Source organism: Corallococcus silvisoli, from assembly GCF_009909145.1.
In the GTDB taxonomy this organism is placed as follows: Bacteria; Myxococcota; Myxococcia; order Myxococcales; family Myxococcaceae; genus Corallococcus; species Corallococcus silvisoli.
Map to the genome: position 1 here is coordinate 229,711 of NZ_JAAAPJ010000010.1, position 57,671 is coordinate 287,381.

At 69.7% G+C, this 57,671-nt stretch carries 29 protein-coding genes and 4 pseudogenes (2 of these 33 only partly in view); 11 read left to right on the top strand and 22 right to left on the bottom strand.

Going from position 1 to position 57,671, the window contains the following annotated elements:
• The 5 genes and pseudogenes from GTY96_RS21310 to alaS form a co-directional block, all read right to left on the bottom strand.
• A protein-coding gene (locus GTY96_RS21310) for an outer membrane protein (RefSeq protein WP_143900177.1) crosses the window boundary here: on the bottom strand, positions 1-159 show its beginning. 468 nt of this gene lie to the left of the window's left edge; the window shows 159 of its 627 coding nt (coding positions 1-159); its start codon is at positions 157-159; its stop codon lies beyond the left edge, outside the window.
• 119 nt (positions 160-278) lie between these two features.
• Complete coding sequence (locus tag GTY96_RS38580) at positions 279-1,847, bottom strand: Hsp70 family protein (protein ID WP_255442046.1); 1,569 nt, start codon at positions 1,845-1,847, stop codon at positions 279-281.
• Positions 1,848-6,809: 4,962 nt separating this feature from the next.
• Positions 6,810-7,106, bottom strand: a pseudogene (locus GTY96_RS38585) (TIGR02266 family protein); the annotation flags it as partial.
• Complete coding sequence (locus tag GTY96_RS21325) at positions 7,103-7,687, bottom strand: hypothetical protein (RefSeq protein WP_235685758.1); 585 nt, start codon at positions 7,685-7,687, stop codon at positions 7,103-7,105. The pseudogene GTY96_RS38585 and the gene GTY96_RS21325, both read right to left, overlap by 4 nt.
• A gap of 77 nt (positions 7,688-7,764) precedes the next feature.
• The gene (gene alaS / locus GTY96_RS21330) at positions 7,765-10,512 is read right to left on the bottom strand and encodes an alanine--tRNA ligase (protein WP_407926980.1); all 2,748 of its coding nucleotides are present in this window, start codon (positions 10,510-10,512) and stop codon (positions 7,765-7,767) included.
• Between the two features lie 1,686 nt (positions 10,513-12,198).
• Here alaS and GTY96_RS21335 point away from each other — a divergent pair.
• Positions 12,199-17,364 (top strand): RHS repeat-associated core domain-containing protein, encoded by a 5,166-nt coding sequence (locus tag GTY96_RS21335; RefSeq protein ID WP_161665628.1) that lies wholly within the window; start codon positions 12,199-12,201, stop codon positions 17,362-17,364.
• Positions 17,365-17,975: 611 nt separating this feature from the next.
• On the opposite strand, the pseudogene GTY96_RS21340 reads toward GTY96_RS21335, so the two are convergent.
• A pseudogene (locus GTY96_RS21340) lies at positions 17,976-18,218 on the bottom strand (transposase domain-containing protein); the annotation flags it as partial.
• Here GTY96_RS21340 and GTY96_RS21345 point away from each other — a divergent pair.
• Together GTY96_RS21345 and GTY96_RS37240 are read left to right on the top strand one after the other, a co-directional pair.
• Positions 18,205-18,441, top strand: a pseudogene (locus tag GTY96_RS21345) (transposase domain-containing protein); the annotation flags it as partial. The pseudogenes GTY96_RS21340 and GTY96_RS21345 sit on opposite strands and share 14 nt — an antisense overlap.
• Before the next feature lie 98 nt (positions 18,442-18,539).
• Positions 18,540-18,728: pseudogene (locus GTY96_RS37240) on the top strand (IS30 family transposase); the annotation flags it as partial.
• A 408-nt stretch (positions 18,729-19,136) separates the two neighbouring features.
• Here GTY96_RS37240 and GTY96_RS21350 read toward each other — a convergent pair.
• From GTY96_RS21350 to GTY96_RS21390, 9 genes are all read right to left on the bottom strand, one after another.
• On the bottom strand, positions 19,137-19,580 hold the full coding sequence (locus tag GTY96_RS21350; protein ID WP_161665629.1) for a serine O-acetyltransferase: 444 nt from the start codon (positions 19,578-19,580) through the stop codon (positions 19,137-19,139).
• Positions 19,562-20,782 (bottom strand): GNAT family N-acetyltransferase, encoded by a 1,221-nt coding sequence (locus GTY96_RS21355; RefSeq protein ID WP_161665630.1) that lies wholly within the window; start codon positions 20,780-20,782, stop codon positions 19,562-19,564. The genes GTY96_RS21350 and GTY96_RS21355 overlap by 19 nt, the downstream gene beginning before the upstream one ends.
• Positions 20,783-20,815: 33 nt before the next feature.
• The gene (locus GTY96_RS21360) at positions 20,816-25,405 is read right to left on the bottom strand and encodes a hypothetical protein (RefSeq protein ID WP_161665631.1); all 4,590 of its coding nucleotides are present in this window, start codon (positions 25,403-25,405) and stop codon (positions 20,816-20,818) included.
• A 72-nt stretch (positions 25,406-25,477) separates the two neighbouring features.
• Complete coding sequence (locus GTY96_RS21365; RefSeq protein ID WP_161665632.1) at positions 25,478-30,595, bottom strand: hypothetical protein; 5,118 nt, start codon at positions 30,593-30,595, stop codon at positions 25,478-25,480.
• Between the two features lie 6 nt (positions 30,596-30,601).
• The gene (locus GTY96_RS21370; protein ID WP_161665633.1) at positions 30,602-31,687 is read right to left on the bottom strand and encodes a hypothetical protein; all 1,086 of its coding nucleotides are present in this window, start codon (positions 31,685-31,687) and stop codon (positions 30,602-30,604) included.
• Complete coding sequence (locus GTY96_RS21375) at positions 31,684-34,323, bottom strand: hypothetical protein (RefSeq protein WP_161665634.1); 2,640 nt, start codon at positions 34,321-34,323, stop codon at positions 31,684-31,686. The genes GTY96_RS21370 and GTY96_RS21375 overlap by 4 nt, the downstream gene beginning before the upstream one ends.
• Entirely contained in the window at positions 34,320-37,496 is a 3,177-nt protein-coding gene (locus GTY96_RS21380; RefSeq protein WP_161665635.1) for a poly-gamma-glutamate biosynthesis protein PgsC/CapC, read from the bottom strand. The genes GTY96_RS21375 and GTY96_RS21380 overlap by 4 nt, the downstream gene beginning before the upstream one ends.
• Before the next feature lie 231 nt (positions 37,497-37,727).
• A complete protein-coding gene (locus tag GTY96_RS21385) occupies positions 37,728-38,963 on the bottom strand; it encodes a hypothetical protein (RefSeq protein WP_161665636.1) in 1,236 nt (411 codons plus the stop codon).
• 107 nt (positions 38,964-39,070) lie between these two features.
• Positions 39,071-40,822, bottom strand: a complete 1,752-nt coding sequence (locus tag GTY96_RS21390; protein ID WP_161665637.1) for a S53 family serine peptidase — start codon at positions 40,820-40,822, stop codon at positions 39,071-39,073.
• A 167-nt stretch (positions 40,823-40,989) separates the two neighbouring features.
• Between GTY96_RS21390 and GTY96_RS21395 the strand changes: the two genes are divergently transcribed.
• Positions 40,990-41,739, top strand: coding sequence for a HEAT repeat domain-containing protein (locus GTY96_RS21395; protein WP_161665638.1), 750 nt, complete (start codon positions 40,990-40,992; stop codon positions 41,737-41,739).
• A complete protein-coding gene (locus GTY96_RS21400; RefSeq protein WP_143900148.1) occupies positions 41,736-42,470 on the top strand; it encodes a HAMP domain-containing protein in 735 nt (244 codons plus the stop codon). Before GTY96_RS21395 ends, GTY96_RS21400 begins: the two co-directional genes overlap by 4 nt.
• Before the next feature lie 28 nt (positions 42,471-42,498).
• Here the strand turns inward: GTY96_RS21400 and GTY96_RS21405 are convergent, their stop codons facing one another.
• The 7 genes from GTY96_RS21405 to trmB form a co-directional block, all read right to left on the bottom strand.
• Complete coding sequence (locus tag GTY96_RS21405; RefSeq protein WP_143900146.1) at positions 42,499-45,429, bottom strand: helicase C-terminal domain-containing protein; 2,931 nt, start codon at positions 45,427-45,429, stop codon at positions 42,499-42,501.
• Positions 45,430-45,486: 57 nt separating this feature from the next.
• Positions 45,487-45,906, bottom strand: coding sequence for a cupredoxin domain-containing protein (locus GTY96_RS21410; protein WP_235685759.1), 420 nt, complete (start codon positions 45,904-45,906; stop codon positions 45,487-45,489).
• A 60-nt stretch (positions 45,907-45,966) separates the two neighbouring features.
• Complete coding sequence (locus GTY96_RS21415) at positions 45,967-46,392, bottom strand: cupredoxin domain-containing protein (RefSeq protein WP_161665640.1); 426 nt, start codon at positions 46,390-46,392, stop codon at positions 45,967-45,969.
• Between the two features lie 81 nt (positions 46,393-46,473).
• Positions 46,474-47,733 (bottom strand): hypothetical protein, encoded by a 1,260-nt coding sequence (locus GTY96_RS37740; protein ID WP_235685760.1) that lies wholly within the window; start codon positions 47,731-47,733, stop codon positions 46,474-46,476.
• Between the two features lie 74 nt (positions 47,734-47,807).
• A complete protein-coding gene (locus GTY96_RS21425) occupies positions 47,808-48,215 on the bottom strand; it encodes a hypothetical protein (RefSeq protein ID WP_143900139.1) in 408 nt (135 codons plus the stop codon).
• A gap of 50 nt (positions 48,216-48,265) precedes the next feature.
• Entirely contained in the window at positions 48,266-49,309 is a 1,044-nt protein-coding gene (locus GTY96_RS38300) for a diguanylate cyclase (RefSeq protein WP_143900137.1), read from the bottom strand.
• 149 nt (positions 49,310-49,458) lie between these two features.
• A complete protein-coding gene (gene trmB / locus GTY96_RS21435) occupies positions 49,459-50,079 on the bottom strand; it encodes a tRNA (guanine(46)-N(7))-methyltransferase TrmB (RefSeq protein WP_143900135.1) in 621 nt (206 codons plus the stop codon).
• Positions 50,080-50,159: 80 nt separating this feature from the next.
• Between trmB and GTY96_RS21440 the strand changes: the two genes are divergently transcribed.
• From GTY96_RS21440 to GTY96_RS21465, 6 genes are all read left to right on the top strand, one after another.
• Positions 50,160-51,086, top strand: coding sequence for a bifunctional riboflavin kinase/FAD synthetase (locus GTY96_RS21440; RefSeq protein ID WP_161665642.1), 927 nt, complete (start codon positions 50,160-50,162; stop codon positions 51,084-51,086).
• A 206-nt stretch (positions 51,087-51,292) separates the two neighbouring features.
• A complete protein-coding gene (pilB, locus tag GTY96_RS21445) occupies positions 51,293-52,993 on the top strand; it encodes a type IV-A pilus assembly ATPase PilB (protein ID WP_161665643.1) in 1,701 nt (566 codons plus the stop codon).
• 43 nt (positions 52,994-53,036) lie between these two features.
• Complete coding sequence (locus GTY96_RS21450) at positions 53,037-54,149, top strand: type IV pilus twitching motility protein PilT (RefSeq protein ID WP_143900130.1); 1,113 nt, start codon at positions 53,037-53,039, stop codon at positions 54,147-54,149.
• Positions 54,150-54,204: 55 nt separating this feature from the next.
• Positions 54,205-55,461 (top strand): type II secretion system F family protein, encoded by a 1,257-nt coding sequence (locus GTY96_RS21455; protein ID WP_143900128.1) that lies wholly within the window; start codon positions 54,205-54,207, stop codon positions 55,459-55,461.
• 40 nt (positions 55,462-55,501) lie between these two features.
• Positions 55,502-57,058, top strand: coding sequence for a two-component system sensor histidine kinase NtrB (locus GTY96_RS21460; protein WP_456318758.1), 1,557 nt, complete (start codon positions 55,502-55,504; stop codon positions 57,056-57,058).
• Positions 57,055-57,671 carry the 5' portion of a sigma-54-dependent transcriptional regulator gene (locus tag GTY96_RS21465; protein WP_161665644.1) on the top strand. 826 nt of this gene lie beyond the right edge of the window, so 617 of the gene's 1,443 nt are visible here — the first part of the coding sequence; the start codon lies at positions 57,055-57,057; its stop codon lies beyond the right edge, outside the window. The genes GTY96_RS21460 and GTY96_RS21465 overlap by 4 nt, the downstream gene beginning before the upstream one ends.

Consider the following 57,671-nt stretch of genomic DNA (forward strand, 5'->3'; position numbering starts at 1 on the left):
GCCGCCCAGGCCCACGCGCACGTCCACGCCGGCCTCGACGTCCTCCGGGCTGTAGCTGAGCTTGCGCGACACTTCGGTTGCATCCACCGCCGCCAAGGCCGGGCTCGCCACGCATGTACCGGCCGCCACCAGACCTGCCACCATCGAAGTCCGTCTCATGTCCGGGTTCCTCCCGATGCCGTGAAGGGTGAGACCTGGAATGGAAGCTGGGACGCGGGGGCCAGACGCAGCACCTGCCCGTGGGACGGAGGCGGGAGGGGGGCCGAGCGCCCCGCCCGCTAACGGCGGCCGAAGAGCTTCTTCAGGCCGGACAGCAGGCCGCTCGGGCGCGCTTCGGGGGCGGTGTGGAAGGGCGAGCGAGCGATGAGGGCATCCCGGGTCGCGTCGTCCAGGTCCTCCGTCGCGAGCGCCACGGGCTGACGCTTCGCTCCGGGCAGGGTGGCGCTGAAGGCCAGGGTGCCGTCGGTGGACAGCTCCAGGTGCACCTCCACCTCACCGGGGCGCTCCACGGTGAGGGAGAGGGCGCCGAGCCATTCATTCTCCACGGCGGTGGGGGCGGTGCCCTGGAAGAAGGCGAGCGCCAGCGGGCCGGGGGCGGTGACGGGGATGACCAGGGTCTTGGCCGTGGGCAGGCGGGTGTTGCGCTCCAGCACGCGGCGGAAGACGCCGGCGTCCTCGGCGACGCCGATGGGGGCGGTGAGCACTTCGGAGACGCTGGCGGCGGGCCTGCCCACTTCGGCGAGCAGCAGGGCGTGGCCGAGCAGCGCGGCGCCGCGCACCACGGCGGTGCGGCCGTCGACGTCGTCCTCTCGCACGGGGACGCCCAGGCTCTCTTCCAGCCGGCGGCGCACGAGCGGCGCGCGGGACTGTCCGCCCACGAGGAGGACGGCATCCAGGCCCTGGGGGGACAGGGCATTGGATTCCAGCACCTCGCGGGTGACGGAGACGACGCGCTGGGCGAGGTCGGCGGTGAGGGCCTCCATGCGCTCGCGATCCAGCGTGGGGCCGCGGCCGGTGGGCAGGGCGACGTCCACGGAGTTCTGGGTGGAGAGGGTCTGCTTGGTGGCTTCCGCGAGGGTGCGCAGGGGGCCCCAGTCGAGCGGGTGTTCAGGGCGGGGGTGGCCCTGTTCGGCGAGGTCGCTGACGAGCGCCTCGGCGATGCGAGCGTCGAACTCCATGCCGCCCAGGGTGGGGTCGCCGCCGGTGGTGACGACCTCCAGGTCGTCGCCGGTGACTTGCACCACGCAGACCTCCAGGCCACCGCCGCCCAGGTCCACGACGAGGACGCGCTTGCGCGCCAGGCCTCGGCCGTGCGCGTACGCGAGCGCGGCGGCGGCGCTGTTGGTGAGCACGCGAGGTACGTCCAGGCCGGCCAGGGTGGCGGCTTCGCGCAGGGCGGCGCGCTGGCGTTCGGTGAAGTGAGAGGGCGCGCAGAGGACGGCGCGCGTCACCTTGCGGCCGAGGTACGTGGTGGCGGCCTGGCGCAGCTCGCGCAGGAGCATCGAGGTGAGGAGGGTGGGCGCCACGACGCGGCCGTCGAACTCCACGCCTGCGTCGCCGTGGAGGTCGGTGGCGACGGGGAAGGGCAGTTGTGGGGCGAGCCAGCGGAGGTGGGGGGAGCGGGCGCGTACGCCGAGCAGGCGCTTGAGGCCGGATGTTGCGCGGCGGGGATCGCGGGCGGCTTCGGCGAGGGCGGCGGTGCCGACCTGGAATGCTCCGGCGCTGTCCATCGCGATGACGGAGGGGAGGCCGGTGCTGTCGGTGCCGGGGAGGGGGATGGGGGTTGCGACACCGTTGATGAAGGCCGCGACGCGCGCGTGCGAGGTGCCCACGTCGATGCCGAGCACGACCTCCGCCGCGGCCGGCGTGGTGGAGGGGACGGCGGGGGCGAGGTCGAAGAACGTGCGACGGCGGCTGCGCGCGGTGGGGGCGTCCGAGGCGCGGCTCTGCGCGGGCTCCGTGGGAGGGGGCGCGGCTTCGCGCGCCGTGACGGAGGACTCCGAGCGGGACGGTGTGGACGCGGTGGCGCTGGCGGGAGGCGAGACACCTTCCGTGGATGGAGCGAGAGGCGGAAGAGAGGTCGTGCTCGCGCCGTTGTCCTGCTGCGGCGGTGTGGACGCGGAGGTCGTGCTTTCAGTGGGGGCCGATGTGGCCGTGTTGCGCGGTGGGGAGGCGTTCGGGAGAGGCAGTTCCGAAGCGGAGGCGGTGCTCGCCGGTGAGGCGGATGGGCGCGTGCTGGGAGTTGAACCCGGGTCCGGGGGCGGCGGTGCCGATGCGGAGGGCGAGGGCTCCGCCGGGATGGATGCGCTTGCTCCGAGGGGACCAGCGTTATCCGGATTCGGCAGCGCTGAAGCGGAGTCCGTGCTCTGCGTGGTGGTTGATGCGCTTGTGCTGAGGGGGGCGGAGTTCTCCGGATTCGGCAGCGCTGAAGCGGAGTCCGTGCGCTTCGTCGGGACAGCAGCGCTCGTGCTGCGGGGCGCGGAGGTGTCCGGATGCGGCAGCACTGAAGCGGAGTCCGTGCGCTCCGTTGGGACAGCAGCGCTCGCGCTGCGGGGCGCGGAGGTGTCCGGATGCGGCAGCACTGAATCGGAGTCCGTGCGCTCCGTTGGGACAGCAGCGCTCGCGCTGAGCGGTGCGGCTTCGTTCAGAGCCGAAGCAGCGGTCGTACGCTCCTCAGCAGAAGATGATGCGCTCGTTCTGAGAGGAGCTGAGGAGTCCGGATGCGACTGTGCTGAAGCGGAGTCCGTGCGCTCCGTTGGGACAGGGGCGCTCGTGCCGAACGGAGCATCTTCGCGCGGATGCGGCGGTTCCGAAGCGGCGGTCGTGCGCTCTTCGTCAGCGGATGCGCTCGGGTTGCGAGTGGCTGAGGAGTCTGTAAGCGACCGTGCTGAAGCGGAGTTCGTGCGCTCCGTTGGGACAGGGGCGCCCGTGCCGAGCGGAACGGCTTCGCGCGGATGCGGCTGTGCCGAGGCGGCGGTTGAGCGCTCTTTGTCAGCCGATGCGCCTGTGTTGAGCGCGACGGCTTTGTCCGGATGCGGCAGTGCTGAATCGGAGTCCGTGCGCTCCGCTGGGACAAGGGCACTCGTGCTGAGCGGAGCGGCTTCGTGCGGATGAGGCAGTGTCGAAGCGGAGCTCGTGCGCTCCTCGGCAGCTGATGCGCTCGTGCTGAGAGAGCCGGAGTTGTCCAGATGCGGCAGCGCTGATGTGACGTCCGTGCGCTCCGTCGCGACAGGGGCGCCTGTGCTGCGCGGAGCGGACTCGTGCGGATGCAGCTGTGCCGAGGCGTCGACCGTGTGCTCTTCATCAGCGGATGCGCTCGCGCTGAGAGGGGCGGATTTATCCGGACGTGACAGTGCTGCAACAGAGTCCGTGCGCTCCGCTGGGACAGCGGCGCTCGTGCTGGGCGGTGCGGCTGTGTTCAGATACGACTGCTCACGCGTGGAGCCCGTGGTCTCCGTTAAGCCAGATGCGTCCTCGCCGCGCAGTGCGGCTTTGTCGGGATGCGACAGCGCGAGCACTGAAGCCGTGTGCTCCGCCGTGCCAGAAGTGTTTTCGCTGAGCGGCGCGGATTCGTCCGGATGCGGCTGTGCCAGTGTCGAGGCCGAGCCTGCCTCTGGGAAGAAGGCGCTTGCGTCGCCCGGTGCGGACTTGTCTGGACGAGTCAGTGCCGCATCGGCTGCCAAGCTCGCTATCGAGGGAGCCGCAGTCGCGCTGAGCGGTGAGGATTCGCCCTCATGCAGTAGCGCCGAAGCAGTTGTGCTCTCCGCTGGAGCGGAGGCGCGCGGGCTGAGTCGTGAGGCGGCGTCCTGCTGCTGCGGTGCCGCAGCGAGGACTGTTGTGTTCTCGGTCGGAGTGGACGCGCGCTCGCTGAGTGATGAGGCGACATCCTGATGCGGCAGTGCCGCGCCGGAAGCTGTGCCTTCTGCTGGGGCAGATACGCCCTCGCTGAGTCGCGTGGTCTCGTTCGGAGGTGGCACCGCCGTCGCAGCGGCAGTGCGTTCCGTTAGAGCGGATGTGCTCTGGCTGAGATGCGTGGCCTCGCTCGGAGCTGCCAGTGCCGCAGCCACGGCCGAGCTTTCCCGTCCCGGAGACGTGGCTTCGTCTGAGGGCGCCGGTGCGATGGATGCAGCCGCGTGGCCATCCGCCGGATGGGTCGCGACCTGGGACACTGTGACCGCAGGTACGACCTCATCCCAATCGCGTGTCTCGGCAGGAGCTCCCTCGCCGACCGACTTCGTGTCGGAACCAACCCTGCCCAAGACCGAAGCGTCCAACGGCGATGCGTCTGAGGAAGATGCTGTCGCGCTTGCCGGTGCGGCAAGCCCACTCGTGGCGGGCGCAGGCTGCGTGACAGAGGATGGCGACTCCTCCTCCCGGTCCAAGTCGTCCGCGAGCGTTGTCGCGAAGACTGGCGGCATGGAGGACGCTGAAAGCGCCTCTTCGAGAGGCGAAACACCCTCCTGGACCGTGGGCCCCCAGGACTCGGCTTCAAACGGGGACGTGACGGTTGCCGACGCATCCTGGGGCGCATTCGCAGGCGCCATCTCAGCGTCATGTGTGGCTTCGGAATCGTCGGATGGAGGGATCGTCTCGTCAGACGCGAGGGATGGCGCGAAAGCGGGGGGGCCTTCTTCGTGTTCCGACGCGAGGACGGAATCGGCCTCGGATATGGGCCATGCTTCCTCCGCATCCCCCAAGAAGACCGGCGCCTGTTCTTGAGAGACCGATGGAGCCGGGAGGAATGCGTCCTCATCCAGCACCTCCGCGGCCTCGGAGGGGGGCGTGTCTTCAGCCGCGAGCGCTGCATCCGGAAGGACTTCCGGAGGTGCGGATGCTCCGACGAGAGCGGTCCATGCGTCCTCGGCTGGTGCCTCGGCCAGCGTGGACGTGAGCAACTGCGTTTCGGACACGACCTCCGTGTCCGACTCCAGCACCTCGGTCGTGGTGCCCGAACCTGGCTCATCGAATCGTGATGGCGGCCCCGGTTTTTCGACAGCCTGCTCAAGCGCGGCGGTGAACGGGTCCACCTCCTCGGCGGCGTCGCTCGCTCCGTGAGGAGTGGACTCTGGGTCGATGCCCCATGCGCGAAGTCGCTCGGCTTCCAGTTGACGTGGAGCCGCGACCGGCGCCGTCGCATGTACCACTTCGGGCCGTGCGGATCCCGGAATGCCGTCGAGGGCCGGCATGGCCGAGGAGCCGCCCTCTGGCGAAGAAGGCTCCTCGTCTGAATCCAGGCTGAGATCGACATCGAACTCGAGGGACTGCTCGACCTCGCTCGACGCCTCCTCGGGGGGCGTTGTCGCCGCGAGAGCGCTCGACGGTCCTGTCTCGCTGGGCGTACCCGTTACGCTGCCCGCGAACGCAGGCGCGGATGCTCCCGTTCCTTGTGGGAACGAGAGGAGGGCTGGCCCTGCTTCCGCGTCGCCGGCCTCGTCCGTGTTCGCAGGGGAGGCCCACTGTGACTGTTCAGGGACGTGCGCATCCCCGAGCACGGCATTCGGGTCGAACGAATCCACCGGCGCGGGGACGAAGCCGAAGGAGTCGGATGCGTCTTCTTCCGCGAACCCAGGCGTGAAGCTGTCAGCCGGCGGTGCCTCGTGGAGCCCGTCATCCGCGACAGGGGCAGCCCACGCGGACTGAGTCTCTGGGGATGCTGGCTCCCAGGACTGCGTCCGCCCACGGCCGTCGTCCGCCTCGACAAGCGGCGACGCTTGGTCCCAGGAAGCGCTCGCCTCTCCGCTGTTGTCAGGCCCCGGAGTGGGGACTCCATCCGCTTCGACATTCCCAGCGGCCTCGCCAGGCGACGTGTCCCACGATGCGGAGGTGGCGAATGGATCCGCTGCCACGTTCCCAAGGGTCTCGTCAGACGAAGCCGGAGCCCAGGAAGGAGCCGCGGTGAGACCTTCGGGCTCGGTGGCGGTGAACGGATCCGCCGCGATGCTCGCGGTGTCGCCAAAGGGCGCGGGCGAAGTCTGCTCCCAGTCCTGCGGCTCCGGACGGTCTGGCGCAGTGGGCGCGTCCGCGCCAATGCCGTCCGTGTTTCCGGAGGACTCGGCCGGAACCGGCTCCCATGAAGACGAGTCTGCACGGTCGTGGCCGGTTTCCGACGCGGCGAACGCATCCGTGCCGTGCGCATCAGCGGTGCCGGACGACTCCACGGATGCCGGAGCCGAGGAGGGGTTCACGTCCGGCTCGGACGAAGCCAGGGCCTCACCGTGCCCCGTCGAACCGGTGTCGGCCGGAGACGCCTGCACCGCGGAGAACGTGTCGGAAGCGGCTGGGAACCGCTCCGGTATCGTCCCCTCGGAGGACCCCGGAGGCGACGGGCGGACGGTGAACATCTCCTGCGTCGCCCGTTGCACCCCTGTCCCCGACGGATCCTTTCGCGCCTTCCGCGAAGGGCTCACATCCGGAAGCGGCGCGAGTTCCTCCTCTGCTTCCTCGTCCCCCTGTTCAGGAAACAGCGACACCGGCTCATCGGGATCCGCGAGGACCGGCGTCGCGACGGCGGCAGGAATCTGCACGGCCGGCAACGTCATGGACGCTTTCGCCGTCGCCGCGCGAGCCCACGGCTCGTTCCCGGAAGCCACCTCGACCTGTCGTGACGGAGGAGCCGGCGCAGGCGTGGGCACCTTGCTCGTCGCGGGTATTGTCTCCGGACTGGGGAACGCCACGGGGCGCGGCGGATTCACGGCCGGGGTTCTCCGGACGAGCCCCGGCGGGCGCGGCACCGTGTCTGTCTTTGGCGCGGCAGGTGAGGCCACCACCGCCTGGGCATCCTCGGCCCCATGGCGCCGAGAGACGATGCGGTCGATGAGCGCCTTGCTCGCGGCGTCCAGCCGGGTGAAGCGCACCGTCATCCCGGTCCGCGCGTTGCCCGCGTCCGGCTGCGCCTTGAGCACCACGCCTTCACCGCGCAACAGCCGGGTGCCGTCCGCGAGGACGAACTCGAACGCCAGCCCCGTGCCCTCCGGCTTGAGCGCCCGCGTGGCCACGAAGATCCCACCGCGCCCCACGTTCGAGCCATACCGCTCGATGAACTCCTCCTCCGCCGTGTACGGGAGTCGGATGCGCAGAGGGAGGAGCTTGGGGGCCGACCCGGTCATCGCAGGGGGATCCGCACGTCCCCGCCGGAGCCCTTCACCACGAGCTCCAACCCATCGTCTTGCACGGCCTCGGGAGGCACCTCGAACAGCAGCACCAGCTCCATGCGTTGCTCGGGCGCCCACGTGGTGGGCAGGGGCTTCGTGCCCGCCACCGCCTGCGCGTCACGCGCCAGCGGATACGCCTGCCCCTTCGCATCCGTCACTTTCACGCCGTCCAGCGACAGCGGCGCGGGGGCCGGGCCCACGTTCTGGGTGATGAGCTCCACGCGCAGGAACAGCTCCTCCGTCGTGAGCCCCAACCCCACCTTGCCGGAGCCGCCCTTCACCGAATGCGACGCCTCCAGCCCCGTGACCTTCATCGCCACCGTGTCCACGTGCACGGTGTCGTTGCGCTCGGGCAGCCGCAGCTTGCGCGTGCCCTCGGAGCCGATCCCCGCGGCCAGGCCCGCGAGCCGCGACTCCTCTGGCTCCCGCGCGGCCTCCCGGGGCGCCGAGGGTGCTCCGCCCTGCTTCACCCGGTCCGCCTCCGCGCGCAGCTTCTGGAGCGTGCGCGCGTCGGCCTCCTGGCCGGGCTCGGACATGGAGGACTCCTTCGTGCAGCCCCCCAGGAGGAGGGCCGCCGTCAGGAGCGCCTGAAACCGGGACGAAGCGCGAGGACTCACGCCGGGCTCGCGCCCTTCACCAGCTCGTAGAGCTTCTCGAGCGCCACGGGGAGCTTGTCCGCGTCAGGGCCGCCGGCCTGCGCCATGTCGGGCTTGCCGCCGCCCTTGCCGCCCACTTCCTTGGCCATCTCGCGCACCAGGTTGCCCGCGCTGATGCCCTTGGCCACCAGGTCCTTGGTGAGCGCGACCAGGATGACGGCGCGGCCGTCCTTCTCGCCGCCAATGGCAATCACGCCGGAGCCGATGCGGTCGCGCAGCTGATCCGCCATGCCGCGGAACACCTTGTCGTCCGCGGGGTCCACGCGCGTCGCCAGCACCTTCATGCCGTTGACGTCGCGCGCCTGGTCCATGAGGTCCTTCTGCGAAGCCGTCTGGGCCTTCACCGCGACCTCCTCCACCTTGCGCTCCAGCTCCTTCACGCGCTTCTGGGTGGCCTCCACGCGGAGGGCGACCTCCTTGGGCGACGTGCGCAAGAGCGCCGCGACCTTCTTGAGCTCGTGCTCCTGCTCGCGCACGAACTGGAGCGCGCCCACGCCGGTGACGGCGACGATGCGACGGACGCCGGACGCGATGCCGCTCTCGCTCGTCACCTTGAACAGGCCGATGTCGCCGCTGCGCTTCACGTGCGTGCCGCCGCACAGCTCCGTGGACTCCGGGTGCACGGTGACGACGCGCACCGTGTCGCCGTACTTCTCACCGAACATGGCCACGGCGCCGGACTTCTTCGCCTCGTCCAGCTTCATGACGCGCGTCTGCGCATCCGCGTTGTCGCGCACCCACGTGTTGACCAGGTCCTCCACCTGCTCCAACTGCTCCTGGGTGGCGGGGGAGAAGTGCGAGAAGTCGAAGCGCAGGAAGTCCGGCGCGACGACGGAGCCCGCCTGCTTCACGTGCTCACCCAGCACGCGCTTGAGCGCCTTGTGGAGCAGGTGCGTGGCGGAGTGGTTCGCGCGGATGGCCTTGCGGCGCTCCACGTCCACGGACGTCTGCACCATGTCGCCGACCTTCAGCGTGCCTTCCTTCACCTCCACGCTGTGGACGATGAGCCCCTGCACCGGGCGCTGCGCGTCCTTCACCTGCGCCACGGTCTTGCCGCCGTGCGCGACGATGCGGCCGGTGTCGCCCAGCTGGCCGCCGGACTCGCCGTAGAAGGGCGTCCGGTCCAGCACCACGTCCACCGTGGCGCCCGCGGACACCTGGGGCACCTCCACGCCGTCCTGCACGAGCGCGAGCACGTTGCCTTCGCCCTCGTGGCCCTCGCCGTCGTAGCCCAGGAACTGGGTGGGGGCGGTGCGCGCGAGGATGCCCTGGAAGATCTCTCCGGTGGGCTTCTTCTCCGCGTGGAAGTCCTGGCTCGCGGCCTCCTGCTCCTGGAGCTTCTTGAAGCCCTCCAGGTCCACGTCGTAGCCGCGTTCGCGGGCGATGATCTGCGTGAGGTCCCACGGGAAGCCGTAGGTGCCGTGGAGCAGGAAGACGACCTCGCCGGAGAGGAGCTTCTGGCCGGAGGCCTGGAGCTTGGACAGCTCCTCGTCCATCAGCTTCAGGCCACGGTCGAGCGTGCGGCGGAAGCCCTCCTCCTCGTGCTTGGCGACCTCCAGGATGAAGGTGCGGCCTTCGCGCAGCTCGGGGTAGGCGTCGCCCATCAGCTCGATGACGCGGTCCACGACCTTGAAGAAGAAGGGCTCCTTGATGCCCAGCTGCGTGTCGCCGTGGCGGATGGCCCGGCGCATGATGCGGCGCAGGACGTAGCCGCGCGCCACGTTGGAGGGCTGGACGCCGTCGGCCACGAGGAACGCGGTGGCGCGGGCGTGGTCGGCGACGACGCGCTGCGAGGCGCCGGTCTCCTGGGCGTAGGGCTTGCCGCACAGCGCGCTGACGGTGGCGAGGATGCCCTGGAAGAGGTCGGTGTCGTAGTTGGAGCGCTTGCCCTGGACGACGGAGGCGATGCGCTCCAGGCCGGCGCCGGTGTCGATGGACGGCTTGGGGAGGGGGATGAGGGGCGCGTCCTTCTCCTTGCGTTCGAACTGCATGAACACGAGGTTCCAGATCTCGAGCCACCGGTCGCAATCACACGCGACGCCCTGGCACTTCCTGCCGGCGGCCTCCTCGACACAGGGGATGTCGTCGCCCTGGTGGAAGTGGATTTCGGAGCAGGGGCCGCAGGGGCCGGTGTCGCCCATGGCCCAGAAGTTGTCCTTGTAGCCGAGCTTCAGGATGCGGTCGCGAGCCACGCCCTGCTTCGCCCAGAGCTCGAAGGCCTCTTCGTCCCAGGGGATGTTGTTCTCACCGTTGAACACGGTGACGGCGAGCCGGTGGATGTCCAGGCCGAGCGTCTTCGTCACGAACTCCCAGGCGTACGCGATGGCGTCGGCCTTGAAGTAGTCGCCGAAGGAGAAGTTGCCGAGCATCTCGAAGAACGTGTGGTGCCGGGCGGTGTAGCCCACGTTGTCGAGGTCGTTGTGCTTGCCACCGGCGCGTACGCACTTCTGGGACGACGTCGCGCGGCGGTAGTCGCGTTGCTCACGGCCCGTGAACACGTCCTTGAACTGGACCATGCCGGCGTTGGTGAACAGGAGGGTCTGGTCGCCGACGGGCACCAGCGAGGACGAGGCCACGCGGCGGTGGGCGCGCTCCTCGAAGAACTGGAGGAACGCCTCGCGGATCTGGGAGGCGGTGAGGGCGGAAGGCATGGTGTGGGTATATGCCACAAGAGGGCCGGGCGCAGCAGTTCCTGGACGGGTCATCCCTGAGGGGACGGCCCATGTAGGCACGGCTGACGGCAGGGGGGCAGGGGGGCGGGCGGGGCTGGAGCCCGCTTCCGCGCCGTGGGGGCAGGCGGATAGGTGTGGGTCCCGCCGCTGAATCCGTTCCCGGTCACAGGTCCGTCGCAGCGCGTGGACGCGTCGTGCATCAGCAGCGCGGACTGCTCCCCAAGAATGGCACCCTTGAAGGCAGTGCAAGCTTGAAAATCAATTGTCCATGAGGTACCCGCTAATGCTGAATTCCTCGCTCGCTGTCAGGAAGGCAGATGCGAGAGGTCCGTTGGGGCAATGAAAATGGTTGGTCGGGAATTCATGGGACGGCGGCAAGGGGTGCTCTTGGGCCTTGCGCTAGGGTTGCTTGCGGGGTGCGCTGAAAAAGAGACGAAGGCCCCCGCTCCGCCAGATTCCCCGGCGACGGTGACTGTCTTGTCGGAGCATCGGTTTCGGGCCACCACCAACCAGGGCGCTCCGCTGGGACACGACTGTTCGGCCGGAGGACCCAGCGAATGCGCGTCGGGGCTCTGCGTACACATCGGGGCTCAACGCAACGCGGGCTACATCTGTACCGCGCCTTGCAATTCCTCAGTCGCCTGCCCTGAGGGATGGCGATGTGGGCAGGTCCATCCCACGGATCCTTCGGCGCGCATCTGCCTCCCCCGGGTCGACGCCCAGTAGCGCACCCTTTTTTATCCATATTTTCGTCCGTCAGATCGGGAAATCATGTCTCGACATGCCACCGGTGTCTCCTGGCCAAGCAAGAGGAATGGGCGCTGCCATCACCTCGTTGCCGTTCTGTGGTTCTGCTTCCTGCTCATTCCTGAAGCCGTGCAGGCTTCGGGCTTGTTTACGTTTTGCGCTCCCCGCGCGAATGGAACTCCCGGATTGGTGCAGTGGTCCTGTACCTGCCCTGGCGCGGAGGGCGGGCCCGATCAGCTGTTTTGCAATGGCAACGATCCAAACAAGTCATGCCATCTTGGGAGCTGCCTGTTCCCTCCGAATGGGAGTGATACGGATATTGGCTTCTACACTTGTTGCCCGTCGAACATCGAGTGCAGCTCCACGGCCGGGCAGTTCGCTATCATCAGCGAGACTTGCTCCGGCGAGAAGTGGCCGTGTGACAAGGGACAGGAGTGCACGGCGCCAGATGACATCTGCCAGACCGGCACCTGCAATGCGAGCTTGGAGGGCGTCACGGAGGACGGTGAGCCCATCAACGAGAAGTCGGAGTGCGTAGTCGGTCCCTATTCCGCCTGCGACGACGAGGATGACAATGGCTGCGGCGTGGGAGGGCCCGGACTTGTCGGCGACCCAGTGGTGGTCGCGGCCCGAAGCACGCGCCATCCCGTCACGGATGTGGAGATCCAGAGTTCCGTGGGAGGGCTCGCTCTGGAGCGCGTCTACGTTTCCTCTGCGCGCACCTGGGCTGCCCAGCAAAGTCTGGGGACAGTGGGAGGCCCGTACCTGCCGCGCCCCTTTGGGGCTGCGGCGGAGAGCCGCGAATCGCTGCACTGGTGGCACAATTTCTACAGCTTCATCCAGCCCGTTGCGAATGGTTTGGGGGAAGTCTGGCGAGTTCGGGAGGGTAGTGGAAAGCGCCTGGAGTTCACGGGGTGCGCCCGCTCCGCCACGTCATGTCTCGCACAGCCGGATGGGCGCTCCGCGGAGACCTTGGCGCGCTTGGTGTGGGAGAGCACCGGCCCGACCACTGGCTACTTCGTCCTTCACAAGCCCGGCGAGGGACGCTTCTTCTTTGAAGCCATCTGGAGTCCGACGGGTAGCGCCGCTTCGCCCGAAACGCGCTACTTCTTGACGCGAATCGAGGACACCCAGCATGCCGCTCCGGGCGGTCTGGCTCGTACCCGCGCGACCTTGAGCTACGCCAATCCGTCCGGCCTGACATGTCCGGGGTTGGGGGCCGGCCCGACGGCAGGTGTTCCCTTTCTCTATGAGGTCAGCTCCGCTGAGGGCACCCGCTTGCGCTTCACCTACAAGAAACTGCCAAGCGCGCGGCCGGAGGTCGGTGAAGAGTGCGTACTCTCCAAGGTCTCACTGGTGGGGGTGACCGGTGCGACGACTTCGCTCGTTGAATACACCTATTCCCCTACGGGAACGGTCACCGAGGTGGGCGGCCGGCTGGCACAGGCCTACTGGCCCGAGCGTCAGGGATTGACCGAAAAGTACGAGTATCGGGAGACGGATGGCAGCCCCGCCTGGAAGGTCAGTCGTGGAGGCTCGCCCCAGACCCGGCATCTCTACCAGAGCGGATACGTCACCTACGACTCCGAGTCCCTGACGGGCTGGTTCGAAGCAAATGTGAGGATGAACGATCGTTCCACCATGCCATGTGACTCCAGCTCATCGCCGGAGTGCCTTGAGAGCATCATGAGCACGGTGGAGAAATACAGCTTTCGGGGGGATGCCAGTCCGTACGGGAGCTACGAATCGCTGCGCTATGTCCAGGAGCGAACGACCTTCTCGAAAGCACCGCGCGTCAAGAGCATCGGGGTTGGATGCACGGGTTCGACCTGCACCCGGATGCAAGAGTATGTCTGGAGCACTCTTTCCAACGGTGCGACCGTCAATCGGGCAAAGAAGGATTGGAACGGCGCCTGGACGGCTCGCGACTGGGTGGTTCCTGCGGGAGGCACCGCGACCACGCTGCCGGAGCTCCGCTCTGTTTCGGTGGGGGCAACTGCTGCTGACGGTACCGGGGCCCTGGAGACCACGCGCTACAGCTATGCGGAGAGCACTGCCGGCGCCGGAGTCGTCCTGGGAGAGCGCCTTCGCGTCGAGGAGAAGCGGGTATCCCTCCTCCAAGGCGGCGCTGACACCGTCCAGCGCAATGTGTATGACCCATTGACCAACCGGCTCCAGGCGGTGATCCGCAGTGGCTACACAGAGGGGCTCGGCTCGGGGGGCTCGACCCCGGTTCCGGTGCTGAAGCACAAGGCGACATTCTACCTGACACGGCAGGTGTGCTCGGGTGGCACCACGGATGATGCATTGGGGCGGGTGCTGGAGATTCATGGCCCATGCTGGGCGGATGGGCCGTCAGCGACGGATTGCTCGGCAACCCTCAACTCGACGATTCCCATCACACAGTATGAGTACTGGTCCGCGGGGACGGGCACGCCCGATGCCAACCGGCTGAAGAAGGTCATCCGCTATCCACAAGTGACATCCGTGACTGGATGCACAGGACAGCCATCACTGCAGACCCAGTACGCGGAATACGACGTGCGGGGAAACCCGAAGAGGGTCACGGATCCCAATGGAGTCGAAACGGTCTATGCCTATGAGGAAGATCGCGTCACTTCCATCACGACCCAGGGATTGACCTGGGAGTATGCGTATGACAACGGGATGATGACGGCCATTCACTTCCCCAGAGGAGACTACGAGCGGTTCTGTTATCGCGGCTCGAGCTTCGGATACTGCACGGGCGCCTGGATGGGGAAACTCTCCATGCGGGTCAAACAGGCGGTCCTGAACAGCTCTCGCTGGAGTGAAATGGTCAACTACGAGTATCGCGCGGACCGGAAACTCTCCAAGGAGCTGTTCCAGTCGAATGAAGTCGGTGACGTAGCCCGCCGGATGCGGACCTTCGAAGCGGATACGAACGGAAACCCAGCGCGCGAGCAGGTGGGGGGCAGGAATGATGGGAACTCTGCCTGGTATATCCGTCCCAAGCTATTTGACGGAGCGAGCCGACTGGTGGGCGTTGGACTTGCCTACAATTCGCCGCCGGCGCTGTGTGGCGGCGTGGCGACGGATGGACGGCCGGTCTCTCCGCTCTGTAATGCGATGAGCTACGACCGGGCGGACCGGTTGACTGGCGTTGATGAGTACCCGGAGATCGGGACGCGCAGCAATGCATCGCGAACGTGCATGACCTATGACGCGCACGGAAACATGACGAACGTGCGGACGGGCTGTCCGGCGACGGGCTCGGGGGGCGATTGTTCTACTTGTACTCAGCCTGAGTCCATCTACCGCTATGATGACTTCGGGCAGCTTGTCGCGGTCAAGCTGCCCTGGCAGGGAGGTGATGGCTGGACGCGATACACCTATGATGCCGGTGGCAATCTCCTTGCGAAGCAGACACCGCAGATGGTCGCGGACGGGGAGCATCTTGCATATGCCTATGATTCGATGGGCCGGCGTCTGTCCGCCACCCGGCTCGTTGGTGGCGCTTCTCCGCTCACGGAAACGCTCTACACGCTCGGGTATGATACCTCTGCGGCTCCTGATGCAACCTGTCCGCAGCCCGTCAATACGAAGGGACGGATGCTCTTCCGTAACGACTCCTTCGGGCAGACATGGCTGTCGTACGATGCGTGGGGACGGGTGACAAAGGAGATCCGGGTGCGGCGCTCCACGGGGGGGACCTTCACCTGCCCGAGCGACACTCCGGCCAGCACCCTTCACACAACCTACGCCTATTCGACGTCCGGGGACCTGTTGTCGGTGACATACCCCTACGGGCACCGCGTGACGTATGGGTATCGAATCTATCCTTACACCACCGTGCCTTCGGATCGTGTTGAGACCGTAAAAGTTGAGCGATGGAATGGGACGGGATGGACATCGCTTGCCAATGTCTCAGAGATTCTCTGGGAGCCCTATGGGGATCTCCGGTCCTACCGGATTACTTCACCTGGGGCCCCGAACTCCCTGTATGTGGAATACTCGCTAGGCAACAATGCGGTTGTTCCGCCCACGGCCCCGTGCACGGAGAGTGCGCCTCCCTACTCGGAGTACACGGGACGGCATCGCAGTGTCTGGGTTTCGTCGACGGGGTTTTCCTGGGCAGGTGGTACGGGCAACGTGTATCGCCGCACCTACACCTGGAAGGGTGACGAGATCATCCAGGAAGATACGTGTCTGCTGGGCGGTCCGACTCCGACGACCGTGAAGTATGAGTATGACGGGCTCGGGCGGCTCAAGAGCGCAAGTCGCCCCGCTGGCAATGTCGCTGCCGTGGGTGGCACCATCAGTTCCCGGAGCTATGGGTTTGATGGGCGTGGGAATCGGGTCAGTCAGGTCGAGGATGGAGTTTCGCTGAGCTTGACTCATGGCACGGGCGCTCTGGTGGATCGACTTGAGCGCAGGAAGGGGAGTGCCGTTGGGGCGATGCTGGACTTCCAGTACCTGTATGACCTGGACGGTCGCACGACGGAGAAGCGTTGGGTGGAGGTGGCGGGAACGCCTGTGTACCGGCTGGCGTTCAACCATGGTCCTTCCGTGGGAGGAGCTTCTGAGACGGTGTTCCGCTCAGTCGATGTCAACGGGAGCACCTATGAGTACTTCTACGATGCGATGAACAGGCGGAGACTCAAGCGCTATCCGAGCACTGCGGAAGACGAGTTCTTCTACGACCTGGATCACGCGCTGTTGGTGGACCGGGGCAATCCGTCGGTATTGCCGCCAGTGGGTGGATTTACCCAGTACGTGGATGACAGCTATGTGTGGCTGGGTAAGCACCCCATCATGATTGTGCGAGGACAACTGACGTCAGGGATGGCACGGGTCGCGAGCCCGGTGGGGGGATGTGACCGAAATGGCGAGATTGCGGCATGTGGTGTGTATTTCCCTGTGACGGATGCGCTGGGTAAGGTGATTGTGATGTTCGATGCTGCCGCCAAAGTGGCCGGCGCTGCGGACTACGAGCCGTCCGGTCATGTCAACCGGGTATCGCTGTATCAAGAATCACTCCACCCGCTCCCTGGGTCGGATGGAGGGGCCGCCCAGGAGAGCCTTCTGGCGGAGATGATTCAGCCAGTGGTCGAGGATGGCGGTGTGGTGATTCGTGAGCGTGCGCTGTTTCACTTGCTAGATACCGGTAGTATTGCCCATGTGGAGGTGCGTAATCAATCGGATGGCGGGGTCTTGGCTGGAATGCTGACTGCCATGGCAGAGGGGCGAGTATGGTCGCCCTGGGTAGAGCCTGCGCAGGGGAAATCTTCGGCGGTCCTGGTGACAACGGGTCCTACGCAGACTCAGCCTTCGACAGGTGTTGTCGCGGAAGGATACGAGTACCAGCGGTATCAGCAAGGTGGCCAGCCCTACTGGGGGCCAGTGCGGTTTCCGGGGCAATATCATGATGTGGAGACGGATTTGTTTGAGAACTGGAATCGGTATTATGATCCAGGCATTGGGCGGTACTTGCAGTCAGAGCCGGTAGCCTCGATTGGCGCGAGAGCTGCGTCTTGGCCTGCGTATGGCTACGCGAAGAGCAATCCGATCCGGAAATCTGACCCCACGGGGCTCTACTCGCTCGCTGGCGCCCCTGAAGATGTGTGCCCCAACTGGCCTCAAGCGGTCCGACGTGCAAGGCAGGCAGCTGGTTGCGAAGTTGGAGCACAAAAGTGTGGATGCCCTGGAAAAGTGCCCCAGAAGATTTGTGAAATACTGGCGGATGGATTTCCAATCTCGGCGTTTATTGTTGATGTTCCCGGGACGTCAATGACTCGCCACGGTGGAATTCCTTTTCCTTTGGGGGACCCGCCCAGGCATGGCGGCAACAATCTAGGCTTTACGTCTACTGTGGGCCCCAGGGGGTCGGAGACGGAATATGGTATTGGTCCTGTTCTTGTCTGGAGCGAGTTCCGTCACTCATTGTGCTTCTCAGGTCATTATGAGGATAAATTACGGCTGGCGCAGGCGCTGCTTCACGAATCGTTTCATGCTTATGTGCATTTTTATGTGCCATCCCCAGGGATGCCTTCCCCTGATCCCCGGACGCATCCCGAATATCCTAGTTGGATGAGGGATAATGCGGTAATTGATTGGGGCTATGCGGCAGGCTTGGCGAGTGAGTGTTTTGATGGGTAATGCTTTTAGGGTGTTGAAGTGGGTTCTGTTTTGCCTTGTTTTTTTGGCTGCCTTGGCTTTGTCTTTTTCGTGGATGTATGGTGTTTCGTATCGCGTTGGGTGCGTTTCTGATTTCATGTGCGAGAGTGGCAGGAGTTGTCTTGTGTGGGGCGGAGGGCGGAACTCAGCTGGGCGTCTTGTTGTGATAGCTGCTTGTGCGAAGCTTTGTGGGCCGAGCACGGGAGGATGCCCAGATGGTTTTGTGTGCGCGATGCATAGTCCGGGGCCGGACGCTATGTACTGTGCGGAGCTGCCGCTGAGTCCTGTGTCGCTGGATCCGGATCAGAAGTAGTCCTTTAGCTATAGCCCGGAAGGCTTCGCTACTCCTCTGTTGAAGAAACAGAAGGAGAAGCGCGAGCTTTCCATGCAGTAGCCATCGGCCACGGAAGCGCAGGTATCGGAAGCTTGGCTGGTTGGTCATCTCGTGTCGGAGTTGGGGGAAGGCGGCTGGCTACAGCCGCACTTCCGTACCCGTCCGGCCAATGACGGTACCCGTCCGGCCAATGACGTGATGCGCGCGGTTGCAGGCGGACGTGGACCGTGTTCGGCGAGCGCCGCGAGGAGCGAAGAGTTCAGGGACTGGGCTGCAGGGCTGAGTCAGGCGGCTCGGCGAGGCGTCGACGTTTCCACTCGTGTGGAAGCAGCTCACCGATGCGTGAGTTGGGATGCGTCTGCACACGCAGCAGCACGTCGGCCAGGTACTCCTCGGGGTTGACGCCGTTCGCCTTGCAGGTGGCGACCAGCGCGTAGAGGCCCGCGAGGTTTTCGCCCGCCGCCTCGTGGCCGACGAAGAGGGAGTTTTTGCGGCCCAAGGCCCTGGGCAGGAAGAACTCTCTCTTCGTCGGCAATGACGAGGCAGGTCGCAATCTGGCGGGGCTGATCTCCCTGGTCGCCACCTGCGAGGCGAACGGCGTCAATCCCGAGGCGTATCTCGCAGACGTGCTGATGCACCTTGGCAGCCACCCCGCGTCACGCCTGGACGAGTTGCTGCCGCACCGCTGGCAACCGTCCTCCGCCTCCGCGCCGGACTCCTCTTGAAGCCCCGCAAGCCTTGGCGACCGGAACTTCCGTGCGCGACTACCACGCGGCGCGAGCGAATGGGTGCATCCGTTGGACGCCCCCCGTCGGTCGGTTACAATGGCCTGCTTCGCCAGTACTTTCCAAAAGGGACGGACCTCTCCCGGTACTCCCGTGAAGAGTTCGCCACCGTCGCCGCCGCCCTCAACAACCGGCCCCGCAGGACTCTTGGATGGAAGACACCTTCCGAGGCGCTGAACACTCATCTACGTTCACTTCAACCAAGAGGCGTTGCGACGACCGCTTGAATCCGCCATGGCTTTCTTTAGGCGGGCCCCTCGAATGGAGGACCTCGTTTTCTTGGATGAGGTGGCTGGGTGAAATTTCCTGAGCTCGAGAACATCAATGCCCCGATTGCCGAGGACTGGTGGTCTTACGTGACGGCGATGGGTGAGGCGCGGCGACGCGAGTGGTTATTGGTCGTCCGTGTCCACTGATAGCGGGAGAGTCTGGGGGGCTGGTGTTGTCCTTTTGAGATTGATGATTTTACTTTGAAGGTGCTGTGTCTCGGGGGCGTTGGTCCTGTGGACGCGCTGGCCAATTCCATGGGGATTGTCAGGAAGCTGTCGGCGGCGTCAGTCCGGGGGCGAAGCGGCTGGGTTGGGGCGTGTATTCGCGCGCCTGTCCGGTGTGCCTGAGAGGGCCGGTGAGGGAACTCACGTCCCCGTGGGCGGCGCTCGCTTCTTCAGCTCCCGGGCTGGAATCCCGGCCACGGTGGTTCCCGGAGCCACGTCATCCAGCACGAGGGCGTTGGCTCCGACCGTCGCTCCGTCTCCAATCGTCACCGGGCCCAGCACCTGCGCTCCGACTCCGATGTAGACGTTGCTGCCCACGCGGGGCACTCCATCGACTCCGGGCAGCGGCTCCAGGCTCACGTTCTGGGAGATGAAGCTGTTCTCTCCAATCTCCACCCCCGACGCGATGATGACGCCGATGCCTCCGTAGCCCAGCACCACGCTGGGGTGCAGCGCGGCCTGTGTGTCCACGTGGCTGTGATGGAAACGGTCTCCCACCGCCGCCACCACGTTCGCGAGCCTTGGCGCCTGGAGCGCCTGGAGCCGCTTCGCGGCCCGGTAGAAGGTCAGCGCCGTCGGACCCATCTGCCCACCATCCTTTTCGCTGCTGGTGCCCAGTGGAACTTCGACCGCTGAAGCGTCTGTCCTACCCACGTGTCCCGGTAGATGAACAACCAGTGGTGCTGCCGTACCTCGTGTGCCCACTCGCGTTTGTAGGGGGCGTCATCCCCCAATAAATCCAGCTCGCTCAGTCCTCTCGCGATGCAATCGCGGACCAGGCTCTCGGTCAAAAGATGCCCCGGACTGACCTCACCCAACGTTTCGTCGTATCCAGGTTTCATCGCCAGATATCGACTTCCGTACGCCAGCCCGTACTGGAAGGCGATGGGTCTCGCGCCCAAACGCAGGAAATACAACCCCAGCCAGCCTCGTTCGGCCGCCGTCCGCGCCAGCGCCGTGTAGAAGCCTCGCCGGGCTTCCGCCTGCCCAATCGCTGTTCCCACCTGGGCCTTCCAACCGCTCTGCTCCAGCGCGAAGGCCTCTTCCAGCTTCGCCTCCAAACCCTCTCGCCCGGACACGCGCTCCACCTCCACGCGGCCCCTCTCCTCCAGGCGCTTCCTCCTCCGGCGCAGCGGCTTCGCGTTGCTCCGGCCCTTCGTCCAGACCTCCGCCGTCGGCGGTAGCGCCAGGTACGGTGAACGCGCGCTCGGCCACGCGCCCCAAGGCATTCCGGCGCCTCTCGCCGCGTTCACCAGCGCCCACGCCGCGCCCCCCTCCGGCACGTCCGACAGCCGAAGCACCTCCCAGCTGGGGTCGCTCATCAAGTGCGAGAGGAATGCCACCGCGGCTCGCTTCGGCTCCTCCGCCACCAGGTCGAAGCGGCAGGAGTGCTTGTTCGTCAGTGACGTCAGCTGCCTCACGGGGACCCCGTACTGGTGGCCCTGTTCCTCCTGGAGTCCCAGCACCGCCACCAGTCTTCCCTCGCCGCTCCTCGCCGTGAGGATCCGCAGCGAGGCTTCAGGGGCGAAGCTCTGGAGCCAGCAGCGCACGAATTCGTGTCGGTAGAAGACTTGATCATCCGCGCGCATCACCAGCGCGTTCCACTCCGCCGCCAGCGCGTCGAAGCCCTCCAGGTCCCGCACCTCCGCTACCCGCAGGGGCTCCGTTCGCCCTCTGGCTCCGCGCGGCACCGGCTTCCACGCGGGCTCCTCCTCCGCGACATGTTCGCGGGAGAGCGAGGGGACGCGCTCCCCGAGCACCGCGTCCGGGATGGGACTCTCCTCCATGAATGTGTCTCCTCGGGTCTCGTGCTCGGAGACTCAGGACAGCGGTTCGCCTGCGTCGTCTGCAGCCGCATCGGGCCCCACGACGCCCGGTCCCTTCCTCGGGAGTGATTCGTCGCGCCTTTGAGCCGCTGCCTCACCCTTCGTCAGCGCGTTGGTGTCCGAGGAGGCAGGGCGCACCGGGACCTTCAGGCCGGACAGCTCCACCGTCTCCGTGAACACCCCCTGCGCGGCCGACGTGGGGATCGGCGTCTCCTCCACGACTGGCGCGGGCACCCGCACCGTTGGCATCGCCGCCAGCCGCTTCGGCTGCTTCTGGAGACCCCGGAAGAGCCAGCCGCCCTTCTGGCGCTCGTACAGCTTGCGCGTCTCCACCGCTGCCCGTGCGTGCGACACACGGCCCTGCTCCAGGTCGTCCAGCAACATCTCGCTCAGCCGCCGCCGCGTCACGCTGTCCAGGTAGTCGAACACCTTCTCCAGCCTGCGCACCACCACCTGGGTCGCACCGCCCGCCGACGTGTGCGTCAGCGCCGCCACCTTCGCTTCGTGCTTTGCCCGCGCACGCTCCGCCAGCTTGCGCAGCCGGTCCGCTTCATCCGGCGACGCGGCCCTGTCCACCAATCCCGGCAACACCGTGCGCGCCAGACCCGCGTCCACGAAGCCCGAGTCGTCGAACGTCTCCAGCGACTCCAGCGCCCGCCGCCGTGCCTCCACCGACGTGCCTTCCAGCGCCTTCAGCGCCGCCGTCACCCGGTCCAGCGCCATCCAGCGGTACACCCAGTCCAGGCCCGTGCCCTTGATGTTCTGCGCGCCCATGATGCTCACGTGCATCCCGGGCGCCACCGCGCGGGCACACGCATCCACCACCTGATCGCCCGTCGCCTGTGAGTCGGCCACCGGCACCAACTGCTCCAGCATCAGAGCCCGGTAGGCCTCACGGAACTTCGCGTGGAACGCCTTCACGCGTCCCTCCGCGTCGCCGTCCCCTCGTGGCAGCGCCTGCATCAATCGTGCGTGCACCACCATGCGCGCCAGCAGGTACAGCGCGTGCTCGCGCACCTCGTCCTTCGTCGCGGGCGTCAGCACCTCCGGCAGGATTTTCGTCTGTGCGCGCGACACCGGCTCCAGCGCTGCATCGAGGAGTGGCCCCACCTCGCGCTCCAGCGCGCGGCGCACCTTCTCCACGCCCACTTCATCGTCGGCGCCCTCCAGTGCCTTCTCGACCGCCGCCGTCAACGCCACCGTGGGGATCGCCCGCAGGTCCGCGCCGGCTGCGTACCGCATGAACCGATCCATGAACGTGGCCGTCGTGGGACGCGGCACCTTCAGCCTCGCCAGCTCCTTCGCGAGCCGCGCTTCCGCCCGCGCCTCGCCTTCCTGGCTGGACAGCTCCTCGGCCGCCACGATCTCCGTGCCCAGCAGGTGCCGGTCCAGCGCGTCGCGCACGTATTTTCGCAAGCCCTCCAGGTTCGTGCCGATGAGCACGTGCCTGTCCGCGGGCGCGTCCTCCACCAGGATGCGCGCGAATACCTCCGAGCGTGACACCCGGTCCCAGCGGTTGTTGATGACCGTGATGACCGCTCGGTCCGGGTTCGCTTCTGGATCCACGTCGCCCAGGCCCGTGCGCGTCCAGTTGTTCATGAAGCCCGTGCGCTCGTTCGCCGAGTGCCCGTTGATGAAGGTCAGCTGCCGCCCGCGCACCTTCGCCGGTGGGAAGACCTTCAGCACTCCAATCTCCGGCTGCACGTGCTCCGCCATCAGCGCCAGCGCGTACGGCCGGGACACGCCCAGTTGCTCGGCCAGGGTCGCCACCAGGGCCATGTTGCGCGGGTGCTCGCGGTAGGGGAACAGCGCGAGAAGCTCCTCCGGGATGAGCTCCGCCTCCCACCACGCGCTGTGCAGGAGCGTCGTGTCCTTCTCCTTCGCCACCTGCTTGAACAGCGGCAGGAAGTGGTCCTCCGTCGTCACCACCCGGCCGCCCTTGGGCATGAAGTGGGTGATGACCGACGCCACGTCCATGCCCGCGGGCCCCTGGATGTCTTCATGGTCCGGATAGGCGTTGGTGAGCGTGGCGAAGTCGTCCTGCATCCAGTCGTTCTGGAGCAGTTCGACGAAGTTGGGCTGCAACGCCATGCACTCCCAGAGGAACACCTCCGTGCCCAGGCGCGCGCCCAGCTCCACCATGTCCTTCTGCTCCCAGATGGTGGCCTTGTCGTAGGGGCGGAAGATGAAGAACTCAGAGGGCCCGGCGCCCGGAGCGCTGTGCACGAACATCGCCTCCGAACCCGTTGTCTTCGCGAACACCTCGAAGCCCAGACCGGAGAAGAGCGCCGCCTTCAGGCGCTCCGTGCCCGACTTGCCGCGGGTGCCCCAGCCTCCAATGCACAGCGGAATCCTCGCGCGCGCTTCGCGCACATTCTGGCGCTTCACGTACGTGTCGCCCAGGAAGACGGAGAAGAGCGCCGCGGTGAAGAGGCCCAACGCCGCGATGCCGTTGCCGCCCATCCCCAGGAAGTAGCCCTCGTTCTCCATGATGCGCTCGGTGAGGAGCGCCAGGAAGCCGCTCTGCAAACCCAGCAGCGCGGGCGTGTGCAGCCGGGCCGAGGACTCCGGCGGCTCGCGGAAGAGCGTCGCCAGTGGCGCGGGGACCTGTCTGCCCTGTCCATACGGCGTGAAGCGCACCTGGACGCCCAGCTCCCGCTCCACCTGCTCCACGAAGCGACGACGCTCGCGCGGCTCCTCTCCGCCCAGCGAGTCGAGCCGCGTTGTCGCGAGCCGGTGGTAGTCCTTCGTCACCCGGAAGCGGTTCACCATCCGGCGCAGTCGCGACGCGGGCGGCACCAGCACCGTCTCGCCGTGACTGCTGAACAGGTGCACCTTGCCGTCCTTCGACAGCGGCATGTCCAACAGGTCGTCCACCGTGGGCAGGTGCCGGCCCCAGCTGCCCTGGCTCGCCACGTGGACGCGCTCGCCGGGGACTCGCGTCTCCGTGATTTCGTCCAGGTGGCCCGGGTGCGCGCGCAGCGTGCCCGGCATCCTTCGGCCGGAGGTGTGCAGGAACGCCTGTCGCTTGTTCGGCGCGGGCCGGCCGAGCTCGTGCCACATGCGCCACAGCCGCCGCTGCTGCCGGTCGCCGTGCCACAGCGTCAGCGTCCGCTCCGTCCGCTCCGCGTACAGCCCGTGCCCGTCCTGCGACAGGTCCGCGAGGATGGCGCCCAGCCACGCATGCCCCTCCGGCATGGGCGGCAGGTTCTCTGGCGGCGGCTGGAGCGGGATGCGCGTGCGGCTTCCGGGCCGGAGTCCGGACACGCGGCCCGCGAGGAAGGCTGTCCAGGCCTGACGCACCGGATCCTTCACCCGGCGCAGCACCTGCGCAGCCGCCGACGCGGCCTCCACCACCGGACCGGTGGCGTCCTGCTGCGTCGCCAACGACTCCACCGCGTCCAGCAGCGCCGCGTGCGCGGGACCCAGGCCCGCGGCTCCCAGCGCTTCCGCCAATGCGGCGGCGCGCTCGCATGACACCCGCAGCACGAGCGGCGCGGTGTCCCGGCCCAGCACCTCCACCAACACCTGGAGCGCCGCGCTCTTCACCTTCGGGACCGCGAGCGCCGCTTCCACGGCGGCCAGCACGGCGGCGGTGCGCACGCGCGGGCTGGGCTCCGACGACGCATGCGCCGTGGCCACCGTCTCCAGACCCGCCAATCGTCGCAGGAGGAGCTGTCCGTCGGGGCGCAGCGCGAGGAGGGCGCACAAGCCCATGCGGACGTATTCGCTCGGGTCGTGGTGCGCGACCTCGGTGAGCAGTGGCAGGCGGTGTTCCTCTGGAATCAGCGGCGCGCACTGCTCCAGCACCTGCCGGCGGAAGAGGAAGTCCTTCTCCGAGGGCGCCTTCGCGCGCAGCCGCTGGCGCAAGAGCGGCATGCCCGTCAGCACGTCCACGGTGAGCAGCGCGCGCAGGGCTTCGGCCTGGAAGAAGGGGCTCGCATCCTCCTGGCCCGCGAGGCTCGTCAGCGTGAGGCCGACCTCGGGCAGCGACGCCGCGACGCCCGGCACCGTCTGGGTGAGTTGCCGGAAGGCTTCCAGCGCGGCGAAGCGGTTCTGCTCGCGGGGCGCGTCCACGGCGCGGTCCAGCAGCTGCCTCGCCAGTGGCACGGCGGCTGATTGGAGCTCCCGCGCGGTGGCACGGGTGAGCACTCCCGTCAGCGCCCGCAGCGCCGTCTCCTCTTCAATCAACAGCTTGTGGCGGCGCTTCTCCTGTCGCTCACGCAGCGCATCGAAGCCCATCCAGCGGTCCAGGGCGCGCAGGTCCTCCCTGCGGTCCTTGCGGTCCTTCACCGTGGCCTTGAGGTGATCCACCAACACCTGGCGGCGCGCGGCGTCATCCACTGCTTCGTTGTACTGGCGGGTGAAATGGACGAGTTCCGTGTGGACCGAGGCCAGCTCTGTCTCCAGTGCCTCCAGCGCCACGCCCAGCCACGGGGCCAGGCCCTCCAGGCCCGCGGGGCGTGGGCACGTCTCCACCAGCCGCCGGGCCAGGCCTTCCGCGGAGGCCCGCCGCACCCGACGGTGCAGTGGGGGCAGGGCTTCCAGGAGCAGGGCTTCGAGTGCGTCAGTCGCCAGATGCATGCGCGACCAGACCTATTCACTGCTTGAGAAACCTGCCCGATCCGCCAGGGTCCCCGTTCGGATCAGGACAGCTCAGGGCTGGAAACGTCGCTCATCCAGCAGCTCTTCGAACTCCTCCTCGGTGGGGGTGACGTCCTGCAACCCACGTCCACCGGTCCAATCCCACCGCGCTCCGAGTGAGAAGACGTTCTGCGTGCCGTACGGGCCGGCGAGGAACGCCCGGTCCTCCGCGAAGAGCATCAGCCGGTTGCCGGCCTTGCCCATCCACACGTTCCAGTCCATCCGCCCCGACACGCGGTGGCGCAGATAGGCCGTGGCGCGGTGGTCGTCCGCGAAGCGCTGTGACGCGCCGTAGCCCAGCTCCACGCGGGTGCCCCGGAGCCTGCCGCCCAGCAACGCCGCCCAGCTCGCGTAACCGCCCGCGTTGTCCACCGTGTAGAGGTTGCCGTTGCTCACGGCCAACACGCCCACCGTGGCCACGTGGTCCTGGAACGGCTGCCAGCGCAGGGACAGCCGTGGCGACAGCCGCTGCGGGTGGTCCTTGCCATAGCGCCAGTAGACGCTCTGGTCATAGCGCGACGCCTCCACCGCGCTGCCGCCCTGGAAGGACTCCACCGTCAGGCCGAGCCCGGGGATGACGCCCGCGTCCGGTGACAGGCGCAGGTAGCGGTCCGCCGACACGCGGCCTTTCGCGCTCCAGCGCATCGCGCCGCCGACGGTCTGCGAGAACACGGCGCCCTGCAGGGACAGGCGCAGGTCGCCTGGGAGCTGGTTCACGTACGCCGCCACGGTGCCGCCCAGCACGGCGCTCCGCCCCAGCGGATAGCGCGCCTCGGGCGTGAAGCGCAGCCACGCACGGTCCGGCGACAGCTCTCGGCGCAGCGACATGCGGACCTCCAGTCCCGTCTGGAGCGGGCGGTCGAGGAGTTCGCCTTCCTCCACGTCCTCGCTGCGGTAGCCCACCTCCGCGGACAGCATGCCCAGTCCGTCCGTGCGCGCTTCGGGGGGCATGCCCTCCGGCAGCAGCGACAGGCTGGGCGGCAGCGCGGGCCAGGGCAGGGGCTCCAGGCCGGTGGTGCCCTGGGCCCACGACGAGGGCGCGAGCGCGCTCGGATCCGTGGCGACACCCAATTGCACCTGCACCAGCGTCTCCCCCATGGGCGACTCCAGGGTCACGCGGTGCGGCCCGCGCGAGGGCAGGAGCAGCCACGTCTCCCCCATGCGGCCCAGCGGCTGGGACGCGCCCTGGAGGCCTGGGTCCGTGTCCTCGGGAAGGCCCAGGCGCATGAGCGGGCCCTCCTCCGCGCTGGAGCCGCCCGCGCCATCGCCAGCGGGCAGGGGCATGCTGCGCAGAAGCAGCTCGCGGCCCGCCGTGGGCGCCAGGGCGGAGGCGCGCACGCGCAGCGCGGTGGGGCCCAGCACCGTCATCACCACCGGTGCTCCTGGACGACTGCGCAGCAGCGACAGGGGCTGCGGGGCCGCCATGACGCGGGCATGGGCCGCGCCCTCCTCGGACGCAACGAAGCGCACGAGACCGGTCTGCTGCGTGTCGGCCCGCGCCAGCACCACCTCCACCTGATGGCGGCCGGGAATGTCCAGGCGGGTCCCCAGCACGGCCGTCTCGCCCTCCGCGACCTTCAGCTCGCGCACGACGCGGCCGTCCACGCGGAGCGCGAACGAGCAGGTGCCGGCGGAGTCCACGCCCGGGCGTGGGGTGGTGCCACAGAGGACTTCCGCGCCCAGGGGCCGGGGCCGCTTCACCATCAGGCTCATCACGCGCGAGGCGCCCGCGGGCAGCAGCTTCGCCTCGGACAGCTTCCACGGGGGCGCGAGCAGCGCCTTGCGCACCGACATGGCGGCGTCCTCGTCGTCCATCCCGGCCTCCGACGTGGCCAGCAGCGAGCCCGCGGCTTCTTCCGCGTCGCGCAGCCCTTCCCAACGCGTCCAGCGGCCCGCGATGAAGCGCATGCGGCGCACGTCCGGGTGGTCCGCCCAGCTCTGGAGCTGGCCCGCCAGCGCCGCGCCCAGCGGAGCACCGCCGTCCTTCCACGCCTGGGGCGAGTCCTGAAGCCGCTCCAGCATCCCGAGCGCCTCCAGGCCCACCTGAGGCAAGCCCGTCTCCCGGTACAGCGCCGCCATCGTCAACGCGCCCGCCGCATCCTCTCCCGAGGCGGACAACAGCCGTGCCCGGAGGTAGCGGCCCGCGACGCTCTTGTCGACCGACACCGCGGCGAGCGCCGCGTCCACCTGTCCCTCGCGCACCCGGGCCCCGAGGTCCGCGAGCATCGCGCTGCCCGACATCACCGCCCTCGTGCTCCGCCGCCCTTTCGCGCCAGGCTCCCCGTGCTCCCCGCCGTCAGGGAGCTCCACCGGGGCTCGCGCCTCCTCGGCAGGCTTGTCCTCGGACCTCGTGCCGCCCAGGTCCTGGAGCGCGGGGAAGGCTGGCGACACCAGCGTGGGCCGCGTGATGGGCTGCGTGAAGCGCACCGCGCGCGGAGAGGCCTGTGACAACTGGTCCATCAGCGCGAGCAGCCGCCGCTGCTGTTCCGGGGTGAGCTTCGCCTGCGCATCCAACAGCCGCCCCACGTCCGCGCGGGCGAACCCCTCCTCCTGCAACGACGCGAGGAGTTCCGCGCGAGCGAGGCGCGGCTCCGCGTCGCCGGGCTCGGTGCGCAGCGCGCGGGAGAGGGCCTGGAGCGTTTCATAGGCCGTGCCGGCCTGCGGCTGCCGCGGGGCAGGGGACTCCGTGGGCGTGGCCACCTCCGCGCGACGCACCGCCAGCGAGACGGCGAGCGTCACCTTGGCGTCCTCGGGCTCGAACCAGACCTCACGCGCCTGCGGCGGCAGCGTCACCACCGCGGACACGGGCGCGGAGGACGTCCCCTTCGCACCTTCCAGCGCGACGTGGCGCCCGCTCGCCACCGAGGGCAGCAGCACCAGCCGGCGCGGATGCCCCACGTCGGTGTTCATGCGCACCACGAGCGGCTTGCCCGTGGGCGCATTCATGGGACGCAGTTGCACGCGCACGGGCGAGGGCAGCTGTGAGTCCGGCACCCGGAAGCGCACCGCCTGCTTGCCGACCTTCGCCGGCCACTGCGTGCGCACGTAGCCCACTTCCCCCGGCGTGCCCTGCATTTGTACGGGCGCGAGCGACAGGAACGCGCGCGTTCCTCCACTGCCCTCCAGCTTCAGCGCGTGCTCTCCCGGAGGCAGCGCGATCTCCACCGGCTCCACCGCTGACAGTGGCAGCAGCGGGAAGGCGTGGCTCCCCACGCGCAGGAGCGGGTTGGTCTTCGCACCCGGCGGCGTCAGCACGTAGGCGCGCAGCAGCGTGGGGACCTCGGCGAGGCCCGTGGCCTTCACCTGCGTGGTGCCTCCCACGGCCAGCGGCCACAGCGCGCCGCCCGCCACCGATGCGTCGGCGTCCATGCCCTGGAGATCCAACCACTGCGACGGCTTCACCTCGGTTCCGTCGTCCCGGGGCGCGGGCGTCACCTGCGACCATCGGCTCGCGCGCCACCACGCGGTGCGGTAGCTCCGGCGGATGTCCTCCGACAGCGGCTCCGCGCGCCACGCCAGCTCCAGCGCGGCCAGCTCGCGGCTGCGCAGCGGATCCCCCAGCGGCAGCCGGGCCACGAGCGCTGACGCCTCGGCGGTCAGGAAGCCCGCATCCGGCATCGCGGGCGCGGTGCCCAGGAGCGCGTGCGCGGCGTCCGCCTTGCCCGAGTCCAGGAGCTGCGTCGCGGTGAGGATCCGCAGGTGCCACGCGAGCGGCGAGGAATCCGCGCCCTTCAGGGCCTCCACCGCCGCGTCCGTGTCGCGCTCCCCCACGGCGGCCAGCGCGCGCAACAGCGGCGACAGGGTCTCGGTCTTGAGCTTCCCGTACGTACCGCGCGCGAGGTCCGGCATCAGCGCCACCAACTGCTGGCGCAACAGCGACGGGCGGGGCGCGGTGTCCTTCTTCACCACCTCCCATGCGCCCTCCGCCAGCTCGGTCCAGTGCGTCTGGTGCCTCAGCGCCTCGGAGAGCGTGGGCCTGCGCGTGGCGACGCGTGCACGCAGGAGCGGCGGCGGACCCTTCCAGCTCACGCGGTAGTTGTGCTTGCCCAGCGGCAGCGAGACGCGCATCTCCTCCGCGACGCCCACGTGCTCGCCCGACGCGAGCACGCGCGCCGTTCGAGCATCTGGCAGCGCCGCGCCCTCGGGGGCTTCCGACCACGCGGGCTGCTGCGTGAGCCGCGCCTGCGCGAGCACTCCGCCCACGCCGTAGACCTCCACCGTCGGCGCCTCGGAGGGAGCACCGTCCCCCAACACCGAGCGCGCCTCCAGCGACAGCACGCCCGGCCCCTCCAGCTCCAGCGCCCAGACCGAGCCCTTCTCCTGGGGGCGGTACCAAGGGGCCTCCATGCCCTCCAGCAGCTCCTCCTTGCCGGCGGGGCGCGGGCGCTCCACGCGCACCGCCTGGCCCCACAGGGGCGACACCAGCGACCACTCCCTCAGCGCCGCGGCCTTGCGCCACGCATGCACCGCGTCGCGGAAGGGGGACGTGTCCGGCTCATCCCGCACGAGCTCCGCTTCCAGCTCGGCATCGACGTCCAGCCTCGCGCGCGTGGCCGCGTCGAACGCCAGCGCCGGGCGGGGTCCCTGTCCGTCCACCCACTTGAGGAGCGCGTCGCGCATCCGCTCCTCGGTCCTCGTCGAGGAGATGTGCGTGGGCCGCTCCACCACGACGCGCGCCTTCTTCGTCGCCGTGACCCACCAGATGCTGCCGGCGCCCATGGGCTCCGCCAGGTACCAGCGGCCAGGGCGCTCCGGCACGCCTGCTTCCTCCACGCGCAGCTCGGGAGCCTCTTCTCCTTCCGCCAGCGGCACGCGGGTGAAGCGCAGCGCGCCCGCGGGACCGGAGACGCGCACCACGTCCAGCGGCCCCAGCCACACGGCCGCGCCCTTCCGCGGCGTCACCTCCAGGGTGCCCGTGACCTGGGGCACGCCGCCGGGGACGTAGGGCGCGCGGCCCCGGAGGTCTTCAAGGGCCACCGGGCCCCGGACGGCGCGCGGCTGCCAGGTCATCCCCTCTTCGCTGCGGGCGGTGACGGACGGCGAGGGCGTCGCCGGCTGCGCGATGACGGGCAGCGCCGCGAGCGCTCCCACGAGCAGGGTGAAACGGGCGCGGCGTCGAACAGGAGACATCGGCGCTCAGTCCTCCAAGGGTGCGAACAGAATCTGGGCCAGCCGGTCCAGACGCGCCGGGTTCATCAGCGCTTTGCGCGTACGGGATGACAGTTCCAGGTGGAGGAAGCGGGCTTGTGGATAGGCCTGGAGCAGCCGGGCCTGCGCGTTCTGCGTCCCGCCCAGCACCTGAACCCCCTCCGGGTACAGCTTCACGCCGCCTCCCAGTGCGTCCTCCAGCGGCGCGGCCACCCGCCTTGCCCATGCGCCGGGCTTGCGCGTCCCGTCGCTCACCACCGCCGTCAGCGTCTCCGTCCGGCCCTTCTGGACCTTGGACTCGCCGAAGCCGTGCAGCTGCACCGCGCGCGGCGCGGGAAGGTGGCGCGCGGCCAGGTCCGTCACGGTCTGGAACAGGTGGTCCGGGTTGTGCGCGACGTCCGCCGGGTGCTCTGGATCCTCGGGCGTCTCCCCGGGTGTGGCTTTGTAGCGGTGCGCGGTGGCGGTCATGAACAGGCGCGGCGCCCGACCCTGGGGCGGACACGCGAACAGGCCCGCGCCGATGTCCTCCGTGCCGATGTCGAAGTAGGGGTGAGGCACCTGCACCACGTCGCTGGTGGCCTCACCCGTGCGAATCACGTACGCGCCCGCTCCGTGGTAGCCGTCCGGCCGCTCACGCAGCACCCAGAAGGTGTCGCGCGGCGTCGTCCACGTCTCCAGGAAGAAGCCCACGGACGCGGCCACGTTCGTCAGCTCTGGAGGCACGTCCTTCTGCTTCGGCGCCGCCGCCAGCAGCGCGGGGACGAGCTTCGCGAACGTCGCCTTCTCCTCCAGCGTCGTGGGGTGGAACGTCACGGCGTCCGCGCGGGGCCACAGCCCGGAGAAGCGCGCGTCCACGTGGCACCCTGTCTGCCCGGGCACGTTCACGGATGGATCCTCCTGAGGGATGCGCTCCGGCGGCGCGGCCTTCGCGCGAGCACCGGAGCGGGCTGCCTCCACCTTCGAGCCCTTCAACGGCACCGTCTGCGCCCGGGCGCTCATCGCGACGCCCAGCAGCGACACCCCCGCCACGGCCACCAGCGGGCGCCACGACCCGGTCCACCGGCGAGGCGTCACAACAGGTCCTCGCCGGGCTGCCAGCCGCCCCGGTTCCACGTGCGCGGCGCGGTGTCCTCCACCGCCTGTCCGAAGACGAAGAAGCGCGCCCACAGCGCCTGGGGGCCCAGGGCTTGGATGCGCACGGTGTGCAGTCCCGGCGCGATGTCCTCGCCCAGCGTCACCGGCACGGTGCGCGCGTACCACTTCACGCCTGGACGGCCCACGGGCATGGCCGGGTCGCGCTCGGAGGCGGGCAGCACCACGGTGCGCTCGGCGCGGGTGACGTGCGGCACCAGCACGCTGGCGCGGCGCGCGGGATTGCCGCCATCCACGGAGACGGACAGCTGGGGTTGCGTGGCGCCCTCCGCCACGGGTGTGTAGACGACGACGTTGAGGGTGACGGAGCCCAGGCCCTTCTTGCGCACCGGCACGCGCAGGCCGCTCTTGCCCACCGGATACACCGTGCGCGAGCGCAGGCCGCTGCCCGCCGAGGGAGGCCGGTTGAGCATCGCCGTCAGCCCCGCCGCGGACGAGCGCAGCAACACCTCATGTTCTCCGGGTGGAAGCGGAGGCAGCAGCTCCCGTGAGCGCGTGGCGCGCACGGTGAAGCGGTGCAGCGGCTCTCCGTCGAGCAACACCTCTACCTCGTTGCCCAGCGCCGCCGAGTCCTTCAACGACAGGCGCAGCTCCGGACGGGTGGGCGTGCGCGCATCGAAGCGCGCGCGCACCGGGCGGCCCGGCTCCAGGACGGTGGACAGCGCCTTCACTCCGTCCCCGCGGTCGTGCTCCTGGGTCGGCTCCAGGACCTCCACCACCATGGGCGTCCCGTAGGGGCGCACCACCACCGGGTCCCCCGACGGCTGCGGCGTCTCCTCCCCCGGGCCCACGGGCTCCAGTCGCACCTGGCTGAGCAGCTCCAGTCGCGCGCCGCCCTGCATCAGCTCGGTCAGGTTCGCGGGACGCATCGGGTGCCACGCGCGTTGATCCACGGGCGCGTTGCGCCAGCGCACGCCGATGAGCGCGTCGTTCGCGTAGGGCGCCATCGCCGTGAGGGCCTGCGTGCCAGCCAGGAAGCTGTAGAGCTGCACGATGGTGGAGCGCGGCGCCTCCACGCGCAGCTTGCGCGCGCCCATCGGCAGGAACACCCGCGCGCTCGCCACGCCGGACACCCAGGCAGGCAGCTTCGTCACTTCCCCCGTGCCCCCGGAGTCCGTCTCGTGCTCCGCCTTCGCCTGGGGCATGCACGGCAGCGCGCCACCGGGCAGCGGCACCAGGTCCGCGCCCTCGAAAGGCGCGGGCTCTGGCGTGGCGTCCAGCGAGGCCTGCCCCAGTGACTGTCCCTGGCCATCCAGCACGGTGAGCTTCAGGTGCAGGGGCTCATGCGAGGGCGCGCGGTCCAGCGAACGCGCGTCGATGCGCACCAGCCGCCCCACCGCGTCCATGCGCGGGTCGATGTCCAGCTCCAGCACCGGGCACGCCGGACCCGTGGCGAATGCCTCCGTACGGCGCGTGTCCGGCAGGAAGGCCACCCGACCTTCCGCGGCGGCGCCGGGCTTGGGATTCGACTCGGTGGGCAGCAGCCACGACTCAAACGCCCCCTCCACCGTGTAGCGGAGGTCCTGCTGGCCGTCGTTGCTCACCGTCACGGTGTGCACCCCCGCGGGCAACTCCAGCGGATGCGACATGGGCGAGCCCGCGACAGGCCCCGGCAGCTCCAGCGTGCGCGCAGTGCCGTCCGACGACAGCGTGCGTACCGTCACGGGCCCGTGTGGCCGCGCCTTCGCGTCCGCCACGTCGCTCCACAGCCACAGCACCGGCGTCGCGGGCCCGGTGACGTTGAGGGCCACGGCGCGGCCAGCACCCAGCCGCTCCTGCACGGACTCGGTGGCCTCCACCAGGGGCAGCCGGAAGGCGGTGCGGTAGACGGGCTCAATCTGGTAGTCGGTGCCCGCCTCGCCCTCGGCGTTGAGGCGCTCCCAGTGCTCCTCGGCGAGCCAGCGGCGCGTCCCGGCGGACAGCTTCTCGAAAGGCTCGAAGGTGGCGCGGCCGGCACGCAGCTCGGCGCGGGCCTGCGCCAGCTTTTGAGACGCGAGGAGCGGCAGGGTGCGGTGCGCCCGGACGTACACGCGCGCCAGCAGCGTGCCGTGCGTGTCCGCGGGCCGCAGGTACAGCACGGAGTAGTCCGGCCGCTCCGCCGGCAGACGCAGCACGAACTCGCGCTCGTCCGTCACCTGCTGGTCAGCGCGGGGCGTGAACGCGCTCTCCTCCAGGAAGGTGCCGTCCTCCTGCGGCTGGCCCTTGCTCTGGCGCGTGCGCGTGAAGATGGCGCGCTCCAGGAGGATTCCGGACGGCGTGCGCAGGATGGCCTGGAGGCCGTATTGGTATTGCTTCTCCGGCGCGTAGGGCGTTCCGTCGGGGAGCAGCGCATGCGTGACGATGAGCAGTTCTTCGGCGTCCACGGGGACGCGGACTCGCATCTCCCGGCCCGGCTCCAGGCGGTAGAAGAGCAGGCGCTCGGCGTTGACGAACTTCGCGTCGCGCCTCGCGGTGGGCGTGTCGGTGTTGTCCAGCACGGCGAGGCTCGCGCCCCAGACGAGCGCCAGCCCCACCATCAGGCCCAGGAGCGCCAGGAGGGCGCGGCCGCGGGTCTTCATCGACGGGCCTCTTCACGGGGGGCTTCCCCGGTCAACACCACCGGCTGGCGGTGCCGCAGCGCCAGGTCCACCGCGCTCGCGAGCCGCGCGTCCCCCGCGGTCAGCTCCACGCGCTTCAGGGGTGATGGGTGCTGCTGAAGGAAATAGACGGCGCGCAGCACCTGCGGGCCCTGTCGCGCCTCCACAAGGAGGAAGAGCAGGCCGTGCTCGGCGCTGAACCCGCACTTCACCTGCGGCGTCACGGTGCCCACGCGCTTCGCCTGCGACAGCGCGCGCAGGTCGTGCACGTTCTGCTGTGCCAGGTAGCGCTCCGCGCGGGCGGTCAGCTCCGCGAACTGCTCCTTCAGCGCGGGGGACACCGGGTGCGAGGGCGCCACCAGCCGGTCCGCCAGGAGCGCGCGCTCGGGCGCCTCGCGAGACTCCTCGGGTAGCAGGCCCGTGAGCTCCAGCTCCTCCGCCACGAGCCGGGGGCCCACGAAGGCGCCGCGCAGCGGCTCGGACAGCCACAGCGTGGCCAGCCGCGCTCCGCCGAAGGTGCGCGAGAAGACCTGCTGCGGGCTCGCGTCATCGAGCCCCGTCAACTCCGGAGCGCCGTCGTGGTAGCGCACGCGCGGTCCCAGCCAGCCCAGCGGTCCCTCCCGCGACAACAGCCGCTCCAGGTCCGCGGGCCGCTGCGCCGGAGTGAGGACCGGACTGCCCACGTCCACCAGCACGTCCGCGTCCACCGACGGGCGGCCGGAGAAGCCACGCAGGTGCAGCACCCAACCTTGCTCCTTCGGCAGCGCGCGGTGCACCGCCTGATGGAACGCCTGGAACGCGGTGCGCAGCTCACCGAACGTGGCCGGGTGGGGCATGTCGGCGGAGCCGGAGGCGAACACCAGCGCGGTGGCCTCCGCTTCGTGCCACAGCTCCGCGGCCACCGGCAGCGTGCCCGCCTCGCGAGCCGGTGACGGCACCTCCAGCGCGAGCGGCGAGCCGCCCGGACGCAACAGCAGCCCCGCGCCCAACCGGCCCGGCGTGGCCTCCGCGTCCGTCACCCACCAGCACACCTTCGCCCGAGCGCAGTCCGTCACCGGGTGCACCCGCAGGCCCAGGAGCGACGCCATGGCCCCGGCCCAGCGCGCGCGCAGCTCCGGGGGCACGTCCGCCATTCCACCACCCAGCAGCGGCGCGGCCACCTGCTGCTCCAGCACCAGCAGCTCCGCGTCCGACGGCCGCACCGCCGGCACGCGCGGCGCTTCTGGCGCCACCATCAGCGTGCCCAGCGCATCGCGCTCCGTCATCGGCGTCGCCAGCGCCTGGGCCTGCTCGAGCACCAGCGCCGCGAGGTCCGACGGGCCGGCGCGCAGCACGCTCAGCCGCGCCTCGCCCCAGTTCTCACCGGGCTCTGGCGGTGCTTCGGCCGTCACCTTCGCGTCGGGCCACAGCGCGTCCAGCCCCCGCGCATCCTGCGTGTGCAGCACCACCTGCCCGGGCTTCAGGGACACGTCCACCCGCACCTGAACCCGCTCGCGCGAGGACAGCGCGTCGTTCGCCTGACGCAGCGGCGTCTCCGACTGCGCCAGCGCGTCGCCCAGCACCATCCCCGAGCGGCGCGAGTCCACGCCGCTCACGATGATGGCGCGGCAGTGCACGCGTTCGCAGAGGACCGCGGCGGCCTCGGCGCTGGGAGCCTCCGTCAGCGGACGCGGCACCTCCAGCACGGGCCCCCGCGCGCCGGGCACGAGCAGCGAGGTGTCCCAGCCTGCCTTGCCATCGCCCTCCACACGCTCCACCAGCGCGAAGCGCGCGGGTGAGCCATCCCGTGTCGGCAGCTCCCTCAGCTCCAGTCCCAGCGCCACCGCCTGTGTGCGCAGCGCGGGCAGGCGCTCCGCGCGCCCAGACTCCAGCCACGCGTCCAAGCCGTTCCACAGCCCGGTGTACGCGCGCAGGTCGCCGTGCTTCAGCCGCAGCGACACTCCGCCCGCGTCACTCTCGCGCGCGGTGGCGCGGCCCAGCACCATCAGGCCCAGCGGCGTCTGGTCCAGGCCCAGCCCGGGCACGTGGTCGCGCGGTGCCTCCGTGGTGAGCGCGATGGCCGGCCGCGGCTCGACGAGCGACAGCCCGAAGCCCGCGAGGCTGCCGATGAGGAAGCCCGCGAGCGACGTGTGCAGCGTGGGCAGCAGCACGCGCGCCACCACCTGCTTCTGGAGCATCTTCACCGCCAGCAGCGTGGGCACCAGGTATCCGAAGCCGAACAGGTCCGTGACCTTCAGGCCCGGAATGCGGCCGCCCATCGCCCAGCCGACGCACCACTTCACGAGGAAGCCCAGGCAGAAGACGAGCACCGTCTTGCGAGGCCCCTCCAGGTTGAGCGTGCGCAGCCCCGGCAGCGACAGCACCGCCTTCGCGGCCACCACCAGCAGCAGCACCTCCGCCAGCGTGGCCACGAGCTTCAGCGGCTCCAGCCACGTGAGCGCCAGCAGCGCGGGCACGAGGATGCCGTTGAAGTCCCAGCCGTACTTGAGGTTGAAGCGTGCGGCGAGGAACGCCGTCGTCAGCAGGATGATGTAGGCCTTGGGGCTGGACAGGAAGTCCTGCGCCACGTCCTCGTACATCAGCTCCAGGCTGGAGAAGGACAGGTTGGTGGCGGGCAGCAGCACGAAGCGCAGCAGCACGTACGTGAGCGCCACGGGCACGCCCACCTGCCAGAGCCCCCGGCGCAACTTCAGCTTCCAGAGGGCGTTCGCGGTGAGCGGTACCAGCACCAGGCCGATGCTGTGCAGGCCGCGATCCACGATGAAGGACGTGCCCCACCGGTCGTCCATCCACCGCCCGAACACAGGCAGCAGCCACGTTTCGCTCACCGCGCGAACGAGCACGCTCGCGAGCACGACGGCGAAGAACCGGTCGCGTCCGAAGAACTCGCTCCATGCCCCCGTGCGGGAGAGGCCACTGGAGAACGCCAGCGCGACCCCGTACGTGAGCAGGGATTCGGCCACCACCGTGCACCCAGCCTCCGGGTGGATGACGAACACCGACGCCAGATAGCCGGGGACGACCAGGCCCACGAAGACCCATCCCAGGGTCTCCGTCAGGAACGCCAGGATGAGCACCCCCACGAGCACCGCCACCAGGATGGAGGTGTCCAGGGAGTAGGCCGGGAAGAGTGTCAGGGTCGAAAGGAGCGCCATGGTGGCAGCGCTCGAATCTAGGGAGGCTCATCCCTCCGACCAGGGTTGCCCCTCCCAGCGGAGGGGAAGCGTCCGCTGTCCAACCGATGATCCGCGCCTCCAGTGCCGAGGAATGCCCACGCCCTGACACTGGGGTGGGACCGGGTGACAGTTCCACGGGGGCCTGTCCGCGCGCTTCACACTCGGGGAGCGGGTTTCTCCCGCGAGGTGCGAGGTGGAGTGGGCGACTGGCTACGGGCAGTCCTGCGCGGCCACGGCCTGGCACCCCAGGCCGGAGCCGGTGAGCGAGCACGGCACGGTGTCCGCGAGCGCCTGGAGCACTGCCTTCGATGACGCGCCAGTGCCACGCAGCGTGGAGGACTGCTCCAGATGGAGGAAGCGGTCCGTGGCGGCGGTGGCCTCGGTGAAGCATGCATCGGCGGCGCCGTTGTCGATACGGCCCTGCACGTTGCCGGTGCCACACAGGGGCCGGTGCTTGCCCGCGTCCTCCGCCGCGTTGCAGGAGAAGGCCTTCTTCGTCCCCGTCAGGTGGGTGTTGAGCGCGTCGCGCAGGCGGTTGGAGAGGGCGCCCGCGCGCTCCATGCCGGTGCCGTCGCTCACCACGGCCGCCTCGGCACCATCCCCGGAGTCCATGCCATGGAGGCTGACCGCGACCGCGTCCGGGTAGGTGTCACGCAGCGCGCGGTGGGCGGCGGTGAAGAAGGTGTTGCCGTAGTGCGCGGCATCGGAGAGCCGCAGGCCCTTCGTGCCGCACACGCGGGTGGTGCCGCTGCATGGGCTGGGGGTGGTGACGGCGCACCGGTTGCTGCCGGTGATCAGCAACGCGCGCGCGCCCAACGTCACCAGCTGCGTGGCCGTCTGGCGCAGCGTGCCCTCGTCGGAGTCCGCGTGCGGCGCCTCCAGCCAGAGGTCGCGAGCGGGGAACAGGTTGACGATGAAGGTGCCACCGCCTCGAGACGACAGCCCCTGCTCCCGCACCACCAGCCACGCGCCTCCGTTGTCGCCGTGGAACGTGGACACGCCATAGCCCAGCCCCTCCAGGTCCCGCACCACCTGCGGCGTGGGGCCTTCGGTGAGCAGCGCGCGGAAGGTGCCCTCGAACGCGGTCAGCTCCGTGCCGCCCGGCTCCTTGAATCCGCCGCTCAGCGCCGTCGCGATGGGCGTCGTCAAAAGCCACGTGGCCAGGTTGCCCCGCAGGCTGGCCAGCGTGCCGAGCGGCGTGCACACGCTCGTGGAGGGGGCGGGCGAGGTGACGACTGGTGTCTCGGTGGCTGGCGCCTCCACCGGGTCACCGGGCGACGGGCTCACCTCTTGGGAGGGGGCTGTCGGCGAATCGGCGGCGCTCCCGGGGGAAGCGGAGGTGGGAGACTCCGCCAGGGCGCCGTTGGGGGCGCCGACGACATTGCCGCAAGCGACTGCGAGGAGCAGGAGGCAGGGAAGGGCTGCGCGCAGAGGGGGCAGGGACATGACCCACTCCCGAACAGCACGCCCTGTGCACGCATTCGCCCTTCGTCAATCCGGGATGTCAGCCCATCAGGCGCCCGCATGTCCGCACGCCCTCGGCACAACCGCTCTCAGGGCAGCGTCTGGAGCAGCCCCTGTGCGTTGGGTGCACCCCAGCCGGTGGGGATGTCCCAGCCCGGTCCCGCTTCGTGCTGACGGTCGGTGATGCCCACGGTGATGTCGCGGAAGGAGCCCTGCACGTGAGGCAGCGTGTACAGCTGCGAGTTGAGCCAGCCCACCGGCGGCTTCGCCCCTTCCGAACGCGCCCCGTTCACCACGGCGATGAGGCCCGCGAAGACGGGCGACGCGAACGAGGTGCCGGTGTTGGGCGAGGTGACGCCCAGCCACGTGTACCAGTAGCCGGTGTCCGCGTTGAGCGCGACGTCCACCACCGCGCGCTTCGCGGGCAGCGGGACGATGCCCTTCTGCCACTCTGGCGTGGTGAAGGAGCGGCTGATGCCGGAGCCGGAGTAGTACCAGGCGGTCTCGCCCGTCACCGCCAGGCCGTTCATCTTCAGCCGCGTGCCGCCCACGGCCGTGACGTAGGGACTGGAGCCCGGCGTGTCCACGCCCGCGGAGTCGCCGCTCGCCGCGGTGACGGTGATGCCCAGCGCGGCGGCCATCATCCCGGAGGCGCTGTACTGCTCATGCACCGCGCGCGGCTCGGAGTCCTCGCGGTGGGCGAAGGACGTGGTGATGACGGACACCTCGCCCCGGCCAATGGCCTCGTTGAAGGTGTAGAGCATGGACGTGTTGCGCGCGTCCGGGCCCATGTAGACGACCACCTCCGCCTTCGGCGCCATCGCCGCGGCCCACTCCACGTCGAGCGTGCCCTCGCGGTAGCGCGTGACGGGCGGCTCCATCGTCTGGATGACCCGGGGGTCCTCGCGCTCGATGTCGAACATCTTCCAGAACGCGCGCACGTCCTTCCACCGGAAGCTGGCGCCAATCACCACGCCCAGCTTCGTGCCCTGGCCCAGGTGTCCCTGGGCGTAGAGCGAGTCCACGCCATACGCGCTGGCGATCTGCCGTGGCGTGAGGCCCCGGTCGATGGGGTGGGGCTTCTCCGTGGAGGGCTGGCCGAACTCGCCGGGCAGCCTCCCTGTCTCCGCCGGCAGGTCCAGCGCGACGATGGCGTGCACCCGCTGCTGCACGAACGTGGGCGCCTTGAGGCTCTCGGTGAGGCCATAGACGTCGTGCGGCTCATTGCCACCCTGCGGCGACTTGCGCTCCAGGACGCGCAGCTTCACGCCGAACGCGTGATTGAACTGCCCCACCGTCCCCACGAACTGCACCAGCAGCCGGTTGGTGGCGACGAAGGGCACCTGGAGGCCTTCGGACTTCAGCCAGTCGGTGACGACGGCGACGTCCTTCTCGAGCGGTGCGTGCCTCGCCATCCACTCCTGGGCCGTCATGTACTGGCGGAAGTGGGATCCGCCCGGCTTGTAGATGTCCGCGATGCGCTGCTCGAGCGCGGCCTCGTCGCGGATGGGGAAGGACACCAGTCCTCGGAGGAGGTCCGTCTCCGGGGCCTCGCCCTTGTCGGTGTAGACGCCCGGCAGGGGCCCGGGGACGCCGTCCGTGGTCGGGATGGGCGTGGGGTCCAGCACCTCCTCCTCCGGGTCCGGCGGCGGGTCCACTCCCTCGGGCAGCGGCGGCGGTGGCCGCGAGTTCTCGGCGTCGGGAAGGGTGGGGGAGGTGGCCACGGGAGTGGGGCCCGGAGGCCGGGCCTCGCCGACCGACGTCAGGCGGTCCGTGTCCCGGCAACCGCCCATCCCGCCGGTCAGCAGAAGCATCCCCGTCAGGATGTATCCGCGCTTCATGGCTCCCCCAGCCCGCGCTGACCCGCCTCGGGTCCGCGGCACCCCAGCGGTTCTCCGCTGGGGCGTCGCCCCTTGTGTGCTGCCAAGGTGGGTGCGATTGCCCTGCGAGGCAACTGTCGTGGACAGGTAAAACGCGGCTACAGTGGTGGCACTTCTTTGCCCATCCCATGCGGCTGCTGACAGCACTCCTGCTCCCCCTCCTCCTGCTGCCGTGCGCTGCGCTGGCGCAGGGGGACACGCGCATCACCTTCCTGGGCCGTCAGTTGGAGAAGGGAAGGGATCCGCGTGCGCGCTCACAAGCCGCGCTCGTGTTGGGTGCCACCGAGGATCCAGAAGCGGTGACGCCGTTGTGCGGCGGCCTCAAGGACCCCAGCGAGCTGGTGCGCGCCGCGGTGGCCAAGGGCCTGGGCGCGCTCCTGGAGCCGAGCGGACTGGACTGCCTCCAGGCGTTCCAGGGGGAGACGGACGCCACGGTGCAGGCGGCGGTGGCGGAGTCCATCAAGGCCATCAAGGCGTACCAGTCCCGCCGGCCGCGCTTCTACCTGGCGCTGGACGCGTTGAAGGACAAGACGGGCAATGTGCCGCCGGAGCTGGTGAAGGTGACAGAGGCGCGGCTGCGCTCGAAGCTGGTGCGCCGGGGCGCGTTGATGGCCCCGGAGAAGGAGTCGAAGGCGGCGGCCAAGGGCGCGCTGAAGAAGCTGGGCCTGCACGGCTACCGCATCACCGCGGAGATCCAGGCCACGGACAGCGGAGGACTTCGTCTGGCCATCCTGTGCATGACGTACCCGGAGCAGTCCCTGATGGGGCAGGTGGAAGTGAACGCCGCGGGGGCTCCGCCCGCGGACCTGTTGAAGGCCCTGATTCCCCGAGCCATTGAAGAAGCCGCCGCGACCTTCGACTGGAAGAGCGAGACATGACGACGACCACGGCCCCGGCCCCGACGAAGCGCCGCTGGCGCAACTTCCTCCTCGACGCGCCCTTCCAGCTCAAGCTCACCTCGTACATCGTCGGCGTGTCCCTGGTGCTGGCGGCGCTGCTGGGCATCTTCCTGGTGCGCGCGGCGAACTCGCTGATGCACGAGACGGCGACGGCGGTGGATGCCCGCTCGCGCGCGGCGGAGGTGAGCCGCGAGCTGTCTGGAGCCACGCTCTCCAACGAGCTGATGGCCCACATGAACGACCCGGCGTTCGAGAAGCAGTTCCGCGAGCAGGCGCAGGCGATTGACGCCAGCTACGAGGAAGAGCGCATGGCCATCGTCGCGCAGCGCGCGGAGCTGGAGCGCCATCAGCAGCTGACGTGGTGGGTGCTCGGCGGGTGCATGCTGACGTTCATCGTGGTGGTGGCGCTGTCGACCATCGTGGTGACGCACCGGATGGCGGGGCCGCTGTTCCGCATCAAGCGCATGGTGCGGGAGGTGGCGGAGGGCCGCCTGCGACCGCCGCAGCACGGCCTGCGCGAAGGCGACGAGCTCCAGGACGTCTTCGAGGCCGCGCGCGACATGACCCAGCGGCTGCGCAACCAGCAGGAAGAGGACGCGCGCGTGCTGGCGGAGGCGCTGGCGGAGGCGCGGCGGAGCGGCGCCAGCGGTGCGTGGGTGGATGAGCTGAGCGCCCTGGAAGCGCGCTACCGCGAGCGGCTGGCGCGGTAGGGCAGGGCCGGGCGCCTCGCGAGGCGCGTCACACCCGCGCGGTGTCCGCGGCCAGCCCCATCTGCATCAGCTCCGCGTGCAGCATCAGCCGCGCCTGGGCCCAGGGCAGCGCGACGACGCGGTAGCCCGCGAGCGCCTGGAGCAGCAGGGGCCGGTAGCTGGCGTGTCCGGGGTCCGCGACCACGACGATGCCCCGGTCCGTGGTGGAGCGGATCAACCGACCGACGCCCTGACGCAAGAGCAGCAGCGCGCGCGGCAGCCGGTAGTGCAGGAAGCCCAGGTATTCGTTGCCGCCCTTCGCCAGGGGCTCCTCGCGCGCGGCCACCAGCGGCCGGGATGCCGGCTCCAGCGGTAGCTTGTCGATGAAGACACACCCCACGCCGCGGCCGGGGATGTCCACGCCCTGCCAGAAGCTCTTGGTGCCCAGCAGCACCGTCCCCGTGTCGCGCTCCTGCCGCGCCGCCAGGGAGCGGCCGTGCCCGCGCGACTGGCGCAGCACTTCAATCCCGTGCGGCTCCAGCCGCGCCTGGACCTCGCGCGCCACGCGCTCCAGCCTGCGCGTGGAGGCGAAGAGGCCCAGCACCCGCCCGCCCATCACCTGCGCCAGCCCGGAGATGCGCCCGGAGGCCCAGTCGATGAAGGGCTCCTCGTGCGCGCGAGGCGCGTCCGTCACGAGCACCACCAGCGCCTGCTGTCCCAGGTGGAACGGCGAGGGCGCGCGCAAGAGCGGCGGCTTCAACCCCAGCCGCTTCAGGACGAAGGGAACGCTGTCGCCCGTGCCCAGCGTGGCGGACGCCATCACCAGCGCGCGCTTGTTCGCGGCGAAGTCGCGCGACACGGACTCGGACACGTCCACCGGCTGCGCGCCCACGCTCCAGCGCCCCTTGCGAGGCTCCGCGCGCGCCGCGTAACAGCGCTTCACGTCCGGGTCTCCGGCCAGCTCGCCCGCGAGCACCGACAGCTCCCCCAGCTCCGTCGTCGCCCCGGCCAGCTCCCGCTCGAGCGAAGGCTGCTTCACGGCCAGCTCCGGCAGCGCCGCCAGCACGCGTACCGCCAAAAGCGTGTGCACCCGCTGCAGCGCCGTCCGCACCTCCACCAGCCCCTCGCGCACCGGCGCCCAGGCGGGCAGGGCGCGCACCGCGTCCGTCACCCGCAGCTCTGGCGCGTAGGCGGCCTCGTCCGCGTCCTCGCCGGGCATCGCCGCCGCGGGCTCGCAGAGCGCCGTCACCTGTTCGCCCAGCGCCCGCGCCTCCTGGAGCAGCGTGCGCAGGGCCTCGTCCACCTCCCCCATCAGCGAGCGGGACTCGTCCCGGCGCGTGGCCGCCAGCGCGCGGCGCAGCTCCGCGAAGAGGCCCCGGCGTCCGTCGCGCCCATGCAGCCGCTCCGTGAGGCGCAGGAAGGCCAGGTCCGACAGCTCCACCGTGAGCGCGGTGGTGGCCACGTCCTCCAGCTCGTGGGCCTCGTCCAGCACCAGGTGGTCCAGGCGCGGGTAGCGCGCGGGCCACGCGAACGCGAGCGACTGGTTGATGACCAGCACGTCCGCGTCGCGCGCGTGCGCCACCGCCGAGTGGTAGAAGCACTTGTGGTGATGCGGGCAGCGCTCACCCAGCGTCGTCGCAGCCTCGGAGCGCACCGCCGGCACCAGCCCGTGCATCCCCGGGAAGCGCTCGCGGAACCAGTGGCTCAGCCGGTCCAGGTCTCCATCCGGGCTGCGGCGCAGGTACGCGCGCACGTAGGCGCGGGGCGCGCGAGCGGCGTGCGGCATCCCCGGCTCCACGCGCGTGGCCTCCAGCGCGCGGCGGCGGCACAGGTAGTTCGTCTGCCCCTTGAGCAGCGCGTAGCCGAACGCACCCCCCGTGGCCTGATGCAGCCGGGGCAGGTCCTTCTCCAGCAACTGGTCCTGGAGCGTCTTCGTGTGCGGCGCCACGCCCACCTTCAGCCCGTTGCGCGCGGCGAACAGCGCGGCGGGCGTGAGGTACGCCAGCGACTTGCCCGTGCCCGTGCCGGCCTCCACCGCCACCTGCCCGCCGTCCGACAGCGTGCGCGCCACCGCGTGCGCCATCTCCAGCTGCGCGGGCCGGGACAGGAAGCCGCCCCCACGCTCCAGCGCGCCGCCGGGCCCCAGCACCTGAGACACCTCCTCCGGGCGCACGGGCAGCGGCGTCGCGTCCGGCTCTGGCTCCGGGGGAGGCCTGCCGCCATTCGCCCTCCGTCGCTCCGGCCGCGCGCGCAGGAAGCCGCCCGTCGCCTCCAGCCCCAAGGGCACCGGCGTCGCGCGGCACGCCTCCCACAGCCGGGACAGCAGCTCCAGCAGGGGGCGCTCCTCCGCGTCCGTCGCCAGGTCGCGAGCCTCTTCCGGGGACAGCGCATCCAGCAGCGGCGCGGGCCCCAGCGCGGCGCGGGCCCGTGGATCCATCGTGGCGAGCAGGTCCGCCACGTCCTCCGCGCGGCCGTCGCGCACGCAACCGTCCAGCGCGTGCACCAGCACCGCGTGCACCGCCACGCAGTCATGGAGCGCGCGGTGCGGCTGCTGCGAGCCCAGCTTCGCCCACCGCATCAGCGACTCCAGCGAGTGGCTGGGCAGCTCCGGGTGCAGGTAGTGCATGAGCTCGCACGAGTCGAGCACCGGCGCTCCGCCCAGCACATCCGGCAGGAAGCCCTTCTCGAACGGGGCGTTGTGCGCCACCACCGTCCACCCCTTCAGCCGCTCCCGCAGCTCCACGCGCTCGGCGTCGAAGCGGGGCTGACCGGAGAGCTGCGCGTCCGACAGGCCCGTCAGGCGGCGGATGGTGAGGTTCAGCGGGCGCGACGCCGAGTACAGACGGCTGAAGCGGTCCACCTCGCGGCCGTGCTCGAAGAAGAGGCAGCCGACCTCGATGACCTCGTCCACGCGGGGGTCCAGCCCCGTCGTCTCGAGGTCCAGGAAGACATGCCGGGTGAAGAGCTCCGAGCTGCCCATGCAGGGCGGCCAGCCTACCCGCCCAGAGGCACATCGCCAGTTAACGGAGCGGGCGCGCTACTCCACGTAGAAGGCGCCCGCGGTCCGCTGCTCCATCGCGCACCCGTACCGGAGCATCCCTGCCTGACGGGGCGTGAAGGTGATCTCCACCAGCTTGCCGAGCGGCAGCTTCTCGTGGATGCCGTAATCCTCCAGCACCAGCTCGGTGGCGCACGTCTGGTCCGTCTTGCGCGTCACCAGCAGCGTCACCGGCTCACCCTGGCGCAGCAGCACCGGTGAGGGCTCGAAGCCCTTCTGCGTGACGGTCAGCTCCACGATGAGCGTGCCGTTCACCTTCGTCCCTGTTTCCTGGATGGCCGTGTAGTGCGGGCCCCGCCTCGCGTCCGCGGGCGGCGCGGGGGGCGGCTCCTTCGTGCAGGCCTGCTGCGAAACCCCCACGAGGACGCCTGTCACGGCGAACCTGAGCCAGGGCCTCATGCCACGCGAGGATGATGGGCGCATGGCCGTGCAGGTTATCAGGGGCGGCGCGCGAAGCGCTCAGTCCACCACGAAGGTGCCGGCGATCATCTTCCCCATCGCGCACCCGTACCGCAGCGTCCCGGACTGGTTGGGCGTGAAGGCGATCTCCACCGGCTCGTTGAGCGGCAGCTTCGCGTCGATCTTGTACTCGTCCATCACCAGCTCTGTGGCGCACGTCAGGTCCGTCTTGCGCGTCACCACCAGCTTCACCGGCTCGCCCTTCTTGAGCGGCACCGGCGACGGCTCGAAGCCCTTCTCCGTGACGGCCAGGTCCACCACGTGCACGCCATTCTCCCTGCGCCCCACCTCCTGCGCGGCGGGCGCGTCCGTCCCCTTCGCGGCGGCGGACTCCTTCGTACATGCCTGCTGGGACGCCCCCGCGAGGACCGCCGCCGCGGTGAGCGCGAGCCAGGGCTTGATGATGCGGGAGAAGAACGGGCGCATGAACGAAGGCTCCGGAGGGAAGAAGGACGAAGGCGGCCCGGCTGGAAGCCCAGGCCGCCCTTGAGGCACCACCGCGGAACGTCAGCCCGCGGTGTCCGGCGTCGAACCGTCCGCGCCGTCGGAAGCGTCCTCGGCGGGGGCCGGCGGCGCCTCGAAGCGCAGGAGGGCGTGCAGCGGGATGAACAGCTCGTGTCCTGGCTCGCCCAGCAGCACGTCGAAGCGGCCCACGCGCAGCAGCGGCGCCGCCACCGTGATGCCGTTGCGCAGCGTGAGCTTCACCGTCTGCCCGATGTGCGGCAGGAACGGCCGCGGGTCTGAATAGGGGCGCTTGTCCGGCTGGCGCGCCACCTGCGCGGGCTTCTGCGTGAGCTTCGCGTCGCGCTCCAGGGTCGGCATCAGCCGCTCCCAGTCACCCCTGCGCGCGATGAGCACCACCTGGAGCTTCTCCAGCCGGCCCGTGCGCTCGAAGGTGAAGGCGATGGCCTCCTCCGACAGGAGCGTGTCCAGCAGCGAGCGCTCCGCGAGCACCACCGACAGCTCCGTCTTCTGCTCGATGAAGGCGCCCAGGAAGTCCGCCACGAGCGCGTTGTCCACCTGACCGCGCGCCTGCTTGATGGCCGCCTTGCGCTGGCTGCGCTCCTTGCGCGCCATGAACTCCGCCACGGTGAGGCCGCTCTGGAGGATGCCGAAGGCATCACCCAGCGACAGGCCCGCCGTCTGGCCCATGAGCTCGTAGACCTGGTCGAAGCGCTTCGCCTCCTCGGCGTGCAGCTTGCGCCAGATGCGCGCCTTCATCTTGCCTTCCAGCTCTCCCTTGGCGATGCGCGCCGGCACGTGCTCGCGCGTCGCCAGCGCCAGGATCTGCTCCGGCGTGGGCGGCGGGCGCGGCGTGCTGGGGCGCGGCCCGAAGCGGCCCGGAGGCCCGCCCGGGCGCGGAGGCCCACCCATCCCGGGCCCCCGGGGAGCGGCCGGCCTGGGCGAGGCACCCGGCGTGAAGCCCGGGGCCACGGCTCCCGCGGGCCGGGGTGGGACGGCGGGGGCCGTCGTCGCCGGGCCCGGCGTGGGCCGGGGCATGGGGGCGGACAGACCCGTGGGCGCCACGGGCGTCGCCGGCCGGGGGGCCGGGGCGGCAAGTCCGCTCGGCTTCGGCGTGGGCGCCGGGCCCGGCGTGGGCCGGGGCACCGACGTCGCGCTCGCGCCGGAGGACGCCGGGGCGGCAGGCGCCACCGGCGTGGGCCGGGGCGTGGGCCTCGGCGTGGGGCTGGGGGCGGCCGAGGACGGAGCCACCGGTGCGCCGGGCGTCGAGCCCGGGCGCCGGATGACTTCGACTGCGGGGGCCACCCGCCGTGTCTTCCTATCGTTCACGGTTGTACGTTACCTGATGCGCGGGGTCCGGGCATGCCCGGGCTCGCGGCTTAAGGGGATGCTGAAAAGTCCACCTTCCACCCGGACGGCTCCCTCACCATCCGGACCTCGCCCGACCTTCCCGCCGAGCTCACGACCAAGGTCGCCTCGTCGCCCTCCTGGCGGAGCAGCTTGACCTCCTGAACATCGGGCGTCCCGGGGACATTCGCGAAGAACAGCGCGAGCGGCTCCGGTTTCACCATGCCCCCCGACGCATCGCTGACCTGCTGGGCCCGAGCCTTCAGGACCTGCTGGGTCGCTTGGGACAGGCCCGCGTAGGCCTTGGGCAGTTCGCCCCGCTGCACATGCCGGTGGAACGTCTGGTAGGCCCCCACGGGGGAGTCCGGCTGGAGCCGGTTGCAGCCGCCCAGGGCGAGGAGGGCGAACAGCAGCCAGGTCGTCGTCGCGAGCGGGCGCATGGAGCCTCCGGTTTAGGTCAAACCGCCTCCGTGGGGAAGCGCGAGCTGCGTCACGCCGCATGCTGGTGGACGCGATTGCGTCCCGTGCCCTTGGCTGAATAGAGGCTCGCGTCCGCCGCGCGCAGCAGCGCCTCCGTCCCCGGCAGGTCGTCCGCCGGCACCGTCGCCACGCCAAGCGACGCGGTCAGCTTCACCTCCTGTGACACCCCATCCGTCCCCCGCCACGTCAGCTCCAGCCGCTCAATCGCCTCCCGCACCCGCTCGCACGCCCGGAGCGCGTCCTGGGGCGCCGCCTCTGGCAGGAGCGCGATGAACTCCTCGCCGCCGTAGCGGGCCAGCAGGTCCACCTCCCGCAGCGTCGCGCGCGCCGTCTGGGCCACCGCGCGCAGCACCTCGTCGCCAAAGGGGTGGCCGAACGTGTCGTTGATGCGCTTGAAGTGGTCGATGTCCAGCATCACCAGCGACAGCGGCGAACGATACCGCCGCGAGCGCATGAACTCCTCGCCCAGCCGTTCCTCGAAGTATCGGCGGTTGAACAGGCCCGTGAGCGCGTCCGTGCGGCTGAGCGCCAGCAGCTCCTGGCGGCGGCGGTCCAGCTCCCGGTTGGCCCACTCCAGCTCCCGGTTCTTCTCCAGGAGCGCGTCCTGCAAGGCCTTCAGCCGCAGCATGGACTTCACGCGCGCGCCCAGCTCCAGCATGTCGAACGGCTTCACCAGGTAGTCGTCCGCGCCCAGCTCCAGCCCCTCCACCTTGCCCGCCGCCTGCCGGGCCGTCATCAGGATGACCGGGATGAAGCCGAAGCCGCCTTCGCCCGCGTTCGCCTTGACGATGCGGCACACCTCCACGCCGCCCAGGCCCGGCATCTCCACGTCCATCACGATGAGGTCCGGCCGTCCCGCGCGGATGGCCGACAGCGCCTGCGCGCCGTCCAGCGCCTCCTTGAACACGTAGCCGTGCGGGGCCAGGCCCTCGCGCACGTGCCGCACCTGGGCCGGATCATCGTCCACGATGAGCACCGTGCGCCCCGCGAAGTCGTTCGCCGGTCCGCTCCTGCGCACGGCGTCCGGCATCCGTTTCCTTTCGGCTTCTGGCATGAGGCGCCAACCCCCCAGGATGCGGCCGTGGCCCACGTCGCGAGTGTCACCCGGGGCGGGAACCCCGTGCCCGGATTCTCCTCCGGGTGGGGGGCGCTGCCAAGGGCCCCAAGACCGCCGTCGCGACCCCGGGTCCGGGCCGCGACACACTACGGCGCGGGTTTCACCAGCCGTGCGCGGTAGACGGGTTCTGCGGAGGCCAGGTAGCGCCGCTCGCGGGTGGAGGGCACCTCCTCCGGGTCGTACGGGTGGAACACGCCCGTGCCCAGCGGGTTGTGGAAGCCGGCCGCCTCCAGGATCTCCAGCATGGCCACCCCGCGGTCCTGCACGTCGGTGCGCATGTCGAAGCGGCCGCCCGGCTTGAGCAGGCCCAGCATCAGCTTCGCGAACTGGGGCTGCACGACCGCCCGCTTGGCGTGCGAGCGCTTCCACCAGGGGTCGGGGAACTGGAGGTGGATGACGTCCAGCGACCCGGGGGCGAAGATGCGCGGCACGACGAAGCGCGCGTCGGATTCGATGACGCGCAGGTTGGTCAGCCCCGCCTTCTCCCCGCGCATCTGCGTGTCGCGCGCGTACTTCTTGCGCCACTCGAAGGCCACGAAGCGCACGCCGGGGTTGCGGCGGCAGTACTCCAGCGCGTGCCCCCCCGCGCCCGAGCCGATCTCCAGCTCCAGCGGGCCGGTGAAGCCGAACTCCGCGTCCCAGTCCGGGGGCGCATCCAGGGGGACGAACTTGAGGCCGACTGGATCAGGGAGCAGGGCAGGGCGCATGGCGGGGGCGGGCGCCTCTAACCATGGAGCCGCGTGGGTTGGCCAGGGCAAAAGCGCGCGGGGTGGTATAGGGAGGGGTCATGAAGGTCTTCCAGTCGGTGTCCGAGGCGGGCCGCCAGCTCCAGGGGCAGGCCCTCGCGCTGGGCAACTTCGACGGTGTGCATGTGGGCCACCAGGCCCTCTTCGCCGAGGCCCGGCGCCACGCCCCCGCGGGCGCGCTCACCTTCCAGCCCCACCCGGGCAAGGTGCTCCAGCCAGACCTGGCGCCCAAGCTCATCACCCTCTTGCCGCGCAAGCTGGAGCTGTTGGCCGGCTGCGGCCTGGACGGGGTGGTGGTGCAGGCCTTCACCCGCGACTACGCGCGCAGCTCTCCCGCGGACTTCGAGGTCGACCTCTTCGACACCCTGGGCGTGGCCCACGTCGTCGTGGGCGGCGACTTCACCTACGGCGCCCACCGCGCGGGCACCGTCACCACCCTGCGCGAGGCCGCGGCGAAGCGGGGCGCCCAGGTCCACGTCGTCCCCTCCGTGCACGTGGACGGCGTCGTCGCGTCCTCGTCGCGGATCCGCGAATACATCCTGGAGGGAAGGGTGGGAGCGGCCCGGCGCCTCCTGGGACGCCCGTTCGACCTGGATGGCACGGTGGTGTCCGGCGCGGGGCGGGGGCGCACCATCGGCTTTCCCACCGCCAACGTGGACACGCAGAACGAGCTGCGGCCCGCGCCCGGCGTGTACGCCATCCGTGTGCGCCTCCGGTCGGAGGCCGACGGCCCGTGGCGGCCGGGGGCGGCCAACATCGGCGTGAAGCCCACCTTTGGTGGAACGGAGGTCACCATCGAGGCGCACCTCCTGGACTTCACGGGAGACCTCTACGGCCAGGAGCTGCGGGTCCAGTTCCTGGAGCGCCTGCGGCCCGAACAGCGCTTCGGCTCCGTCGCGGAGCTGGTGGGTCAAATCAAACGCGACGTGGAGGCCGCCCGCACCGTGGCGGCCCGTGGCGACGGGTAGGGTCCGGTGATCCTCCGGGAGGGGGCTCCGGACAGCGAGGGAGCACGCCAGGGCGCCTTGACAGGCCGCGCATCGGTTTCCTCTAATCCATGAGGCTCCGTGCCAGGGCTTCAAGCCCCTGTCGCCCCCCCATCCCCCCTTGGGGCCCCGCCTTGGCCGGGGCTCTGGCTGTTCCCTCCTCACGCTCTTAAAGAGGCACCCCAGAAATGTCCGGTCGACTCGGTGAATTGCTGGTGCGCGAGAACCTCATCTCCGTCCAGCAACTCCGCAAGGCGCAGGAGGAGCAGCAGAAGAGTGGTGCGCGCATCGGCACGGCGCTCATCAAGACGGGCGCCATCGAGGAGTCGAAGCTCACCGACTTCCTGTCGAAGCAGTACGGCGTGCCGGCCATCAACCTGAAGGACTTCGACATTGATCCGGACATCATCAAGCTCGTGCCCAAGGAGGTGGCCGAGAAGCACCTGGTGATCCCGGTCAACCGCGCGGGCCCGTCGCTCATCGTGGCCATGTGCGACCCGTCCAACATCTTCGCGGTGGACGACCTGAAGTTCCTCACCGGCTACAACATCGAAGCCGTGGTCGCGTCGGAGATCTCCATCCGCGAGTCCATCGAGCGCTACTACGCGGAGAAGGGCCCCTCGCTGGAGGACATCGTCGGCGACGTGAGCGACGACATCGAGGTCGCCAAGGAGGAGCAGGAGAACCTGGATGAGATGGCCAAGGCCGCGGACGACGCGCCCGTGGTCAAGCTGGTGAACCTCATCCTGATGGACGCCATCAAGAAGCGCGCGTCCGACATCCACATCGAACCGTACGAGAAGGACTTCCGGGTCCGCTTCCGCATCGACGGCGTGATGTACGAGGTGATGCGCCCGCCCATGAAGCTGCGCAACGCCATCACCAGCCGTCTGAAGATCATGGCGTCGCTGGACATCTCCGAACGGCGCCTGCCGCAGGACGGCCGCATCAAGATCAAGATCGGCGGCGGCAAGGAGATGGACTTCCGCGTGAGCGTGTGCCCCACGCTCTTCGGCGAGAAGGTCGTGATGCGCTTGCTCGACAAGAGCAACCTGCAGCTGGACATGACCAAGCTGGGCTTCGACGCGCAGCCCCTGGCCTGGTTCAAGGAGGCCATCGACCGGCCCTACGGCATGGTGCTGGTGACGGGCCCCACGGGCTCCGGCAAGACGACGACGCTGTACTCGGCGCTCTCCAGCCTCAACGACGTGGGCACCAACATCTGCACCGCGGAGGACCCGGTCGAATTCAACTTCGCCGGCATCAACCAGGTGCAGATGCACGAGGACATCGGCCTGAACTTCGCGGCCGGCCTGCGCTCGTTCCTCCGCCAGGACCCCGACATCATCATGATCGGTGAGATCCGCGACTTCGAGACGGCGGAAATCGGCGTGAAGGCGGCGCTCACCGGCCACCTGGTGCTCTCCACGCTGCACACCAACGACGCCCCGGGCACGGTGAGCCGTCTGCTCAACATGGGCATCGAGCCGTTCCTCGTGACGGCGTCGCTCAACCTCATCCTCGCCCAGCGTCTGGCGCGCCGGCTGTGCCCGGCCTGCAAGCGCCCCGCGGAGAAGGTGGACGAGCAGGCCCTCATCGACGCGGGCATCCCGCCGGACAAGATGGGCACCTTCACCATGTACGAGAAGGTCGGCTGCCGCGATTGCAACGACCGCGGCTACCGCGGCCGCGTGGCCATCTACGAGGTCATGCCCTTCTGGGATGGCCTCAAGGAGCTGGTCATCAACGGCGCCTCCGCGGCCGAACTGAAGCAGGAGGCCATCCGCCTGGGCATGAGCAGCCTGCGCATGAGCGCGCTCAGGAAGCTGATGGACGGCATGACCACGCTCGAAGAGGTCGTGGGCAACACCGCGCCGGACCGCTTCTAGTCACCTTCCTCCACCACACCTCTCCGCGACAGGACACGCATCCGTGGCCAACCTGCACCAGCTCCTCAAGGCGATGGTCGAGAAGGGCTCTTCCGACCTCCACATCACCACCGGCTCGCCGCCGCAGCTGCGCGTGGACGGTGAACTCGTCCCGCTCAAGACGGCGCCGCTCACCCCCGTGGAGACGAAGCAGCTCTGCTACTCCATCCTCACGGACGCGCAGAAGCACAAGTTCGAGGAGGAGAACGAGCTGGACCTGTCGTTCGGCGTGAAGGGCCTGTCGCGCTTCCGCGCGAACATCTTCATGCAGCGCGGCGCCGTCGCCGGCGCGTTCCGCACCATTCCCTTCAAGATCCTGACGTTCCAGGAGCTGGGCCTGCCGCCGGTGGTGGCGGAGCTGGTGAAGAAGCCGCGCGGCCTCATCCTGGTGACGGGCCCCACGGGCTCCGGCAAGTCCACCACGCTGGCCTCGATGATCGACAAGATCAACACCGAGCGTCATGAGCACATCATGACCATCGAGGACCCCATCGAGTACCTGCACCCGCACAAGAACTGCCTGGTGAACCAGCGCGAGGTGGGGGCGGACACGCGCAACTTCAAGACGGCCCTCAAGTACATCCTGCGCCAGGACCCGGACGTGGTGCTGGTGGGTGAGCTCCGCGACCTGGAGACCATCGAAGCGGCGCTCACCATCGCGGAGACGGGCCACATCTGCTACGCGACGCTGCACACCAACAGCGCGGTGCAGACCATCAACCGCGTCCTGGACGTCTTTCCCCCGTACCAGCAGCCCCAGGTGCGCGCCCAGCTGTCCTTCGTGTTGGAGGGCGTGATGAGCCAGGCGCTCGTGGCCAAGGCGGGCGCTCCGGGCCGCGTGCTGGCGCTGGAGGTCATGGTGCCCAACCCCGCCATCCGGAACCTCATCCGCGAGGACAAGGTCCACCAGATCTACTCCTCCATGCAGGTGGGCCAGGCGAAGTACGGCATGCAGACGTTCAACCAGGCGCTGGCCGCCCTCCTGGCGCGCCGGCTCATCACCCAGGACGAGGCCTTCGGCCGTTCCTCCGACCCGGAAGAGCTGCGCAACATCCTGGCCACGGGCGGCGCCCCGGGGGGAGCCCAGCGGCCGGCCGGAGGAGCGGGCGCCCGTTAGTTTTCCGACGTGAATTTCGCGGGTTAGACTCGCGCCCTCCCCGGAGGTCCAGGTTATGGCAGCACCAGCGGTCCAGCAGAAGGCGACAGCGTCCAAGAAGAACACGGCCCAGTTCCTCTGGGAGGCGAAGACCAAGAGCGGGGAGAACAAGAAGGGCGAGATGGAGGCCTCGGACATCGAGGCTGTCAACGCACGTCTCAAGTCCCTGGGCCTCAACCCGACGAAGGTGCGCAAGAAGAGCGCGCTCGACGGGGAAATCAGCCTGCCCGGCCTGGGCGGGGTGACGGGCAAGGACATCCTCATCTTCACCCGCCAGTTCGCGACGATGATCGACGCGGGTCTGCCGCTGGTGCAGTGTCTGGACATCCTGGCCAGCCAGATGGACAACCCCGCCTTCAAGAAGGTGGTGTTCGCCATCAAGGGCAAGGTGGAGCAGGGCAGCACCTTCGCGGACGCGCTGAAGGAGCACCCCAAGGTCTTCGACGAGCTCTACGTGCAGCTGTGCGCCGCGGGCGAGGTGGGCGGTATCCTCGACACCATCCTCAACCGGCTCGCCGCCTACCGCGAGAAGAACGAGAAGCTCAAGGCCAAGGTCAAGGGCGCCATGACCTACCCCACCATCGTCATCCTGGTGGCCATTGGCGTGACGGCGCTGCTGCTCCTCAAGGTGACGCCCGTCTTCGAGAAGATGTTCGCGGACTTCGGTTCACAGCTGCCGGGCCCCACGCAGGTGGTCGTGGACCTGTCGAAGTTCGCGCAGGAGTACTTCCTCCACGCGGTCATCGGCGTCGCCGCGCTCGTCTTCTCCTTCACCTGGACCTACCGCCAGCCCCGGGGCCGCAAGTTCTGGGACAAGCTGTTCCTCAAGCTGCCCCTGTTCGGCGACGTGCTCCGCAAGGTGGCGGTGGCGCGCTTCACGCGCACGCTGGGCACGATGATCTCCTCGGGCGTGCCCATCCTGGACGCGCTGGACGTGACCGCGAAGACGGCCGGCAATCGCACCGTGGAAGAGGCCATCTATTACGTTCGCGGGAAGATCGCCGAGGGCAAGAACATCGCGGGTCCGCTGCTGGAGACCAAGGTGTTCCCGTCGATGGTGGTGCAGATGATTGGCGTCGGCGAGGCGACGGGCGCCATGGACACGATGCTCAACAAGATCGCGGACTTCTACGACGACGAGGTGGACACCGCCATCGGCGCGCTGACGTCGATGATCGAACCGCTGCTGATGGTGTTCCTCGGCGGCGTGGTGGGTGGCTTCCTCATCGCCATGTACCTGCCCATCTTCAGCCTTGCCGGCGCGATCAAGTAGCGCGCGCCTGGAGGGTCGGGCGCCTGGCGCGGCCTCCGGGCTGCGCCCGCGCCTGGTGTGGCTGGTGTTGTTCCGCACCGTCGCGGCGAGCCTGTCGCTCGTCGTGACGGTGGTGCGCCTGCTGACGCAGCCGGCGCAGGAGCCCAGCCGGGCGGACTCGCTGTCGTTCGCGGTCATCGCGGGCGCCTACGTCCTCACGGTGGTGACGGGCCTGCGGCTGCGCCGGGGCACCGCGGGCCGCCTGGACGCCACGGTGACGGTGGTGGGCGACGTGCTCATCGCCACCGGGCTCGTCTACCTGAGCGGCGGCGCGGACTCGCCGCTCACGTTCCTCTACAGCCTGGCCGTCATTGGCGCGGCGGTAGTGCTGGACTGGCGGGGCGCGCTGGCGGCGGCGGCCGTCTCCGCGTTCGCCTTCACCGCGCTCCTGCTCGTCATCCGCCTCACCACGCCCGCGGACGTGGTGACGGTGCCGGGCGGGCGGGTGCTCTTCGTGCTGGGCAGCAACGCGCTGGCGTTGGTGCTCATCGCGGTCCTGTCCGGCTACCTGTCGCGCCAGCTGTCCGCCACGGGCGGCGCGCTGTCCCAGAGCGAGGCGGACCTGCGCCGGTTGGGGAGGCTGCAGCAGCTCATCCTGTCCTCCATGCCCTCGGGGCTCGTCACCTGCGACGTCGAGCGGCGCGTCACCTTCCTCAACTCGGCGGCCAGCGGCATCCTCCAGGTCGACACCTTCATGGGGGTGGGGCAGCCCTTGGAGCAGCTGCTGCCGGGCGTGATGGGGTTGACGCCGCGCTCCGTGCGAGGCGAGCTGCGGGTGCGGACGCCCGGGGGCAACCGGGTGCTGGGCCTGTCGGTGTCGCCGCTGGAGGGCGAGGCCGGGGCGCTGCTCATCGTCTTCCAGGACCTCACGGAGCTGCGGCGCATGGAGGAGGACCTGAAGCGCACGGACCGGCTGGCCAGCCTGGGGGCCCTGTCCGCGCAGCTGGCGCACGAAATCCGAAATCCGCTCGCCGCCATGCGGGGCTCCGCGCAGCTGCTGGCTCAGGAGCAGTCCACCGACGCGGTGGTGAAGAAGCTCACCGGCATCCTCACGCGGGAGGCGGACCGGCTGGCGCGGCTGGTGGAGGACTTCCTGCGCTTCGCTCGACCGCAAGAGCCCCAGCGCCGCCCGGTGGCGCTGGACGCCCTGTTGTCGGAGACGGTGGAGATGCTGCGCGCGGACCCGCTGGCGCGCGAGGTGCTGATGGAGGTGCGGGTGCCGGAGGCCCTGACGGCGCCGGTGGATCCGGATCAGCTGCGCCAGGTGCTCATCAACCTGGTGCGCAACGGCTTCCAGGCGGCGGGTCCGCGGGGCACGGTGAGGGTGGCCCTGGCGCGCGCGGAGAAGGAAGCGCAGATTCGGGTGTGGGACTCGGCCGGCAGCATCACGGAGGAGATGATGGGACACCTGTTCGAGCCGTTCTTCACCACCCGCAACGGCGGCACCGGGCTGGGGCTGTCCACCGCGCACTCCATCATCCGCGCGCACGGCGGGAGCATCCGCGTGACGTCGCATCCGGCTGACGGCACGGAGTTCCTCGTGGGGCTGCCCCTATGACAGCGCCTTCCGTCCACGACGGAGGTCCGCGCGGACACGTCCTGGTGGTGGACGACGAGCTGTCCATGCGCGAGTACCTGGAGATCTTGCTCGTGCGGGAAGGCTACGCCGTGACGAGCGTGCCCGCGGTGGAGCCTGCCCGCGCGGTGCTGGAGAAGGACCAGGTGGACCTGGTCATCTCCGACATGAAGCTGGGCACGGGCAGCGGCCTGGACGTGCTCCGGGCGGCCCGCTCGCGCAAGGAGCCGCCGGAGGTCGTGCTCATCACCGCCTTCGGCACGCCGTCCTCCGCGGTGGAGGCCATGCGCGAGGGCGCGTACGACTACATCTGCAAGCCCTTCGACAACGAGGAGCTGCGGCTGCTCGTGCACAAGGCGCTGGAGAAGCGCGCGCTGCGGCAGGAGAACAGCACGCTGAAGGCGCGGCTGCTCCCGGGGTTGGGGGGGCTGCTGGTGGGGACGAGCCCCCGCATGCGGGCCCTGTGGCAGCTGGTGGAGAAGGTGGCGCCGGGCCGGAGCACGGTGCTGGTGACGGGAGAGAGCGGCACCGGCAAGGAGCTGGTGGCCCGCGCCGTCCACCTGCGGGGCCACCGCGCGGCTCAGCCCTTCCTGCC

Coding starts and splice junctions, on each gene's coding strand:
- GTY96_RS21325 (WP_235685758.1), bottom strand. CDS start 7,687: ATGTCCGAGCCCGGCCAGGAGGCCGACGCGCGCACGCTCCAGAAGCTG.
- alaS (WP_407926980.1), bottom strand. CDS start 10,512: ATGACCCGTCCAGGAACTGCTGCGCCCGGCCCTCTTGTGGCATATACC.
- GTY96_RS21350 (WP_161665629.1), bottom strand. CDS start 19,580: ATGGGTCCGACGGCGCTGACCTTCTACCGGGCCGCGAAGCGGCTCCAG.
- GTY96_RS21355 (WP_161665630.1), bottom strand. CDS start 20,782: ATGGAGGAGAGTCCCATCCCGGACGCGGTGCTCGGGGAGCGCGTCCCC.
- GTY96_RS21360 (WP_161665631.1), bottom strand. CDS start 25,405: ATGCATCTGGCGACTGACGCACTCGAAGCCCTGCTCCTGGAAGCCCTG.
- GTY96_RS21365 (WP_161665632.1), bottom strand. CDS start 30,595: ATGTCTCCTGTTCGACGCCGCGCCCGTTTCACCCTGCTCGTGGGAGCG.
- GTY96_RS21375 (WP_161665634.1), bottom strand. CDS start 34,323: ATGAAGACCCGCGGCCGCGCCCTCCTGGCGCTCCTGGGCCTGATGGTG.
- GTY96_RS21380 (WP_161665635.1), bottom strand. CDS start 37,496: ATGGCGCTCCTTTCGACCCTGACACTCTTCCCGGCCTACTCCCTGGAC.
- GTY96_RS21385 (WP_161665636.1), bottom strand. CDS start 38,963: ATGTCCCTGCCCCCTCTGCGCGCAGCCCTTCCCTGCCTCCTGCTCCTC.
- GTY96_RS21390 (WP_161665637.1), bottom strand. CDS start 40,822: ATGAAGCGCGGATACATCCTGACGGGGATGCTTCTGCTGACCGGCGGG.
- GTY96_RS21395 (WP_161665638.1), top strand. CDS start 40,990: ATGCGGCTGCTGACAGCACTCCTGCTCCCCCTCCTCCTGCTGCCGTGC.
- GTY96_RS21400 (WP_143900148.1), top strand. CDS start 41,736: ATGACGACGACCACGGCCCCGGCCCCGACGAAGCGCCGCTGGCGCAAC.
- GTY96_RS21405 (WP_143900146.1), bottom strand. CDS start 45,429: ATGGGCAGCTCGGAGCTCTTCACCCGGCATGTCTTCCTGGACCTCGAG.
- GTY96_RS21410 (WP_235685759.1), bottom strand. CDS start 45,906: ATGAGGCCCTGGCTCAGGTTCGCCGTGACAGGCGTCCTCGTGGGGGTT.
- GTY96_RS21415 (WP_161665640.1), bottom strand. CDS start 46,392: ATGCGCCCGTTCTTCTCCCGCATCATCAAGCCCTGGCTCGCGCTCACC.
- GTY96_RS21425 (WP_143900139.1), bottom strand. CDS start 48,215: ATGCGCCCGCTCGCGACGACGACCTGGCTGCTGTTCGCCCTCCTCGCC.
- GTY96_RS38300 (WP_143900137.1), bottom strand. CDS start 49,309: ATGCCAGAAGCCGAAAGGAAACGGATGCCGGACGCCGTGCGCAGGAGC.
- trmB (WP_143900135.1), bottom strand. CDS start 50,079: ATGCGCCCTGCCCTGCTCCCTGATCCAGTCGGCCTCAAGTTCGTCCCC.
- GTY96_RS21440 (WP_161665642.1), top strand. CDS start 50,160: ATGAAGGTCTTCCAGTCGGTGTCCGAGGCGGGCCGCCAGCTCCAGGGG.
- pilB (WP_161665643.1), top strand. CDS start 51,293: ATGTCCGGTCGACTCGGTGAATTGCTGGTGCGCGAGAACCTCATCTCC.
- GTY96_RS21455 (WP_143900128.1), top strand. CDS start 54,205: ATGGCAGCACCAGCGGTCCAGCAGAAGGCGACAGCGTCCAAGAAGAAC.